Origin of the sequence: Latilactobacillus curvatus JCM 1096 = DSM 20019, from assembly GCF_004101845.1 — a bacterium.
Classification (GTDB): domain Bacteria; phylum Bacillota; class Bacilli; order Lactobacillales; family Lactobacillaceae; genus Latilactobacillus; species Latilactobacillus curvatus.
This window is the reverse complement of record NZ_CP026116.1, coordinates 57,672-115,342: the sequence shown is the minus strand read 5'-3', so window position 1 is coordinate 115,342 and position 57,671 is coordinate 57,672. Positions and strand designations below refer to the sequence as shown.

Below are 57,671 nucleotides of genomic sequence, written 5' to 3'. Positions count from 1 at the left end.
AAATTCATGGCTTTTTCGTCACATTTTATTCATAATTGCTTGTTATTCTTTATACATCAGATGAATTCCTCCCAAGAAACAATCTGACCCACGTGTTTTTTAGATCATTCCTCCCTAAGAATATCTAACACACCCAATGCGTTATAGTTTAACGGTAAAACGAACCAGTCCATTTGAAATTCCTCCCTAGAATCGGTAATGGTTTTGCGGTTAAGAATGTTTGGTTTCGAAGGCACAATCATTTCTCAACCGCGCTCACTGGTCCATGTGGGTTCAATCCCCACTAACGCGATTTAACACATCCCCATGCAAAAAGGAATCAGCGTCATATGCGCTGATTCCTTTTTTGCCGCTTATTTATCGCGTTTAATTGGGACTAAACGTTTGATGAATAGTGCGGCTGTTAATACCAACATACCTAGCCAACTCCAAACGCTGGTTGATTTCTCACCAGTTTGTGGTAAATGTTGACCATTAGTACTTTGACGATTATTAGCTTGATTCAAGGCTTTTGAGCTAATGGATAATGGTTTTAACGTACCAGGTCCGTGACTACCAAGCTGACCATTGCTTGATCCGCCTTGGCCATTGCCTAAACCTGAACCGTTATTGCCAATACCTGTGCCATCACCGGTACCATTGCCATTATTACCTGTTCCGTTACCGTTACCGTTATTGTTGCCATTGCCTCCAGGATTACCGAGATCGCTGGCAGAAACCAGAATATCAACTGGAACACTCGCTTTTTGATAACCATCATTCTCCGCAAGAATTTGAACAATGATTCGATCACCAGCTTTGAGACCATCAACACGGGCTGCGAATTGACCATTTTCATCAACTGGTACTCTCACTTGAATCCCGTTTGGCAATGTCACCACTGCTGTAAAGTTAGTCCCTTCCGGAATTGGTTTCGTAAATGTCACACTACCCCTCACAGCTTTATCGCCTGCCTTAACAGGATCGACAACGGGTTCTGCGACGTTGTAATTTTCAAGTGGATTCGTTGGATTGGCAGCTGCGACTGTCATTTCAGCGGTTGCACTTTCCTTAGTAAAGGTACCGTTAGTAGCGATAATCTTCACTTGAACTACTTGTCCGGCGGTTAATGCATCCGTTTGAATTATAAAGGTTCCATCAGCTGCGGCATTGCTACTATCGAGACGAACAATTCGGGTCCGTCCATTTGGCATGACCATGATAGCTTCAAAGGTGGTCCCTTCTGGGAAGTCGCCTAATTCAACAGTCCCACTAACCGCTGTTTCGCCCGCTTTTGCAGGGTTCAATGTTGGTGTTGCCACGTCATAATCCTCAATTGGATTCGTCACTGCGGCTTTGTCGACCGTCACGATAATTGGGTCACTCGCTTTTTCGTTGTCACCGTTATGGGCGATGACTTCAACCGTCAACTCGTCGCCTTCTTTAATCCCATCAACTGGCATTGTGAAGTGCCCTTGATCATCAACAGTTGCTGTAATCTTGTCACCATTTGGTAATGTCACGACTGCTTCAAAACTAGTTCCGTCCGGCACTGGTTGCGTCAATGTCACGCTACCGGTGGCCTGCTTGTCGCCTTCCTTAACGGGATCGACAACGGGTTCTGCGACATCATAGTTTTCAAGCGGATTTTCAACGGTTGATGCACCAACTGTGACTGATACATTTTCGCTATCCTTCGTGTAAGTGCTGTTCTTGGCTGTTATTTTAACACTTAAGTCACTATCTGCGGTTAAGCGCCCAGTCACCACTTCGAAATTCCCATTTGCATCAACTGCCGCCGTTTTCTGTGCCCCGTTTGGTAGGGTAACGGTTGCTTCAAACGTTGTTCCGTCTGGAATTGGCGTTGCTAAAGTGACTTGGCCTTTCACGCTCGTTTGATCGGCCGTCACTGGTTCAACGGTTGGTTGATTGACCGTGTAGTTTGCCAACGGATTCGTATCAAGTTGTGGACTAACCGTTTGATAAACAATCGAACTATCTTTAGTAAATGTGCCGTTCGTTGCGACAATCTTCACACCGACTGTTGTCTCTGCAACTAATGTGTTGGTTGCGACTGTAAATTGACCGTCAGCTGCAACGGGTGCCGATGTCGTTGTGCCATCAGCTAGCGTAACAACTGCGGTAAAGGTTGTCCTGTTTGGAATTGGAATCCCAAGGTTCACTTACCCAGTCACTTGGGTTTCGCCGTCGGTCATTGGATTAACAACGGGTGCGTTCACCGTATAGTTTTCAATTGGATTCGTGGTTGTATCGGCTGCAACGATCACATGGATAGGATTACTTTCTTTTTGATTTGCACCATTATGGGCAATCACGTGGACGATTAATTCATCCCCGGCTGCCAATGTGCCCGTATCAACGGTAAAGGTACCATCTGGGTTGAGCATCCCGGTCTTCATTGAACCATCTGGTAAAGTCACTTCCGCTTCAAAAGTTGTCCCAGCAGGAATCGGTTCTTCCAAGGTCACTTTCCCGGTAACCGCTGTATCGCCCGCCTTCACTGGGTCAACAACTGGTTGTGCAACGCCATAACCTTCTAACGGATTCGTTGGCACAGCCTTGTCAACGGTTACATTCACTGGATCACTATCCTTATCAAAACCGTCGTTATGCGCAACGACTTTGATCGTTAACTTGTCGCCTTCTTTAATCCCAGCCACTGGTACTGTGAACTGCCCTTGATCATCAACAGTTGCTGTAATCTGAGCACCATTTGGTAAAGTGACCACCGCTTCAAAAGTGGTGCCATCTGGTACTGGTTTATTGAGAGTCACGTTACCAGTGACAGCTTGATCGCCTTCTTTAATTGGATCAACACTCGGTTTAGCAACCACATAATTTTCAAGTGGATCGGCTCTGCTGACCGTAACGGTCGTTGGATCACTCACTTTTTCATAACCACTATTTTGGGCGGTAATGGTAACTTCTAATACCGCATTGGCTTCTAATGCGCCAGTTGCGACTGTAAAGGTGCCATCTGGCATGACATTTGCCTTCTTAATCGAACCATCCGCCATTTTAACGTTGGCGATAAAAGTTGTTCCGACTGGTGGATTATTGAGGGTAATTTGCCCAGTCACACTTGTATCCGCACTTGTTACTGGATCAACACTTGGTTTCGGTACGGTATAACCATCTAGTGGATCAGTTGCAACTGCCTTGCTAATTGTGATTTCAGTCGTTGGACTTTCTTTTTGATTCATCCCATTTTGGGCAATGACTTTTACTGTAACTTTTTCATCAGCCACCAAAGTCCGGGTTGGCACTTCAAAATCACCGGTTTCAGGAACCGCTACTTCAGCAGTTGTCCCATCTTCATAAGTAACCAATGCCTTGAACGTTGTGTTGGCCGGAATTGGCGTTACCAAGTTCACGTGCCCCTTAACGCTCTTATCGCCTTCCACTGCTGGTGTGACAAGTGGTGCCGGCACATCATAGTTTTCAATTGGGTTGGTTGGTAAGGCATCTGCAACTGTCATTGTTGCTGGTGTACTTTCTTTAGAGAAGGTACCGTTGACCGCTTTGATATGAACTGCCACTTGTGTTCCAGCAACTAATGGGTCGCCGGTTGCCACTGTGAAACTGCCATCTGCATTGACTGCACCGGTGACTTGGCGGCCACCAGGTAAGACTGCAATTGCTTCAAATGTGGTGCCGGCTGGAATTGGTTGACTGAGTGTAACTTGCTCTGTGATATTAGTATCGCCATCACGCGCTTGATCAATCGTTGGCGTTGCCATTTGATAATTTGCTAATGGATCTTCAACTGGTGCCGCTTCAACGTTGAGTTGTACGCCAGCACTGTCTTTGGTATACGAACCGTTAGTTGCGACGACTTTAACCGTTAGTTACCGTTTGCCCGGCAGCTAACTGATCAACACCAGCACTTTTGAATGTCCCATCACTTTCGACAGTCCCTGTTAATTGCGAGCCATCTGGTAAAGTTGCCACCGCTTCAAATGTCGTTCCGAGCGGAATCGGTTGGTTCAGTGTGACTTGCCCTGTGATTTCCGGATCACCTGCCGTTAACGGGGCAACGCTTGGTGTCGCGACGTTATAATCAGCAATTGGATTTTCAATCGGTGCAGCTGTCACCGTTGCGGTTGTGATTGGACTGTCTTTCGTGTAAGTTCCATTAGTCGCAACCACTTTTGCTGAAATAGTTTGGCCGTCGACTAAACTACCAGTATCCACAACGAAGGTGCCGTCAGCTGCAAGCGGTACGTTTTTGGTGCTACCATCTGGTAACGTGACCACCGCTTCAAATGTTGTCCCATCCGGAATTGGTTGCGTCAAGGTAACTTGACCGGCGACCTGTGTTTGACCGGCCACTGGTTGCGTAATGACTGGGGCAGCAACATCATAATTTTCAATGGGATTAACCGCCGTCGTTGGAAAATTAAGTGTAACAGCTTCGCCTTCTTGCTCAGTTGCCGTTAAAACATCGGCTGAAATCAATGCATTATTGATGGCACCAGCTTTAACAGTCGCACTGGCAACCCCTGGATCACTAACCGTGGTGTGCAAGGTGCCATTCATGGAACCTAAGAGGTTGGCGTTTAAGGCGTTATCTAAAATATCGGACGTCCCATCGGCAATTGCATCAATGATCGCAAATAAATCAGCACTCGCTTCTTGAAGTAATTTAACCGGAATCGCTGCGATTGGGTTCTTAACATCAATCGCGGCAATCGTATCCCGTAATGTATCAAATAGTGCCACATAAGCTTGATGGACGTACTTGCCAAAGCCCTGTGTGAAGTCAACTGAGATGGTTTTACCATCTGGTGACACAGTCGCTGGTAACGTTTCTTGGTAGGCACCTAGGTTCTGAATAGTGCTTAAACTATCAAAGGCTGCCTTAACGGCTGGGATTGCTACAAGTTTATCAACCCCGTCAATCGCCGTCCCTAACGCACCAAAAAGTAAACTAACCCCCGGAATATCGCCTGGTGTAATTGGTAATAGATTAGCGTCAATATCAACAGTTGCACCACCAACCACTTTTCCTTGTAACTCAGCAGGTAAGGCATAAACCAAGACCTTCTTATCCGCGACGCCAACTGATGCCAGCCCGGTCCCAGAATACTTCAATGCTAAATCATAACTGCCTTGCGCGTTCGATGTCATATCTGTTCCTGTCACCGATGTTAGACTCGCGTTGGCTAAAATCGAGATATCGGCTAAGCCAGCTCTAGGCGCTACTTCGCTCGCTTGCACTCGATTTTGATTCATAACAACCACGCTTGCTATCCCCGCGCCGCTATTCAGTAATAAAAGAGTCCCACTACACACATACAAACTTCGTCGCAATAAATGCTTTTGGTTCATCCTACTATTCTTTTCCATTTCATTGCACCCCTTTCATTTGTCCTCAATGTATCGCTTCCAATTATGGTTCTCATATTAATATGCTTATAATAACTATATTAACATTGTGAAATAATCGCATTTATCCACATCTTGAAAGGGTTTCAATTGCTCAAAAATATTATTTTTTTTATGCTAATTGTGTACAATAAAAAAAGAGCCACGACAAAAAATTGACTTTTGTCGTAGCTCTTTTTTGAAATTCTATATGGCTCATTCTACTGCGCTAATAATTGTCCAATTCTTGATTTAAATTCAGTTAAGAAACGCGGCGTATCAACTTGTACACAAACCGCCGTCCGCGTTGCTGGATCATCTAGGCGGGCATTATCCCCAATTGTTCGTCCACGTGACGGGCCTTCTATCTCAGTCTTCAAGTTCAATGGGAAAGTCGTGACTAAGCTAGGATCGATTGCAACAGCGACTGCTAAGGGATCATGTAAGGCACAGCCGTGCAAATGGGGAGAAGTGACTTCATAGGCTTTGATATAGTAATCAACCATATCGGCATAAGCTTTGGCTGCTGGTGTACCGAGTGCGCGCCATTCTGCCGTATCGGTGCGTGTAAAAAGTGTGCGCAACGTGACATCAAGGCCCACCATCGTTACCGGCAAACCACTCTTAAAGAGTAAGTCCGCCGCTTCAGGGTCTTGACTGATATTAGCTTCAGCAAATGGAGACACATTACCACAAACTGTTAAGGCGCCACCCATAATCACGATTTGACCAACTTTCTTCAAAGTTGGTAAATCTTTTTGAATCGCTAACGCTAAATTCGTCATCGGGCCAGTTGCCACGATGCTCAAGTCAGCCCCATACGCCTGACAAGCACGTAATATAAAATCAACGGCTGATTCAGTTGCCATTTCCGGATGGGGCTCTGTCAGATGAATCTCACCAACGCCGTCTTGACCATGAATTTCCGCACTAATTGGTAAGACGCTAAAATCATGCGTCGTCGTCGAATGCCCAGCCCCTAAATAAACTGGAATGTCTGGATGACCTAATAAATGTAAAATTTGTTGACTATTCACAACGCTTCGTTCAGTCAAAACGTTGCCGTATTCTGAGGTAATCCCGATTAAATCGACTTCTGATGATCCCAATGCATAAGCAATTGCTAACGCATCATCAATCCCAGTATCTAAATCCAAAATCATTTTTTGTGCCACGCCAAGCCCTCCTCAATAATCATGCAAAATAATGTACACCACAAGTGTACCCCATTATCGGGGACGGGTAAATTAATAACCTAAGGATTAAACTCAAAAAAGACAAGTAGATTATTCTACTCGCCCTTTTCGATGATTCAGTTTAGACCATTGATTTCATGATGCATTAAAATCGTTTGACCATCTGACTGAGTCTTATTTTGGAGCCGATCTAATAACAACTTAGCAGCTGCCAATCCAATCGCTTCTGTTGGCGGTTGAATCGATAGGATTGGCAACTGTCCAAATTGATGTTCATCGGCATAATCATAGTGACCAAATAGTAAATCTTGGCCAATCCGAATACCATTTTCTGATAAATAAGTGAGCGCACCAAAGGCCATACTATCATTGCTGACAAATAAAGCTGTAATACCTTCGGCTAATAATGCTTGGGCACCGCGGTACCCGCTAGTCCGAGAATAGTCACCTTCAAAAACATGTAACTGTCTGTCTGGATAAGCTGCCATCGTCTGTTTAGCACCTGCCAGTCGTTCACGGGCAACATAATCATCCTGATTAGCGGCAATCATCCCAATATTCTGGTGTCCGAGATCAATAATTTGTTGCATCACTTGTGCCACACTTGCGCGATCATCTAATAAAATCGAATCAACATTGCGTAGCTGATTTGGGTTATTAATCGTCACAACCGGAATATCAAGTGCCGCTAGTCGTTCCATTCCTTGCCATTCTTCACCTGCTAAGAAAACAATTAAACCATCAATCGAATGCGCCATTAAATAATCAATTTTTTGATCAATTAACGCTGGTTTGTCACTAAAACCACTCAATAATAAACTATACCCTTGTTGCTCAACGCGTTGTTCTATTCCAGAAACAACTTCCGCGCCAAATCGACTTGAAATACTATTCATCAATAAACCAATTGAAAAACTTTGATTGTTCTTCAATCCTTTAGCGATAATATTTTGTTTGTAATCGAGTTGCTCAATGGCCGCTGCAATCTTGGCTTGATTAGCTGCTTTAAGCTGTTGCCCATTCAGATACCGTGAAACAGTTCCGACCGAGACTCCGGCCAATTCAGCGACTTCTCTAACAGATGACATTCTTATTCCCCGCTTATATCGATAAAGTGATTTTCTCCGCTAAATCAGCAACCATAATAGTCGCTGCTTGCGCACGTTTCACCTGATTATCAATATCCATGTAATTAAAATCAGCAGCAGGTAGTTCGAAAGTAATGCTCTTTTCTTCACCTGGTTGGAAGGCATTCTTTTGGAAAGCTTTTAACAGCTTCGTCCGTTGAATAACTGCTCCACCAGTTAATTTGACAAATAATAAACTACTTTCTTGGCCTACAAACTGTCCGTTATTTTTTACTTTAACAGTTACAACTAGTTTGTCAACCATTTGCTTAACCGCTAATTGTCGATAATCAAATTGGTCGTAACTAAGTCCGTAACCAAATGGATATAACGGTTGGCCAACCTCATCATAGTAATCATCTTGTTTAGCAGCATCGCGTTGATAGTAGTAAACCGGTAGTTGTTGGGTATTGCGTGGGTAAGATACACTCAACTTACCACTTGGATTATTAAGTCCCACTAAAGTTTCAGCAATTGCGCGACCACCTTGTTGACCAGGAAACCAAGCAATCAATACAGCATCTGCAAGTTCATTTACCAGTGTTAAATCGTATGGCCGGCCTTGCACCATGACACATGCAATTGGCTTGCCTAGTGCTTTCAATTGCTTGAGCAGCACTTCTTGTTGGCCCCCCAGACTAAGTGATGCGACATCAACATTTTCACCAGAATCCATGTTGATGCCTTTTGAACTCACTGCCCCGTTACTTAGGAAGGCCATATCAAAATTACGTGCACTGGAACCACCTAATACAGGGATGATTAAATCGGCATCGCGCGCAAGCTCAACTACTTTGGCAATTGCCTCTTCTTGATGAATTGAATTACGCACCTCACAGCCTAATGCATACACGACTTCCGACTTGGGAAACATTTCTTGAATCGCTTGATAAATTGTTTGCGCTTGACGCGCTGAACTTTGTGCTGCTGTATAATCCCCCAAGAGATTATATAATTCATCAGCATTGGGGCCAATCACCGCAATCTTTTGCGGCTGATTCCGGATTGGTAAAAGCCCATTGTTCTTAACAAGCGTCATGCTTTCACGTGCCACTTGCAGATTCAGCGCATCAGCTTTTTCAAGTAAGGCCGTCAATTGCGCATTCGGGGCTTGTACATAGGGTTGTTCAAACAGACCCAACAGGAATTTCAACGCTAGTACTCGGCCAGCAGCATTATCTAAGGCAGCTTCGTCTACTAGGCCATTTTCAATGGCTTGATCAAGCGTTAGGAATGTCTGATCCCATAAACTTAGATCGACACCTGCATTTAAGGCTGCCGCCGCAGCTTCTGGTTGTGTTTCAAAGATTCCTGATAACCGATCAAGCGCAACACCATCTGCCATCACAATCCCTTGAAACCCATTTACATCCCGTAAATCTTGAGTCAACAACGGCTGATTGATATGACACGGTACCCCATCCACATCGTTATAAGCAGCCATCACACCTGCCGCATTCTTGACACTACTCAAAAGGGGTTCATAGACGTCTGAAAATTCACGTTGGCCAATTGTGACGGTGCCTGAATTATGGCCACCCAATGCTTCACCTTGCGCAATACAGTGTTTCAATACAACACCAATGGCATCAGTCGTTCGCGGTTTAGCAGGTTGGTCTAAGAAAGCAACATCACTTTGAATTAAATCCCCTTGAAAACCCGCCACAACGGCTTCACTCATCCGCGCCGCTAAAATGGGATCTTCACCAAAACATTCTTCTGAACGGCCCCAACGTGGATCTTTGACCAAATCAAGCGTCGAAACAAGCGCTAGGTTAACGCCTTTAAGCGCTAGTTCTTGTGCCATCAAATGCGATGATTGCTGCATTAACCGTGTATTAAACATATTGCCGCGGCCAATATTAGTTGGATACGAGATTCCTTCAAGCCCTTGATGGCCATGAGGACATTCTTCAACAATTAATGCTGGAATCCCCCAGCGTGAATGCGCCATGACATATTCTTGAACTTTATTAGCAACTCGCCAACTATCCTGTGCACGAACGCCATTTTCAAAGTTCACTTTTGACCATGGATCTGCGCGAAATAAACCATAAAGTGCACCGACACCGCCGCCCCATTCAACATGCGCCTTGAATTTTTCTGTAAACATTAATGACTGAGAATCTTCGAAAGTTTCCCATCCATAAAGATGTTGATTCACTTGACCAATTTTTTCCTGCGTACTCATGCGTGAAAGTAAATCAGTGACCCGCTCACGAATGGTCAGCGCTGCGTCTTGATATGGATACTGCATTTCAAAAACCTCATTCCTCAGTTAATACTTTGTTACTTGCAATGACAAATGGTAAGAATAAAAAGACATCTAAACCAATTAATAAGATGGTTAAAATCGCTGCTCGGTAATCACCGCCAGTTGCCAAGAAAGATTGAATAACAGGCGGTGTAATCCATGGTGCAGCCGCTACCGTTTTACTAATCAAACCTAAGCTTGTTGCAAAATAAGCAATCACTAAATTGATTGATGGAATGATGGCACATGGAATCATGAAAATTGGGTTCATAACAACTGGTAACTCGAACATAACAGGTTCTGTAATATTGAAGAAACAAGTTGTTAACCCTAATTTAGCAACTTGCCGTTGATCTTTCCGCCGTGAAGCCCATAAAATAGCAATCACTAACGGTAAAATACAGCCGCCCCCACCAATCAAGCCGAACGCATTTGTAAAAGGTTCTGTAATAATATTTGGAATCGCATGTCCTGCTGAAAAAGCCGCCATATTTTCTTGAATGGCTTGTAGCAATGGTGCTTGGCGAACTGGCGCTAAAATGCTAGACCCATGCATCCCAAAGACCCATAAGAAATCTGAGAAGAATTGTAAGAATAACGTTCCCGGTACAGATAATACAAACGATTTTAGTGGCGTTTGAATCGCAAGGTCGATTAATTGAGGGACATTCAACCCGGTTGTCACATTTAAAATAAATACAAAAATAGCAAAAATCAAAACAACCAAGACTTCTGGGACTAATGAATTAAACGAGGTTGCAACTGCTGGTGGCACGCCTTCTGGCATCTTGATTCGTATTTTTTCAAACTTTGTAAAACGAATGAATAACTCCGTACTAATCAATGCCGCTAACATCGCTGTTGCAAGTCCTGATGACGAGGTTAAACTTTGCAAGAAAACGCCTGTTGCTTCCGCCGTTTTCCCATTTGCTAAAGTGACGGAACTCGTCACAGGCATCAAAATAAACATTGTTGCCAAACTTAAAATACCAGCATGAACTGCACTAAATGCAGGATCGTTCACTTTCCCAGAGCGAACATAATGCGTTGCTAAATTAGCACCGATGTTATAACAGACCACAATTGATAAAATACTCATCGTCCCATTATTCACAATTGTTGCTAGATCAGCTAATCCGCTTAAATCAACAATCTTTTGAACAGCGGCGTTTGAGAAAATTAGCGCATTTAATAAAACCATAAGCGAGGCCGCCATAACAAGTGGCATTGTCACAATGAAGCTATCCCGAATTGCAATTAGATGCCGCTGATTATTGGTTTAGAAATAAACGGCAACATCTTTTCTGACAGTTTATCTACGAATTTCACAGTCATTTCTCCCTTTATTGAATATAATTGAACCGGTTCAATTTCATATAATAGCACGCGATTATCATTTTGACAATAGCGCTTACAAATACAGCCTAAAAAAGATTGAGTCCTCCTCATGAACAACTCAATCTTTAAACCATTGACAAAGGCCACCTATTCCTAGGTGGCCTTCTAATTAATTTCGCATATTAAATTCTTACATAATGTCAGGTAGCCAGTCACTAATTGGCTACGCACACTAGCATCGAATGGCTAGTGGAGATGACGTGTGATTCACGTCGCTTTTATTTTTGGGTTAATTCAATTATGTCTAAATTCTTGTGTTTCTAAATATCTTCTCGTTTAAACAGCGTAAGCCGCCTCTTTACACTACTTGTAACTCCATGGTTACTCCAGTTGATTAAAGTCTTCAAATAATACTTGATACTACAGTGATAAGTGCTGATTAACTTTCCTAAGTATACCATATTTTCAGTTCGAACACAAAATGACCATAATCTTTCTGAAAAGAGGCTTTCTATTTGACCAAAATTGACCTTTGCTGTAAAATTCAATTTATAGACTACAGAGTGATTCTACTCTGGCTTATATAAGGAGGCAATTCAATGTTAGTACCGACAGTTATCGAACAAACATCTCGTGGCGAACGTGCTTACGATATTTACTCTCGTTTACTAAAAGACCGGATTATCATGTTATCTGGTGAAGTGAACGACCAAATGGCTAACACAATCATTGCGCAATTATTATTCTTGGACGCGCAAGATTCAGATAAGGACATCTCAATCTACATTAACTCACCTGGTGGTTCTGTGACCGCAGGGTTAGCCATCATGGATACGATGAACTTCATCAAGTCTGATGTCCAAACAATCGCAATGGGGATGGCTGCTTCTATGGCCAGTGTTTTACTTTCAGCTGGGACAAAGGGCAAACGTTTTGCATTGCCTAACTCAACTGTCTTGATTCACCAACCTTTAGGTGGTGCACAAGGCCAACAAACTGAAATTGAAATCGCAGCGCGCGAAATTTTGAAGACTCGGAAACGTTTAAACCAAATTTTGGCAGACAACTCAGGCCAAACCTTCGAAAAATTACAAGCTGACACTGATCGTGATAACTACATGACAGCGCAAGAAGCAAAAGATTACGGTTTGATTGACGATATTATGGTCAACCAACCAAAATAGAGTAGATAATAAACCGGTTCTCTTCTGAGGATTAGTAAAAAAAAAGGGCTAGATCAAGTTGATCTAGCCCTTTTTTTATACCAAATTTGTTATACTGGCAGTATCTTAAAGGAGGGTCTTCCATGGATATTAGTGTGATTAAAAGCGAGAATGTGACAACCACCGGCGGTATTACAATTGGTCAGCCAGATGCACCATTAACATCAATTGAATTTATCAACGCCGCTTGTCCTTATTGCCGCAAGTGGTTTTTAAAATCCGAAGAAACGATGACTGAAGCAGTCAAAGCTGGTCGGCTAAAACGTATTATCAAACCTTTTGGTAAGGATAAAGAGGATCTACAACTGGGGAATTTAGCCCATACCTATTTACCTTTTGATCAACCCGAAATAGTGCTGCAAACACTATCATTCTTGTTTACGCATCAAAAAACATGGCGTAATGATCTGACACCAGATGAATTTAAAAAATACATCGATCAAAATCTCAAATTAACGCCACAAGATAATGCAGAAAATTTAGCCGCAATTATTGCTGAAGCCGATCGTGCCAATATTAAATTCGTCCCGACCATCATTATTGGTGACCATATCTTTGATGAATCAATTGATATGACTGACTTAAGTCAACTACTAAAATAAAAAACAGGTGCCCCCCCTCGGGGCACCTGTTTTTGTATGTACGATAAAGGGTTCCAAAAAATTCAATTTACCATCAAATCTTTTGGAACCCTTTATCCGTCATTTTATGAAAAACGTGCATTATCCATTTGAATCGCATTCAAATGATGTTCAACTTCATTCATTTCTTGACGTAATTCATGATACTTATCGCTTGAGAAATCGAGATAGTTTGTGCAAGCACCAACCCGTTCGTAGATTTCTTCTTTTTGACTTTCTGCTTTTTCAGTTAAGGTAACGTCAACTCGGCGTTCATCGTCTGATGCACGATTCCGGCTTACCCAACCATCAGCTTCTAAGCGTTTCAAAAGCGGTGTTAGTGTCCCACTATCAAGTTCTAAATGGTGCCCTAATTCTTTCACTGACATCTTGCCATGTTCCCACAATGCAAGCATTGCGATGAATTGTGGATATGTTAATCCGTAAGGTTTTAATACCTTACCGTAGAAATGATTGTAAGCCTTTTGTGCGCGGTAAATCGAAAAACAGAGTTGTTCATCTAATACTACTGGTTTAACCATATAATTTTCCTCCATAAAATGTCCTTCAGTTATTGTACTTAATTATATTGTACAAGTCAAATATTGTACACTACCGATTTATTTTGCCCCTTATCCATTCCCCTGTTGGTGGGCTTCGGCAAGTTGATTCAATTTTCTGAGCCGATGATTAATCCCCGACTTCGAAATTGCCCCACTCGGCATTTTTTCCCCAAGTTCCTTCAACGTAATATCTGGAAATTCCAAACGGAGTAGCGCAATCTCACGCAACTTCGCCGGTAAATTATCTAATCCGACGGTGTCGCGCAAGTATTCGATATTTTCGATTTGTTTTGTAGCAGCATCAATTGTCTTATTCATATTTGCGGTTTCACAATTGACTAAGCGATTAACCGAATTACGCATATCCCGCACAATCCGAATGTCCTCAAACTTCAACATCGCGTTGGTAGCACCAATCACTTGTAGAAAATCAGCAATTTTTTCAGCCTCTTTCAGATAAGTGATGTACCCACTCCGTCGGAAAGTCGTTTTGGCATTTAAGCCAAAACGATTCATCATGCGCGCAATATCTTGATTATGCTCTTCGTATAATGAATAGATCTCCAGATGGTACCGGCTTGTTTCAGGATTATTCACTGAGCCACCGGCTAGAAAAGCGCCCCGCAAATAAGAACGGACGCGCTGATCTTCATTAATGACATCTTCTGACACCTTTGTATGAATGGTAAAACCGTCCTCCTCAACAATATCAAGGTCTTTTAAAACGGTATTGGTATCATACTTTAAGCGCACGATGTATTGATTATTCTTTTTTAACTTCATTTTGCGACGTACTAGTAATTCGGATTCAACTTGATAATTTTGTTTCAATAAACTATAAATCCGGCGAGCAATCGCCGGATTCTCAGTTTGAACGTTTAAAACAAATTGGTGATTCATCAAGCTCAGTGACCCATTCATCCGAATTAAAGCGGCTAATTCCGCTCGTGCATGTTCAGGATGCACTTCAAGTTGCGTCAGTTCTTTCTTCACTTCACTTGCATATGAGGCCACGATTATTCACCTCGCTTAGCTGTATTGACCTGGAAAGCAAGATTCATAATTTCACTCGCTACTTTTTGTCCATTATGGAACACACCATGATCTTTCAACTTCAAAAAGTTATCGGAAATCACTCGACAACCCAATCCTCGTAAGCCATCAAAGTCATGTTCAACCGGCCAGAGAATTTCGTCGTACTTTTGATGATCCAAATAGTTTTCAGGGACTTGTGCGGTATTAACCAAAACCGTGTCCACGAAGTTCTGACCAAGATGATCATTCAACACGCGGACGTGATCGGCATCGGTAAAGTGTTCCGTTTCCCCTTTTTGCGTCATGATATTACAAATGTAAATCACTTCCGCCTTAGTTTGCTTGACTGCCGCACCTAAGTTTTTAATCATTAGATTCGGTAAAATACTGGTAAACAAACTGCCGGGTCCTAAGACAACCACATCGGCAGCCAAAATCGCATCAACCACTTGTTGAACGGCTTCGGGTGCTGCAGTATCATCTTGATCCGTTTTTGAGACCCAAACACGCTTAATCTGCTTGCGTGCTGCAGTAATCTCAGATTCCCCTGTTAACTGGGTGCCGTCTTTAAATTCAGCATTCAACGACAGCGCAACATTGGCCGCAGGATAAATATGACCGTCAACCGCCATCATTTCTGATAACCGTTGAACAGCATCAAAAATACCTGATTCCATTTCAGATAACGCCGCAATAATTAAATTACCAATCGCATGCCCTGAGAAAAAGGCATCGTGTGATTTAAAGCGGTATTGAAAAATATCGAGCGTTAACTGTGGTAAATCTGACAAGGCGACTAATACATTCCGAATATCACCAGGTGGTACCACGTTAATGTAATCGCGAATAACGCCGGATGAACCGCCATCATCGGCAACCGTGACAATTGCCGTAGCATCCGCATTCTGTTCACGGAGACTCTTTAAGATAACGGGTAGTCCAGTGCCGCCACCAATCACAACGACTTTTGGTCGTCGCCCTTTAATGACCCGGATAATCCGATTAGTAGCTGTCATGACCGGTTAACCGTTTCCTTGCGTTTCTTCATATCCCGGTGGGTCACGTCAACCGGATAATCGAACGATAAATCATCAGCCAATCGTTGGGCAAGCGCTACTGAACGGTGTTGCCCGCCGGTACAGCCAATCGCAATTGTCACACTTGTTTTGCCTTCCTTGAGATAACCTGGCATGATGTCTTTTAACAGCCCACTAAATTGTTCGTAGAACTTTTCAGTCGCTGGCTGCGCCATTACATAGTCTCTAACCGGTTGGTCTAAACCGTTTAATTCCTTAAATGCTGGCACATAGTATGGGTTCGGTAAGAAACGGACATCCATGACGATATCCGCATCAATTGGTAAACCGTATTTAAACCCAAATGACATCACTTCAATATGGAATGACGGATTATCTGACGTCTTGAAGACATGAAAAATCTTTTCTCTTAATTGTCGTGGTGACATGGTTGAAGTATCCACCACCATCTGTGCTCGATTGCGAATTTCAGTTAACAGGCGCCGTTCTTTTTGAATACCGTCCATTAAACGCCCCTCCATCGCTAGTGGGTGGGAACGGCGTGTTTCCTTGTATCGCGAAACCAATTCCTCATCTGATGCATCCAAGAAGAGAATCTTAGTCGTCACGAATTGGGTATTATCAAGGTTAGCAAGCATTTCAATGATCTCATCGTAAAAAGCACGTGAGCGCAAATCAATCACTAATGCAATCTTAGTCACTTTGCCGGACTCCTTAACCAATTCCCAAAACTTAGGTAGCAATGTCGGTGGCATATTGTCGACACAAAAATAACCTAGATCTTCAAAACTTTGCATGGCAACGGTTTTCCCGGCACCACTCATCCCTGTAATCACTACTAAGTTCAATGTATCTGTCATCAGACCACCCCTTAAGTTTTCGCTTTTATCATTGTAACATTCCTGGTGTGTCATTGAAAGCTGTCGAAACTCTCGACACGTGTTATTTAATGCTATTAAACCGAGTTCATTCCTAATGTCTAGGCATTTGAAAGAGCTTATTTTTTCCATAAAAAAAATTGCAGAACAATCAAATTGTTCCGCAATCATTAAATTTAGAGACTATAAACGTCTTGCAAATGCGATGATGATGGCATTAATCCCAAAGAAAGCAAAGTAAAAACCAACTAGGGTCACCATCGTTACGGCAGTCACCACTGGATCCATTAACAATAAGATCCCAACGATTACGCCTAAGATATTCAGAATCATCGAAACGATGTATAGGCCTGTGTTAAATTGCTTGAGATGGCCGACATTCAATAATGCCACAATTGAATCGAACAAGAACCAGAATGCAAAGATATAACCTAAAGCAGCCACTCCAGCTGGAATATTCAAGATAAACAAAATTCCCAAAATGACATCGACAATGGCATCGACCAACATTAACGTTGCGCGCATCCCTGTCTCTTGACGTAACCGACTATATGCACTGATTTTGGCAATTCCCCGAATAATCGCCGCAATCGCAATCACGATTACCAAACCAGATAATGTCTTACCTGGTTGATTAAACAAGCAATATGCAACGATTAAGAAAATAATCCCCGTCATAAATTCTGACCAATCAAAGTGCCATTCATTTTTTCTAAACATTCCCAATCACCTCTCGTTGTTAATACCTTTATGATACTTTTTTTACGGACAATCTACAACTAAATTTGACAAAACAAAAAGTGGGCGGTTAAGACAGCAATCATTCTGTCTTAACCGCCCGCTTTTTAAACACATTCTATCAACCATCTTCTGGTTAATCCTGAGCGGCAATTGTGCGTGCTGTATCGCGTTCTAAAACAGGTTTTAAATATTGGCCTGTATAGCTTTCACTGACGTTGGCAATTTCTTCTGGCGTACCGGTCGCGACAATTGTCCCGCCTTTATCGCCGCCTTCTGGTCCTAAGTCAATGATGTGATCGGCAGTCTTAATAACATCTAAGTTATGTTCAATCACTAAGATCGTGTTACCTTCTTCAACTAACCGTTCCAAAACGCCCAACAAGCGCTTGATATCGTCGGTATGCAAGCCAGTCGTTGGTTCATCGAGGATGTATAAATTCTTACCCGTTGATTGTTTCTGTAATTCAGAGGCCAACTTCATCCGTTGGGCTTCTCCACCCGATAAGGTTGTGGCAGACTGGCCCAATGTGACGTAGCCTAAGCCGACATCCACAATCGTTTGTAACTTGCGGGCAATCTTGGGAATGTTTGCGAAGAAGACTGTGGCTTCACCGACCGTCATGTCTAAGATTTCGGCAATGTTCTTGCCCTTATAGACGACTTCCAAGGTTTCTGAATTATAGCGACTGCCATGACAGACTTCACACGGCACATACACGTCTGGTAAGAAATTCATTTCAATCTTGATAATGCCGTCACCCTTGCAGGCTTCACAGCGGCCACCTTTAACGTTAAAACTAAAACGGCCTTTTTTATAACCGCGTAGTTTGGCTTCATTGGTTTGCGCAAACAAATCACGAATATTGTCAAAGACGCCGGTGTACGTTGCTGGATTACTCCGCGGTGTCCGACCAATTGGACTTTGATCAATATTAATCAGTTTTTCAAGATTCTGATAACCTGTAATTGTTTTATATTGACCTGGTTTTGCTGAGTTACGGTTCATCTTTTGTGCCAAAGCTTTTTTCAAAATCGTATTGACTAAGGTTGACTTGCCTGAACCTGAAACACCAGTAACCGCGACAAATTCACCTAATGGGAAATCAACCGTCAGATTCTTCAAGTTATTTTCAGCCGCACCGGTCACGCGAATCTTCTTGCCATTGCCTTGACGCCGTTCTAGCGGTACTGGAATATATTCGGAACCGGCTAAATAACGGCCCGTCAATGATTTCGGATTATGTTCGACTTCAGTTGGGGTCCCAGCGGCCATCACTTCACCACCGAGTTCACCAGCGCCGGGCCCGATATCGATCAGGTAATCAGCCGCGCGCATTGTATCTTCATCATGTTCAACAACAATTAATGTATTGCCTAAGTCGCGCATCTTCTTCAGTGACCCGATCAAACGGTCATTATCACGTTGATGCAAACCAATTGACGGTTCATCGAGGATGTAGAGCACGCCAGATAAGTTCGAACCAATTTGCGTGGCTAAACGAATCCGTTGGGCTTCCCCACCAGAAAGGGTCCCGGCTGACCGACTGAGCGTTAAATAATCCAGACCGACGTTAATCAAGAAAGTTAACCGATCATGCACTTCTTTCAAGATTGGTTTGGCAACCACACTGTCTTTTTCAGAAAGTTCAAGTTGATCGAAGAATGGTAAAGCTTCTTTGATGGCGTTGTCTGAAACGGCAGCGATATCTTGGCCGCCCACTTTAACAGCCAAAGCTTGTCGATTTAAACGAGCACCATGACAGGTTTGACACGTTAATTCAGTCATATACGTCCGCATTTGCGTCCGTGTGAAATCACTATTGGTTTCACGATAACGGCGGTCAATATTGGCTAATACACCTTCAAACGGCACGTCCACATCACGCACACCACCGAAATCATTTTCATAATGGAAGTGGAAGTTCTTACCCTGAGAACCATTTAAGATAATGTCTTTTTGGCGTGGTGTTAATTTGCTAAATGGTCGATCCATGTCAATTTTAAATGACTTGCAAGCTTGTTCGAGCATCTGTGGATAATATTGAGAGCTAATTGGATTCCAAGGCGCAATGGCTCCTTCGCGCAATGTCTTGCTGGTATCAGGAATCACTAAATCCATATCGACTTCTAGCTTAACCCCTAAACCATCACAGTCTGTGCAGGCCCCAAACGGTGCGTTGAACGAGAACAAGCGGGGTTCTAACGCGCCCACCGTAAAGCCACAGATTGGGCAGGCATAGTGTTCTGAGAAAAGTAGTTGTTCGCCACCGATGATATCGGCAGTCGCATACCCTTCTGATAAGCGCAGAGCCGCTTCGAACGAGTCAAATAAACGGGACCGGACACCGTCTTTGACGACGATTCGATCCACCACGATATTAATGTCGTGTTTTTTATTCTTATCCAATTCGATATCGGCACTAACGTCCATGACTTCACTATCGACTTGAACACGGACATAGCCTTCTCGTTGGATTTTTTCAAATACTTTTTTATGTTGCCCTTTTTTGCCACGAATAATCGGTGACATCACCTGGAGTTTCGTCTTCTCAGGTAACGCTAAGACACGATCAACCATCTGTTCAACGGATTGACTACTAATTTCAGTCCCATCGTTCGGACAGATTGGATGACCGACCCGCGCCCATAAAAGCCGGAGATAATCATTAATTTCCGTGACTGTCCCGACTGTCGAACGCGGATTTTTAGACGTTGTTTTTTGGTCGATCGAAATCGCAGGACTGAGCCCATCAATTGAATCAACATCCGGTTTATCCATCTGGCCTAAGAATTGGCGCGCATAAGCCGATAAACTCTCGACGTAGCGCCGTTGTCCTTCGGCATATAATGTATCAAACGCTAACGAACTCTTCCCAGAGCCCGACAATCCCGTCACAACCACCAGTTTATCCCGTGGAATTGTAACATCAATATCTTTTAAATTATGCGCTCTTGCGCCATGAATGACGATCTTATCATTTGCCATGCTTTACCTCTTTTAATCAATTTCACTCTTAATCTCTAAGATGGTATCCCGTAACGTAGCTGCCTGTTCGAAGTCCAGTTTCTTGGCCGCATTCCGCATTTGTTCAGATAACCGTTCTACCATTTCTAGTTTTTCAGCTTTCGACATACTATCGAAATCAATCTCGTTGGTCATCTTGACTTCTTCAGGGTGTTCGACTGATTGAACAACCGAAATCGCATCCCGAACTGGTTTGATAATCGTCTTCGGCGTCATGTGATGTGCTTCGTTGTAGGCTTCTTGAATCGAACGCCGCCGCTTGGTTTCATCCATTGCATTGCGCATCGAATCGGTAATCTTATCGGCATACAAAAGGACTTGCCCGTTTTGATTCCGAGAAGCACGGCCGATTGTTTGAATCAATGAGCGCTCGCTCCGCAAGAAACCTTCTTTATCGGCATCCAAAATTGCCACTAACGAGACTTCAGGGACGTCAATCCCTTCCCGCAACAAGTTAATCCCAATTAAGACGTCAAACTTACCAAGCCGTAAATCACGGATAATTTCCGTTCGTTCCAAAGTCTTGATATCACTATGCAAGTAACGGACTTTAATCCCCAGTTCTTTGAGATAGTCAGTTAAATCTTCCGACATCTTCTTGGTTAACGTTGTAATAAAGACGCGTTCGTTCTTTTCAATCCGATCATTAATTTCGCCGACCAAATCATCAATCTGGCCCATAATCGGCCGGACCTCAATATTCGGATCTAACAAGCCAGTTGGTCGAATAATCTGATCGACCTGAATATCGGTTTGTTCAGCTTCATAAGGGCCTGGAGTCGCAGAAACGTACATGATTTCATTGACGTGTTCTTCGAATTCAGGTAGCGTCAAAGGCCGATTATCAAGCGCACTTGGTAATCGGAACCCATAATCGATTAACATTTGCTTCCGGGCACGATCCCCGTTATACATCCCGCGAATTTGCGGCATCGTTACATGGGATTCATCAATCATCATGATTGAATCTTTCGGGAAGAAATCGAGCAACGTATAAGGTGGTTCCCCCGCCGCACGATCCTCCATGTGCCGTGAATAGTTTTCGATCCCCGAGCAATAGCCCATTTCTTGCATCATCTCAAGATCGTAATTCGTTCGTTGTTCCAAACGTTGGGCTTCCAACAACTTGCCGTCCGCCTTCAATTCCGTTAGTCGGCCTTCTAATTCAGCCTTGATACTCTTAATGGCTTTTTCCATCTTTTCTTCACTAGTCATGAAATGCGTTGCTGGGAAAATCGCAACATGTTCGCGTTCACCAATGACTTCACCGGTTAGCGCGTCAACTTCAACGATTCGATCAATCTCATCGCCGAAGAATTCAACCCGCAACGCATGATCATCACGTGAAGCCGGGAAAATCTCGACCACGTCACCACGGACGCGGAAACGGCCCCGTTGGAAATCAATGTCGTTCCGTTCAAATTGAATATCCACCAATTGACGCAATAAGTCATTGCGCTCAATCTCCATCCCTGGCCGTAACGAAAGGACGTGATCTTGATATTCATTCGGATCACCTAAGCCGAAAATACATGAAACCGACGCAACCACAATCACATCGTTGCGTTCCAACAGCGCACTGGTTGCTGAATGCCGTAGTTTGTCGATTTCGTCGTTAATACTCGAATCTTTTTCGATGTAGGTATCACTTGAAGGCACATAAGCTTCTGGTTGGTAATAATCGTAGTAACTGACAAAATATTCTACCGCGTTATTCGGGAAAAATTGCTTAAACTCGGCATAGAGCTGGCCTGCCAAAGTCTTATTATGCGAAATGATCAATGTTGGTTTGTTTAAATTCTTGATGACGTTCGACATCGTAAAGGTCTTCCCGGTCCCAGTCGCCCCCATCAAGACTTGTGCTTTTGCACCCGCCTCGAAGTTCTTAGTTAACGTTTCAATTGCCGCTGGTTGGTCCCCAGCTGGTTCATAGGGCGCCACTAAATCAAATTGGTTATCATTCTGTCGTTCAATCATCAAAAGCCTCCATTACCATTTGCTAGCGATAAAAGAAGACGCCGGGTAGAAGTTGCCCTCCACCATAACGTCTACTTACCGATTTTATAAAGAATAATATTCCTTGTCCTTTAAGTCATCCACTATTCTACCACACCGAACATACTTTCGCCAGAGTGCTGATTAAAGAGTGCGTCATTAAGCGGTTATCCTTTGAGGATTAGCCTAACCAGACGGATTAGCGACGCAGTCGATGATGCGGCTGGTGTAGCTAACCGGAAAAGGATGCTTAATGAAAGCACGTTTCAACTAAAGTGTGGAAACGTGCTGTTGTCAGTAGATTCCTGCGCTTTGCTACACTTGTCAAATCGCCGCTTATAGCGTCAATTCGCCAAGTTAGGCAAATGCTCTGAATCTGAGCGACTGACAACAGCACTCTATTCCGCTAGCGTCTGTCTCACTAATTGGGTTAGCTTCCCTCGATCTGCGAAGTCTTCACTCAGTAAATCTGGCAAGATTTCTTGGATGAAATAACGGGCGCATGCGAGATTTTGGTATTGCATAATCGTTTTTAAACTTTCCGCAAAAATTTCTAGAAAAGCATTCTCAGGATTACCTTTTTCAATTTCACCAAAAGACTCGTAGAGTAAATCAATCTTATCGGCAACGGCTAATAATTGCCCTTCCAAAGTTTCATCTTTTCCTTCACTCAAACGACGTTGATACCGTTCTTGTAAGAAATCTGGAATTTCATTTTTAATGAAGTTAGCGGTTAATGAACTTTCGACATTGGCCAACATCGTCCGCAATTCATGCGTTGCGTATTTGACCGGCGTCTTAATATCGCCGATAAACCGTTCCGTATAATCGTGGTTCAGTGCGCGTTCGTACAGCACTTGCCAATTAATCGTTTGCCCATTTTCTTCTTCAATATCGCCTAATAATTGCGCAATTTCTGCTACTTTAAAGGAGTGCGCTGCAACGGAATGTTCTTGATATTTAAACAATCCTGGTGCGCGATTTAGTGTCTCCAAATTATTCAAACCTTGCAAATATTGATGCATACCCATACCAAACTACCTCCCTTTTCTTACAAAAATAGACCGACTAACGCAGTAGTCCGTCTATTTACTGTTCTTTATTATAGGTAAGTTATCCTGAAATGTAAAACAGAAGCCCTATCTATTTTACAAGTTCATGAATTGCTTTTTCGAAGTTTGCTAACTTCAAATCAGCTGTTGCGGCATCATCAGCGGATGTCCCCACATAGAATTTCACTTTTGGTTCAGTCCCACTTGGGCGAATCGCAATCCAAGTGCCATCTTCTAAGTGATATTTCAGAACATTAGATGTTGGTAAATTGATGGGTTCAGTATGACCGTCCGCAAAAGTTTCTGTTTGTGTTTGGAAGTCTTCTGCTGAAGCGACTTTGATGCCGGCAAATTCAACTGGGCTTTCTTCACGACATTTAACCATCAAGTCAGCCATTTGTTGTGGGCCATTGACCCCTTCGAAATCAACTGCAGTCGTTTGTTCAGCGAAGTAGCCGTATTCCGCATATAATTCTTGAATGCCATCATACAAAGTCTTACCGTTTGACTTGTAATAAGCTGCAACTTCCGCTAATAAGACCAATGTTTGAATCGCATCTTTATCGCGAACGAATGGTTTCACTAAGTAGCCATAGCTTTCTTCGAAACCAAACATGAAGGTGTTTTCGTCTGTGTCTTCAAAGTGTTGAATTTGTTCAGCGATAAATTTGAAGCCGGTTAAGACATCAATCATCTTCACATTGTAGCTCGCTGCAATCTTCGTTGCCAATTCTGTTGACACGATTGACTTAACAGCCGCTGCATTGGCTGGTAATGTGCCAGCATCTTTACTAGCTTGTAAAATATAACGTAATAAAACAGAAGCGATTTGGTTCCCAGTCATCAATTGGTAACTCCCGTCTGGTTGACGCACAGCGGCGCCCAAACGGTCAGCATCTGGATCAGTCGCAATCAACAAGTCAGCTTGTTGTGCTTTCCCGAGCTCAATCGCCATATCGAATGTTTGTGGGAATTCTGGATTAGGGAATGGTGTCGTTGCAAATTCTGGATCAGCAACTGCTTGTTCAGCGACCATTGTAAATTGTTCAAAGCCTGCTTGACGCAATGCGCGTTCACCAAGTACTTTCCCGGTCCCATGAAGTGGGGTGTAAATCAATGACATGGTCTTGCCGACTGTGTCGACCAATTCTTGATTAATCGTGACTTGCTTAACTTCAGCTAAGTAAGCTTGATCCACATTTTCGCCAATTAAAGTCATTAAGCCGGCTTCGCGCAATGTGCTTTCATCAGCCACTTCAATCGCAAATAAATCGGTTACTTTGCGAATATAACTTGTGATTAAATCGGATTCCTTAGGTGGCATTTGCGCGCCGTCTTTGCCATAAATCTTGTAACCATTGTATTGTTTAGGATTATGACTTGCTGTAATCATGATACCGGCATAGGTATGTAAGTGCCGTACGGTAAATGATAATTCAGGTGTTGGGCGTAAGGCATCAAAAACAAACGTTGGGATTTGATGTTGACCTAAGACCCGCGCTGCTTCGTGCGCAAATGTTTCAGATTGATAACGTGAATCAAAACTGATAGCCACACCGCGTTTTTTAGTCGCTTCTGGTAATGTTTTCATGAATTGAGCGAGGCCTTCTGTGGCTTGACGCACCGTATAAATGTTCATGCAGTTGATCCCAGGGCCTAAAATACCGCGCATCCCAGCTGTCCCAAATTCCATTGGAACGCTAAATGCTTTTTCTAATGCATCATGGTCGTTTGCCATTTCGTTAAGTGCTTTTTTTAAAGGTAAATCCATTTCTGTTTGATTATTCCAAATTGCATAATTATCTTGCCAGCTCATTGTGTAACCCCCGCATTTTAGTCTAAAAGCTAGTTCTAAGTATACCATAATCAACCGCTTTCCTAAAGCATCGGTTGTACGGTAATGCGCATCAATCTAATTGACTGGGTCGATTATTTAATAATGCTTGTCCTTCTAAAAATTAAAATTTTTCCCAAAATAAAAAAACGGCCGACTAAAATTTAGTCGACCGCTGGAAATGTGCGTCATAAGCCACATTTTTAGGTTAATCCTCAAAAATAAAATCGTTTCGAACGCACTCTAATCGTGCTTCCTCGAACTGTCTTTTCTGGTTAACCCTGAATGTCAAACGATTGCTACCGCAATCCTTCGCCATTCTGTGTTAATCCTCGGAAGCTAACCGGCTGCCGTCGCACTCTAGATACTTTGTAAGTATTTAAATACTTCTTGGCCTGCTATGCCGCCGTCGCCAACTGCTGTTGTAATTTGACGAAGATCTTTTTCACGAACGTCACCAATTGCGTAGATACCTGGAACACTGGTTGCCATGTGGTCATCCGTTTTAATCCAACCGGCATCCGTTAGAATCCCTAGATCACCAAAGGCACTAGTCATTGGTTCAATCCCTACATAGATGAAGACCCCACTTGCAGCAACTTCTTTGGTTTCACCAGTTACCTTATCAATGTAAGTGACACCGGTTACCTTCTTGTCGTCACCTTCAATAGTTGTCACTTGTGCATTCCAGATGAAGTCCATCTTGTCGTTAGCAAATGCACGATCTTGTAAAATCTTTTGAGCGCGTAGTTCATCACGACGATGAATGACTGTCACCTTGCTGGCTAATTGCGTCAAGTAGAGGCCTTCTTCAATCGCTGAATCGCCCCCACCAATGACCACGACTTCTTTATTCTTAAAGAAGGCACCATCACAGACCGCACAGTATGAGACACCACGACCGCCGAATTCATCTTCACCGGGGATCCCAATCTTCTTGTGTTCTGAACCCGTTGCAATGATGATTGAACGCGCTTCGAAATCGCCTTCGTCAGTGTGCACAATCTTCATCTCGCCTTGCAGTTCAATCGAGTTGACCGTACCATAGCCGTATTCAGCACCAAATTGAGTGGCGCTGGCATACATCTTTTCGCCTAGTTCAGGACCAAGGATTGATTTAAAGCCGGGATAATTTTCGACCTCTGCTGTATTATTCATTTGGCCCCCGTAAATTCCGCGGTCCAACATCAATACAGATAAATTCGCACGTGAGGCGTATAAAGCAGCGGTCATCCCACCAGGTCCTGCGCCAATCACAATTACATCATAACTTTTAGCCATGTCTGTTATCTCCTTACTTTTGAAAAGTACTCGTTCTTCTTAAAACGTATCTTACCCGTTATGTAAAAAAAAGTCTACCAAACTGTTTTACCAGTTTGATGGACTTGTTAGTTTTAATTCCTGTAGTAATTCAGTGGCTTCGGCATCAAAATCCGAATCGTCACTTTGTAAATAAGCAGTCGCGAGTTCGTAGCTCGCCTGCGTCTGATTTAAAAAGGCATACGCTGTTGCTAAAAAATATTGTAACTCAGGATGACTCTGATAGTTGGCGGTTGGAATTTCTTCCAGAACGGTCGCCGCACCATGATAGTCGCCAACCGATTCCAAACAAATCGCTAATTGGCACACCACAAAGATGTAATCATCTTTGGTCTTAGCCAGCGACTTTGCCCGTTGTAAACACGTTAATGCGCGCGTGTACTGAAATCGTTCAAACGCCTGCATCCCTCTGTCAAAATAAAACTCACAAGTTGGTCTTACAGATACCAAATCGCCCATAAAGTAATCGGTTCTCCTTTAGCCTTTTTCTCAACGCTAATCATCATAACACACTCTGATGATGGGTGCGATACCCATTCAAAATGATGCCGCTTTATTCGTTAAAAAGTTTTAGACTTCATCAAAATCGATTTCAGGTTTACCTGAACGCCGCATTAAATACGCAATTTCAGTCTTAATATCACAATCTTCATACAATACATTATAGATGGCCCGTGTGATTGGCATATCAATAGAACGTTGTTGAGCCAATTCATAGGCTGCTTTACATGTTGCGACCCCTTCGACGACCATCCCCATATTGGCTAGCACATCAGCTAATTTTTGACCTTTACCAAGTGCATTTCCCGCACGCCAGTTTCTTGAGTGAACACTGGTCCCAGTCACGATTAAATCCCCAACACCGGATAATCCGATAAAGGTTAATGGGTTAGCCCCCATGGCAACGCCTAAGCGGGAAATTTCAGCTAAGCCACGCGTCATCAAGGCGGCCTTCGTATTATCTCCATAACCAAGCCCGTTTAAAGCGCCCGCGCCAAGTGCAATGACGTTTTTCAAAGCAGCTCCCATCTCAACACCAACCACATCAGGGTTGGTATATAAGCGGAAATAATCATTCATGAAAATCTCTTGGATCCATTGGGCTTGAATCAAGTCACTTGATGCGGCAGTTAAGGTAGTAATATCTTTTTGTGCGACATCTTCAGCATGACTAGGACCCGATAAAACAACAATCCCATTGCGGTTGGTTTCTGGAATGGCTTCTGTCAAGACTTCTGAAATCCGTTTGTGCGTGCCTTGTTCAAGCCCTTTTGAAGCCGTCACAATCACGGGTTTCACTTTTTTCGCAATCATCACAGGAACAATCTGTTCCGCCACCGCACGAATCGCTTGTGTTGGAATTACAAACAAGACAACGTCAACTTGGTCAAGTGCAACGTTAAGATCAATCGTTGCGTGTAACTGGGGATCAATTTTAAAATCTGGTAAATAATGTGTATTGGTATGCTGTTCATTTATTTCAGCGACTTTTTTAGGATCATTGCCCCACAACTCAACTTGGTGGCCATTTTCCACTAATAAGTTTGCTAAGATGGTCCCCCATGAACCGGCCCCTAAAACTGCAATTTTTACTGTCATCTGATAATTCTCCTTTTAAACAAATCCCTATTTCTGTTCTTTTGCTTGATTGCCGGTTAAATAATCCGGTAACTGACTGTGCTTACGCCGCCAAATCCAAAGACCAATTGCACCAAAGAATAAGACGAGTGAGACAATCTGCGATACCCGCAATGGACCGATGAATAAACTATCAGTCCGCATGCCTTCAATGAAGAACCGGCCAAACGAATACCAAATTAAATAGCTAAATAAGATTTCGCCTTGTTTAAACCAACCAGTTCGATGGCGAATGCTCATGATGATAATAAACCCTAATACATTCCATGCTGATTCATATAAGAATGTCGGCTGACGATACGCACCATCAATTAACATCTGTTGGATCACCCAATCAGGTAAGTGTAACGATTGGAGAAAGTGCAATGTTGTTGGCGCCCCATAGGCTTCTTGGTTCATAAAGTTGCCCCAACGTCCGATTGCTTGTGCGATCATCACGGTTGGTGCCGCAATATCCAACACTAACCAAGGCGATAGTGCATGACGCCGACAATAGATAATGAACACAATGGCAGCTGCAATCAGTCCACCGTAAATCGCGATCCCGCCGTGCCAAATCTGAATAATTTCGCCGGGATTGGCTTGGTAATACGACCATTCAAAAACGACGTAATACAGTCGGGCCCCAATTAAGGCAAATGGTAATGCCCATAAAATTAAATTTAAAATATCATCTTCACTGACATTGCGCCGTTTAGCTTCCTGTAATGCCAATCCAACGGCTAAAACGACCCCAGTTGCGATAATCACACCATACCAGTGGATCTCCAATGCGCCCAATCGTAATGCAATCGGATTTAATGCGCCTAATAGTAGATTCAAATTATTCGCTCCTTTTGTAAATGTGCTTTCATCAAAACGTACTTTTCAAGCTAACTTTCTAACAGTATAGCTCAAACTAGTCATTAGACCTACCATATTTAACGAACTTTTCTGACTTTTAACTATTCTTCTTCATCTGAATTGGCTTCAATTAACTTGCCTAGATTGGCTTCGAAGGTCTTCGTTGCATCATAGCCCATTGATTTAGCCCGGAAGTTCATTGCCGCCACTTCAATAATGATGGCCAAGTTCCGCCCGACTTTAACGGGCACGGTAATCTTCGGTACAGGGACGTCGAAAATCATTTGTTCTTCGGTATCTGAACCTAAGCGATCGTATTTCTTATCCTGTGACCAATTTTGCAAGTGGACAATTAACGAAATTGACGTTTCAGCCCGCACCGCACCAGCGCCAAAGAGGTTCATCACATCAATAATCCCGATGCCCCGAATTTCAAGTAAGTGACGCAAAATTGCAGGTGCTTCACCGACCACGGTTTGTTCATCTTGTTGATAAACGTCGACCCGATCATCAGCAATCAACCGATGACCCCGTTTGACTAATTCCAATGCCGTTTCGCTCTTCCCAACACCTGAATCGCCAGTAATTAAAACACCTAAACCGTAAATATCGACTAACACACCATGCATTGAGCGCCGTTCAGCTAGCTTCCCTTCCAAATAATCGGTTACTAAACTCGACAAACGCGTTGTCGATAAATTCGACCCCAACACGGGAATCCCCGCTTCTTCAGCTGCTTTAAGCATTTCCATTGGCGGTTCTAATTGGCGCGAGACCAAGAAACAGGGCGTATCTTCAGAAGCCATCCGACGCATAATCATTAACCGTTCTTCTGGTGTCATATTTTGCGTAAATGAAACTTCCGTCCGTCCAAATAATTGCACCCGCTCGTAAGGGTAGTAATTAAAGTAGCCCGTTAATTCGAGTCCTGGACGGGAAATATCACTCACCGTCACTGCTTTATTTTTTAAATGTGCTTCACCGGCATAAACTTGTAATTTTAAATCGGTGACTAGTTTTTGAATTGAAACACTATCAGCCATGAGTTACCCGTCCTTCATTTTCACTTATATCCTCTATCATATTGCTTTTAGGGTGATTTTTCAACTTTAATGTAGGCGTTTTCTTATCTAAACAAAAAAAACGGGACCAATATCAATCTTAATTGACGTCAGTCCCGCTAACTTTTTAATAACGCTCTCTCACAAATTGATTTGTAATAATCGTATTGGCAATTGATAAAATGATAGCCACGATCACGGCTGCTCCAAAACTTGTAAAGCTAAAGTGGGCGCCGACGAAAACAGCGGTCAATTCTAACATAATCCCGTTAATCACGACACTAAACAAACCGAATGTTAAAAACGTAATTGGAAATGAGAGTAAGTTCAACAATGGTTTAATAAAGATGTTTAAAATCGATAACACAATGCTGGCGACTAACGCGATCCAAATGTTTTCAACATAGAATAAATTGGGCAATAAGCCAGAAATCGCAATGAATAACAAAGTATCAACAATTACGCGTGTCCAATACCGCATTAGAAATCACTCCAGTCATCATCGTCTACTTTGACATCACGGGCTTCCTTGCGTTGACGGCTACCTTGATGTGCTGTTTCTTGATAAGAATAGTCTTGGTAGTCATGGCACCAGTCTGCATGCCGTGGACGTCTACTTGGGCCAGCAATTGCCCGGTAGATGAAGCTGACAATTAACCCAATCACAATCAGTGGTAGCGCAAATTTTAATAATAACAGTAGCGAGCCAATCACGAGACTAAACACGCCAACTGCCGCCATAATGGCGATAATGACTAATAAAATCATTAAAAAAGGCATTAAAACTCACTCCATTCACTTTCAGAATCATGTTTACTCTGACGTGGCCGTTCTGGAATCACCATCACTAAGATGATGTAGACCACAATCCCAGGGAACGCTGCTGAAAACATTGAGAATACAACATATAGAATTCGAACTAATGTCGCATCAATATTAAAATACTCAGCAATCCCGCCCATTACACCAGAAATCATTTTGTTATCTCTTGATTTATAAAGTCTTTTCCCCATTGTTAAAACCCACCATTCCTTAATTTTTTAGTTATCGTTGTCTTTCAATAAAATATTACCAGTTGTCGTGCTTAATGTTAAACGAGCTGCCTGTTCATTGTCGTTACGGCCAAGTTGTAACATTTGATTCCCCGTACTTTGCCGTTGTTCGATGGTTTGGGTGTTTGCAAGCCGATTTTTAATCATCCCAAAACGCGTGCGGGCATCAACAGTCATTGCCAAAGTTTGTGGTAAAGCTGTCTTGATTGTGCCATTCACAGATTTTGCTTTTAGATGTTGTAAATCAGTTGTCGTCAAAGTGTTCTTGATATCCCCGTTGACCGTTGAAACACTCGCATTTAAAACTTGCGCTTGAATCAATAGGTTCCCGTTGACGGTTGTTGCGAGTAAATCATCGTAACGGCCTTGATCAAAGGTAATGCCACCGTTGACGTTTTCAGCTTCCACCATTGCAGCATTGGTGCTGATTAACGTTAATTCACCGTTAGTCGTCTTCAAGTAAATATCCCGGCCGGTAAAGCCATCTAATTCAACATCCCCGTTCAATAACTTCACATTCGTTTGTAAGTAGTTATTGGCTGGTAAGTAGAACGTTAAGTCCGCTTGAATCCGTTTATTCGGCACTTGGAAGACCAAGTCGGCATCAGTCACATCAATTGTACTGCGCGCTTCAAAAGCAGCCAATGGTGTTGCTTCTGCCATTTTACCATATAACTTCACTTGCGCTGCGACTTTGACTTCTGGACGATCCCAGATTTGAAAATGTACACTACCGTTAGCCACTTTGACGTTAATCATTTCTGGTGTTACGTCAGAATAAACGAATTCATGGCTGAACTTTTCAGTTGCCAAACCAGGCACCTTAAAGTTTACTTCTTTCCAATCCACATTATCCATGACTGTTTTGGCAGTATTCTTCACGAACTTACCAAAGTGTGTGCTAGCTTCGCCTAACTTATCGCTCAATTCTTCAAATGTTTCACTGGCATTTTCTTTCCAGTCATCTGATAAGCCTAATTTTTCTGACCATTGATTTTTGGTCATTTGGCGGCGTTCTTTTTCGATTTGGTTGAGTTCATCCGTCAGTGCTTCGCGTTTGGCTTCCAACTCGTCGACTTCAGCTTGCTTTTGTAATAAGCCAGCCTTGAGTGTTTGCCGTTCGGTTGCTTTTTCACTGCTTAAACTATCTAAATCTTCCATCGTATCAAGGACAGTGACTTGTTCTTGATCAGCGTGCATTGCTTGCTTCAAATCTTGCAACTGCCGGTTAACGCCGGAAAGGTTAACGGTTAATTCGTGTGTCTTTTCTTCAATTGCGCTTTTATCAGCGGTTGGTTGTTCAGTTTGCTCCGTTGCTGTTTCAGTTGGATTTGATTTTACATCTTGGTCATTTTTGGCTAAATTTTCTAATAAGACTAATGCTTCTTCTGAAGTTAAAATACCTTGGTTCACTAAGTCTAAAATTCGTTGACGTTCATTCATTGTTTTGACCTCCATTGATCATTCGTTGTACTGTTTCACTTGACTATGACTCTATTATGCCGATTTTACAGTCGATTGTCATAGGTCCAAAGGTTGATTTTTATTTAGGTATCAAGAGTGAGAACAAAAAAAGCGCAGGACAAAATTATTTTTGTCCTGCGCTTTTTTGCTTAAACGATTTGTCCTGTGTAAGGTTCGCCGGCGACAAATTGGAAATCAAAGGTTGCTAATTCATCCACACTGGTTAGACATTGGGTAATCCCTTTAGCCAACATTAGGTTGATGGGATTGGCTTGTAAATCATCTTCACAAACAAAGACGATTGGTTTATGACAGGCATTCAAGTAGCCGACTTCAAACGCCGTTCCCGTATCTTCGTCTTGCATATCCCATAACACAACTGCCATGTCTGCTAAATCCATTGCTGTGATGTCGTTTTGATACGTTTGGTTGGCCCATTCGTAACCCCCGAACATGCCTTCTGGATCATGATCTTCTGTCACACCCTTGTATTGATGCTCCTGTGGACTATGAATATAACCAATCGTTGGGTTTTGTTTTAAAGCCGCGTGTGCGCGTTCCACTAATGAGGCCTGTTTAGGTGTAAACCAACCGCCAGCTAAGTATATTTGTTTTTGCATTATGATTCTCCCACTAAAAAAGCGACGAGCAAGTCGACCTTGTCATCGCTTTTTAAAATTTTTAATTGAATTGTTTAGAATTCATCTTCTTGTGCATTGGAGTTTAATTCCACTACCTTACCGGTTCTGAGGTAGACAATCCATTCACAGATGTTTGTCACGTAATCGCCAATCCGTTCGAGGTAGCTTGCAACTAACATGTAGTCCATGCTCCCAACGACGGTTTCTGAATCACGTTGCATTTCTTTGATACAGTCGTCATAAATATTGTCTGAATAAGCATTGATTGCAACATCTTCATCGGCAATTTTGATGGCCTTCTTACGATCTTCTTTGACGTAAGCGTCCAATACCTCTTCAACCATTTGTTTAACTTTGTCTGCCATATCCGCAATATCTTTTTCGATATCAGGGACACGGGTATTACCCTTGACCCGAATCGTTGATTTTGCGATTGAAACGGCGTGGTCACCCATCCGTTCTAAATCTGAACTAGCCTTCATGATTGTGACAATCACGCGAAGGTCAGTTGAGACCGGTTGTTGAAGTGCGATTAACTCAAAACTCTTACGTTCCAAATCCGTTTCCCGTTCATTAATCTTATGATCGTCAGCAATCACCTCGCGTGCGAGTTGCTTATCGTGATTAATGAAGGCTTTAACAGATTTATAGATGGCTTCGTTGACCATCATCCCCATTTCGGAGAAGCGAACGTGTAAATCATTTAACTCATCTTCAAAAAGTCGTCTCATTGTGGTTTCCCTTCTTTCTTAGCCAAAACGGCCACTGATGTAATCTTCCGTTTCTTTTTCGGTTGGGTTTAAGAAAATCTTCTTCGTTGGTGCGTATTCAATCAATTCACCTTGTAAAAAGAATGCTGTCTTATCCGAAATACGAGAAGCCTGATGCATATTATGCGTCACCATTATAATGGTATACTGTTGGCGCAATTCTAGCAACATATTTTCAATTTTAGCACTCGAAATAGGGTCTAGCGCAGAAGTCGGTTCATCCATTAAGATCACTTTCGGTTTCACAGCTAACACCCGAGCGATACAAACCCGCTGTTGTTGACCACCAGAAAGTGATAAAGCACTTTCGTGTAACTTATCTTTGACGTCGTCCCAAACGGCCGCTTGTTTCAAACTACTTTCAACGGCTTCATCTAAGACGCGATGATCTTTAACACCGGATAAACGTAAGCCGTAAACAACATTGTCATAGATTGAAAATGGGAATGGGTTCGGTTGTTGGAACACCATGCCAACTTCTTTCCGTAACTTAACGGTATCCATCTCAGGCGCATAAATATCTTGGCCATTCAATAAGAATTTACCGGTCACCTTCGCCGAGTCGATTAAATCATTCATTCGATTCAAGCAGCGCAAGTAGGTTGATTTCCCACAACCAGATGGCCCGATGAGCGCCGTAATTTCATTTTCAACAAAATCCATATTAATCCCTTTTAAGGCCTCATTCTTACCATAGAATAGATGCACATCTGAGGATTCAATAATCTTATTTGCCACGGGGCAAACCTCCTTGCGTCCTAGCCAAAGTGACCAGAAACATAATCTTCGGCCGCTTTAATCTTCGGCCGGGTAAACATTTTACGTGTTTCGTCGAATTCAAGTGCGTGCCCTGAATGGAAAAAGGCCGTGTAATCACTGATTCGTGCTGCTTGTTGCATGTTATGCGTCACAATGATGATTGTAAATTCTTCTTTTAAGCGAATCAATGTTTCTTCAACCGTGTTCGTTGAAATTGGATCAAGAGCTGAAGCCGGTTCGTCCAATAATAAAATATCGGGTTTCATCGCAATTGCCCGGGCAATACATAACCGTTGTTGTTGCCCACCAGATAGTGCCAATGCGCTCTTTCCTAATGAATCTTTGACTTGATCCCACAAAGCAGCTTGTTTTAGTGACGTTTCAACCACTTCATCCAGATACTTTTTGTCTTTTTGTCCATGTTGTTTCAAGGCAAAAGTGATGTTGTCATAGATTGATTTGGCAAATGGATTAGGCCGTTGGAACACCATGCCGATATGTTCCCGCATCTTATACACATCAACGTCATCGCTATTGATGTTCAAGCCCCGGTACATAATCTTACCGGTCACACGTGTATTAGCAATATTGTCATTCATCCGGTTTAAACTCCGAAGATAGGTTGACTTTCCTGAACCAGAAGCGCCGATTAACGCGGTAATTCGATAGCGTTCAAATTGCAATGATGCATCGTGCATCGCGCGTTTGTCGCCGTAATAGACGTTTAAATCTTCAGTTGATAAGGCAATTTCATGTTTTGGTTCATCTAAATGTTTGATGTGCGTTTTTGTTAAATCGTAATCTGCCATTATTTTCTCCTATGCTGCTGTCATTTTACGGTAGACACGCTTGCCGATGACCCGTGCTAACCAGTTAAATAGTAAAACGGCGATGATTAAGACGGCAGATGCGCCAGCAGAAACCGCAGTCGCATCCGGCATAATCCCTTCCGAGTTAATCTTCCAAATGTGCACCGCTAATGTTTCCGCAGGTCGCAATGGATTCAACGGACTCGCGATGTACATTGGGTTCCAGTTGGTAAAATCAAGTGATGGGGCACTTTGTCCAGCTGTATAAATCAAGGCAGCCGCTTCACCAAAGACCCGGCCAGCGCCTAAAATCATCCCGGTAATAATGTTGGGTAACGCTTCTGGAATCACGACATGCTTGACCGTTTCATAACGCGATAAACCAAGTGCAAGACCTGCTTCACGTTGTGTGAAGTGAATTGATTTTAAAGCATCTTCCACATTCCGCGTTAACAACGGTAAATTGAAAACGGTCAAGGCTAAAGCACCCGCTAAGATTGAAAAGCCTAGCTTAAACTGGATAACAAAGACCAAGAAACCGAATAACCCGACCACGACGGATGGTAAGGAACTTAACACTTCAATCGCGGTCCGAACAACATTCGTCACCCAGTTCTTCGGCGCATATTCTGCGAGATAGATGCCGGCACCAATTGATAACGGTACTGAAATCACCATCGCCAAAATTAATAGATAGAATGAATTAAACAGTTGGACGCCAATCCCGCCACCTTTAGTAAAGGTTTGCGCAGGTTTCGTTAAAAACTGCCACGTCACGTGTGGTAATCCGCGCACCAAGATATAGCCGAGCAAACTTGCTAATAATAATACGATCAAACCAGCGATGAGGGTTAGCACACCGGTGGCAACTTTATCCCATTTTTTTGCATCCATTAGCGACCCATTGCTCCCTTCCGACCAATTAAACGAACTAATAAGTTAAATAGTAGTGACATCAATAATAAGAGTAACGCCAATGACCAAAGTGCATTATTGGCTAATGAACCCATGACCGTATTCCCAATGCCCATCGTTAACACACTCGTTAACGTTGAGGCTGGGGTAATTAAGTTATGTGGTAATAACGCAGCGTTCCCGATGACCATTTGGACGGCCAATGCTTCACCAAACGCCCGGGCCATCCCGAAAACAACCCCGGTTAAAATCCCTGGTGTGGCTGCTTTTAAAACGACTTTCCATGTTGTTTGCCAACGCGTTGCACCTAAAGCGAGTGAGGCTTCGCGATAATGCCGTGGCACACTCTTGAGTGCATCGACTGTCATCGATGTCACAGTTGGTAGAATCATGACGAACAAAACACAAGTCCCGGCAAGAATCCCAAAGCCACTGCCACCAAACAAATGACGGACAGCTGGTACAATCACGGATAATCCGATAAACCCGTAAACAACTGATGGAATCCCAACAAGCAATTCCATCACTGGTTGCAATAATTTTTCACCCCGCTTAGGTGAGATTTCAGTCATAAAAATCCCAGCGCCAATTGCAAACGGTGTTGCTAATAAAGCCGCTAAGAAAGTCACTCCAAATGACCCCATAATCATTGGTAAGGCGCCCACTTCTGGTCGACCATGACTATCTTTCAAACTTGGATTCCAATTAGACTGCGTTAAAAAGCGGCCTAGATTGATTTTATCTTTAAAGAAGGTCGCTAACCCTTTTGAAGCGACGAAGTAGAAAATGGCGAGCACGATGAACACGATTAAACTAATACAGAATAAACTGATTAATTTGCCCCGTGTTTCACTTTTGGCTGCGCGTGATTTCTTAAGTAAACTTGCTTTAATTGGATCCATAATTGGCCCCCTACTTAACCTTTGTAATTGTGCCATCAACCGACCGTTCAACCGTCATCTTAGCAACTGGAATATAGCCCATCTTGCCGACTTGTTTATGTTGAACCTCATCTGATAAGACATACGCCAAGAAACGTTTTGTTAACCCAGTTGGTTGCCCCTTGGTGTAAACATGTTCATATGACCAGATTGGCCATGCATTAGTCATCACGTTTTCATCGGTTGGTGCAATGCCGTTTAATTTAACCATTGCAATCGAATCATCTACGTATGAAAAAGCAAGATAACTGATGGCCCCTGGCGTGTTCGCTACAATTGATCGCACCATCCCCGTTGAATCTTGTTCTTGAGCGGGTTTAGTCTTGCGCGACTTCATCACCCATTGTTCAAACGTCGTCCGCGTCCCACTACCTTGGGCTCGGTTTACTAAAACAACCGGCTGATCTGGTCCACCAACGTCTTGCCAGTTATCAATTTCGCCACTAAAAATCTTCGCGAGTTGCGTCAATGTTAAGTTTTTAATCCCTAATTGCTTATTAATGACTGGGGTAATGCCGACAACAGCCACGCGATGATCGACCAGCTTGTCCGCTTTAATGCCAGCCTTTTCTTCAGCAAATAAATCAGAATTCCCCATCTGTACAGCGCCAGATTGAATCTGACTCAAGCCAGTCCCAGAACCGCCCCCCTGGACGTTAATGAACTGACCGCTGTGATCAGTACTGTATTGTTCAGCTAACGCTTCAATCAGCGGCTGAAGGGCTGATGAGCCGACCGCCGTTACGGACTGACCATTTTGTTTAGACTGGCAACCAGCCAATAGTAATAAACTGAATGTGACTAATAAGCCAATAACATTACGTTTGCGCATGTTAATCCTCCACGAATTCCATTTAAACCTCGTAAGTTCCATTATAAAAAAGGTTTGTAAAAACTAAGCCTATCAAATGTAAATTTTGTGTAAATCAAGCGTTTGGTAGCTTCAAAATGAATTCACTACCGACACCTAATTGACTCTCTACGGTCAACTGCCCCTCTAAACTGGCGGTAATCTCGCTAGCAATTGCTAGTCCAAGGCCGGTCCCGCTCTTATGGGTCGCGCGCGCTTGATCAACCCGATAGAATCGTTCAAAAATTCTTTCTTGTAGGTCACTTGGAATGCCCAAACCGGTATCGACAACGCGGATAACAATTTGATCTTTTTCAAGTTGCACGGCAATCACCAACGAGCCGTTTTGTTTATTATACGTGATGGCGTTAGCGATTAGGTTTTTCAAGATTTGATTAAACTTCATTTTCTGAATTCTAATCGCTAAATCCGTTGGAATATCAACGGAGACGTGTAACTGCTTTTGTTGTGCCTTTTGTTGCATCAGTTCGAGATTAGCCTGCACCAATTCACGTACATTCACAAGTTGCTCTTGCGATTGGTCCTTACGATCTAGATGCGAAAGCGCCAAAATATCTTGAATCAGCGCAGTTAATCGCGTACTTTCGTCATAGATGATTTGTAAGAATTGCTTTTGCGTGGCAGGATCTTCCGCCGCACCAGCTAACAACGTCTCAGCAAAGCCTGTAATAGCCGTCACCGGCGTCTTCAATTCATGACTCACATTGCTGACAAAATCCAACTGCATCTGCTCAACGCGCCGGACATCGGTTAAATCATATAAAATGACTAATGCTTGGAATTTCGATTTAACCGTATTGAGTTGGACAACATTCGCATCCACAAACCGTTCTTGATTTTGAATCAACTGAATTTCTTGGTGATGACTCTTTCGGTACCTAAAAGTGTGCTCAATCATCCGTGTTAATTCATACGTCTTGATATCATCAATATAGGGGTGTTTCTCAGTAACAATCGTCGTCTCCAATAACCGATCCATTGCTTCATTGTGCAAAACGACTTCACGATTTTCGTTAATCACCATGACGCCGACCGGTAAATGGTCAATTAGGCGGTCAAAACTGCCCTGTTGCATGGCAATCTTCTGCCGCATATGCCGCATATCACCATTTAATTTATTAATTTCTTGCGCGAGGATATATAATGACGCATCTTTTTGAAAAATAATCGGTTCGGGCACTTCTTCATGCCGAATATGATGAATATTAGCGACTAAAATTTTCAAGTGGTCAAAGAAATGACGGCGTTGCCGCCAGAAACGGTATAGAAAAATCCAGCTACCGATTAAATAGACAATCGTGACCGATAAAGCAATCTTCGGCCACGTATGCCAGAACTGTTGCTGAGGCACTACTAAGACAAAGTTGGGCCGATCTGCTTGGTGTGCGTAAAACAAATACGGTTGCTTATTAACTGTTTGCCGCGTACTAAAATTGGCGGCAGAATGATTCCGATTGACAATATCCGTCACTGCTTTTTGCAACTTTGTTTTATTCGGCGATTTTGGCGTCAAAACTTGTAAGCTGTTTTGGCGTAACCACTTTTGCCGATCAAACTGTGGTTGTTTGATGATTAGCGCATAGTCGGCGCCCCGTTCCTTTAACATCGCGTCTTGTTGTTGGGCAATCACCAAATTGACAAGCACAATAAAACCTATGTAAACAGCCACTAAAATAGTGGCTAGCTGATAAAATCTAAATTGATCATGTTTGGTCATGGTTGGGGTCCTCCAATTGATAACCGAAACCACGCACCGTTTTTAAGTAAACTGGATGACGCGGATCTGTTTCGATTTTTTCCCGTAAATGACTGACTTGAATATCAACCATTCGCGTTTCGGCTGGATAATCAAAGCCCCACACCGCATTTAAGAGTTTCTCACGGCTTTGAACCTTGTTAATCCGATGCATAAAGTAAACAAGGAGTTCGAACTCCTTAGGCGTTAAATGGAGCTTCTGAGTGCCCTTTTTAGCCACAACTTCGCCTTCATCGACCATTAAGTCCCCTACTTGTAAAATATCACTAGGGTGCGTTTCAACGACTGCTACAGGCTGTGCCGTCCGCCGTTCAATTGCCCGAATCCGCGCGATAATTTCGCGTGGACTAAATGGTTTAGTGACATAGTCGTCTGCCCCCACTTCGAGGCCGACAATTTTATCGGTTTCGCTATCCTTAGCCGTTAGAATCATAATCGGCGTTTTTAACTTTGCCTCCCGAATCTTCTTGGTAACGGTAATTCCGTCTAGCTTAGGCAACATTAAATCTAAAATAATAAAATCAAACGACTGCTGTAAAGCCATCGTCAGCGCTTGTGCACCGTCAGTTGCCGTCATCACTTTAAAATGTTCTTGTTCCAGGTTATAGCGTAATAATGTCAAGATTGCTGGTTCATCGTCTACCACTAAAATTGTCTTCATTCATGCCACCCTTTATTTACTTAATTCTCTGGGAATAATACAACGCCTAACTCATGTGGTGCATCAGCAAAAATTGCGCCTTCAGCCATCCGGAACTCACCGTTTAAATCTTGAACCTTTAAATGGCAATACGTTGGCTGACTTTGAATCGCCCGATAAAAATTATCGTTATTTGAGACAGCCTCGCCATTACATTCAACAATTGTATCGCCAACGACCAACCCCATTTTAGCAGCCGGCGTTTCGCGTAAAATCCCTAAGATAAAGACGCCATCGTAGGGTTTCGTAAAGTGCAACTGCCGTTCATGGGCACTGCGTCTACTCAACCGCCATTGTAATGCACAGCTTAGTACTAGCGCAACTGTTAACATGCCAATAATCCAGTTCGGAAATGCAACGGCAATTAACCCAAACCCAACTAACAACAAGCCAAAGATCAAATAGCTATTGGCATTTTTAGTAACAACTGATTTCATTAAGCCTTTGACTGCTTTCAAACTAAATCCCAATAACAATGGCAAGATTACCAAGCTATATGATTGATGCCCGATATTTAAGACCGGCCAAAAACCCAAACTTGGCATATCAATTGCCCCTGGCACTAAGAAAAAGACCGGCGCAATATAAATTTGTCGACTCATAAAGAAGGCCGTCAACCGCCCTCGCTTGCTAGTCATCACACGCGGTGTCACAGTTGCCTCGGCATCCCAACGTTGTAAAACACTATTGATGACGGTCACTAACCCAATAATCACCAATAATTCAGCCAAAAGACTTGCTTGACCTTCCATCTGATATTGGGGCCATATGAATGTTGCACCAGCGTAGACCAAAGCACTGATTAAAAAGGTTGCCGATACGTTTTGCCATCTAGCAGCCACTAGCAAACTCAAAATAGCGATTAGTTGATAGACCAGCCACCATTGCATATTAACCATCGCCCCTAACACTAAGGTACAGCAACTTAAGGCTAGCCCTGCGAGTAGCCCATGGCCCACAAAATGGCCCACTTCTATCCATCGTGGATTAATCGCAATTCTAAAGGTCTTCCGTTCCAAGCTAATTCGTCTATGCGCTAACCAGCCAGCATACACAATCGCTAACCATAAAAGTGGTGCCGTTAGTAATGGTCGCAAAATATCAATGATCATCGTCAATTCAACAAACCCCCAGCGTCTATATTTAAATACCGTGCGTGTTTCCAACGACACACGCTCGATTTCCAGCTGCCGAATTTCGCAGTTATCCCAATCAGTATAGCATTTTGCCCCCTTAACTGCCTAGGGTTCAAAAAAAAAGAGTGACGAACAATTTAATGTTCGCCACTCTTTCACTAATTTAGTTTAAATTTTAAGGAAACGACGCATTGAGATGACAGAACCTAATGCTCCAATCACAATCCCAATCACAGCCATTGTTAAATCAAGTTGGAATAAGAAAATTCCTGGTTTCAACATTGAATAACCGGCTGAAGCCATGCTGAGTGCCATATGACGGTAAACCCAACCATAACCTAAGTCGATTACAATAATGGGAATAATTACCCCAAGTAATCCAACCCAAGCCCCTTCAAAAAGGAATGGCCAGCGAATATACGAGTTAGTTGCCCCAACTAAACGCATAATTCCGATTTCGTCGCGCCGCGATAAAATCGTAATCCGAATTGTATTGGAAATCAAGAACACTGCCACAAAGAGCAATAATAAAGTAAAACCAACGCCCCATTTACGGACGCTACTCATTACCTTGAACAACTTCTTAGCGTTGTTCCCACCATAAGTGGCATCATAAACGTATTTCAATTTTTTCGCTTGTTTAGCGACTTTAATCGTTTGACTTGGTTTTGTCGTACTTACTGTGTAAACATCGTACAACGGATTATCGTCTCCGGTAAACATCTTAAATGATTGACCGTAACTGCCGACAACCTTGTTTAATTCCTTTTTACGACTTGAATACGTCACTTCTTTAACAGACGCCATTTTTTCAAGTTTCTTTTGTAGCTGATCTTTTTGTTTACTTGTTGTGCCCCGTTCAATCATAACCCGCACGTGCACATCATTTTCAATATCTTGTGAAATCTTGTTAAAGTTGAAGATCATCGCAAAGAAAATCCCGACTAATAACAACGTTACGGTAACTGCACTAACAGCTGCGATTGACATCCAGCCATTTCGTTTTAAACTCTTAAAACTATCGTTGAGATGACGCTTCAATGTTCTAATCTTCATAGCCGTAGTCACCTTCTTTTTCATCACGAACTAAGCGACCGTCTTCAATCGCTAAGACACGATGGGTCCGTTCGTTCACCATTTGTTTGTTATGGGTTGCCATTAAGACAATCGTCCCACGTTCATTAATTGCTTCTAAAATATCCATAATACCATCTGACGTTTCAGGATCTAGATTCCCCGTTGGTTCATCGGCAATCAACACATCTGGCCGGTTCACAATCGCACGTGCAACCGCGACCCGTTGTTGTTCCCCACCAGAAAGTTCATTTGGAAAGCGACGAATTTCACCCTTCAAGCCAACTAGTTCGAGCACTTCTAATACACGATCTTTGATTGCTTGAGGTTCTGCCTCGATCACTTCCATGGCGTATGCCACGTTTTCAAACACCGTTAAACGTGGTAATAACTTGAAATCTTGGAAAACAACACCCATCTTACGGCGTAAGTATGGGACATCGTGATCCTTCATACCGATTAAATCAAAACCAGCGACTTCGATTTCACCACTCGTTGCTTTTAATTGATGGTACAACATCTTAATGAATGTTGATTTACCAGCACCACTGGGACCAACAATATAAGCAAATTCGCCGGGTTCAATCGTTAGCGAAAGATCCTTAATTGCTGTCACGCCATTTGGATACTTTTTTGACACATTTGTCATTCGAATCAATTGGGGACACTCCTTTTTTTGTCGTTATCATTATTTATTGTCAATGAAAACCGCAATCTTTTATATTATAGCATGCTATTTATTCAAATAATCACAATTTGATTACATTTATATTTCAATTTCTTTGCAGCTAGTCGGGATTCTTCTGACTCAACTGCCATTGCAGATAGGCATACATAAATGGATCCAAATCGCCATCCATGACTGCTTGCCCGTTTCCGGTTTCGTAGTCGGTCCGGTGGTCTTTAACCATCGTGTACGGATGGAATACGTATGAGCGAATCTGTGAGCCCCAGCCAATTTCAAGCTGTTCGCCCTTAATAGCAGCCGCTTTTTTCGCCTGTTCTTCTTGTTCTTTTTGATACAATTTAGCCTTCAACATATTCATCGCAGTTTCGCGGTTTTGCAATTGCGACCGTTGCGCCTGTGATGAAACAACAATCCCAGTTGGTAAATGCGTTAACCGCACGGCTGATGATGTTTTATTGATATGTTGCCCACCAGCCCCGCTTGAACGGAAGACGTCAATTCGTAAGTCTTCGGTGCGGACTTCGATATCAATCGAATCATCCAATTCCGGCATCACATCGACTGAACAAAACGAGGTGTGGCGGCGCCCAGCTGAATCAAACGGTGAAATTCGTACAAGCCGATGGACCCCTTTTTCAGAACGTAACATGCCATACGCGTTGTGCCCTTTAATCATCAAGGTCACACTCTTAATCCCAGCTTCTTCACCGGCCTGGTAATCTTCTGTTTCAACGGTAAAGCCGTGTGCATCTGCCCAGCGTAAGTACATCCGCAAAAGCATTGAACCCCAATCCTGAGATTCCGTACCACCAGCACCAGGATGCAATTCAACAATCGCGTTATTGCTATCGTAGTCGCCCGATAGTAATTGTCCGAGTTCATATTGTTGCATCTGAGCTTGAACAGCCGTCAAATCAGCTTCAAAACTCGTCTGGAGTTCAGCATCGGGTTCTTCTTGTAATAGCTCTAATGTCACTTGTAGCTCTTCTGATTGCGCTTGAAGTTGCATAAAAGAGTCGTATTTTTCCTTTATGGCGTTATTTTGATCAATTAACTGTTGGGCTGCTTTTTGATCCGACCAGAAATCGGGATCCGCCATTTGCGCTTCATTTTGCGCGATGCTTTCTTGCAGGCCATCTAAGTCAAAGTGACCCCCTAAATTGCGTTATTTTAGCTTCAATTGCTTCTAAAAGATGTTTTGCTTCACTTAATTCCATATTTTAGTCCCTCCACTATTTTTTCCCATTAAAAAATGGCTAAGTTAACTACCTCAGCCATTTTCTACGCGTTAGCGTCGAATATTTTGACGGATTTCCGCCTTCATGAAGAGCCGGGTTGTATCGTAATCGATGTCGCTGATCATTTCTTCAAACATCCGGTAACCTTCTTCTTGATATTCAACCAATGGATTCATTTGACCGTAGCCCCGTAATCCGATTGAGTTGCGTAATTGATCCATTGCATCGATATGATCGGTCCAGCGTTCATCTACCACACGGAGGATAACGACTTTTTCGAATTCGAGCATTTGATCTGCATCTGCTAATTGTTTTTGTTTTGTTGCGTAATTCTTTTCTGCAAAGGTCATCAATAATGATTCGATTTCTTCAGCAGTCTTACCTTGTAATTTTTCAATTGGTAATTCTTCTTCACTGACCATTGAAGTTGTGGCAAATGCGTGGATTGCTTCTAATTCCCAGCTCCCCATTTCACCTTGTGTATGCAATTGCACAATCCGTTTAACGGTTCTTGAAATCATTGGCATGATAACTTCTTTCAAATTATCTTCCGCCATGATGACCTGCATCCGTTGTTTATAGATGACTTCACGTTGTTCACGCATCACATCATCGTATTGAAGGGTTTGTTTACGTGTATCGTAGTTATTCCCTTCAACCCGTTTTTGTGCGGCTTCAACTTGACGCGTAATCATCTTACTTTGGATCACCGCATCGTCATCTGAAATCTTCATCCGGTCTAGGAAGGCTTTAATCCGTTCTGAACCGAAACGTTTCATCAAGTCATCTTCCAATGACATGTAGAATTGTGTGACACCAGGATCCCCTTGACGACCAGCACGGCCTCGAAGTTGGTTATCAATCCGGCGTGATTCATGACGTTCAGTCCCAATAACAGCCAAACCGCCTAAATCCGTCACACCAGGTCCTAATTTAATATCAGTCCCACGACCAGCCATATTAGTAGCGATAGTGACCGCACCACGTTGACCAGCATTCATGATAATTTCAGCTTCTTTAAAGTGATTCTTAGCATTCAAAACAGCGTGTGGCACGTTATTTTCATCTAGTAATCGCGATAGTAATTCTGAAGATTCAACCGCAACGGTCCCAACCAATACTGGTTGGCCCTTAGTATAACGTTCCTTGATATCTTCAATAACCGCCTTAAATTTACTTTCCAAAGTTGGATAAAGCACATCTGGTTTATCGATTCGGGCAATTGGGCGGTTAGTTGGAATTGAGATAACTTCCATGTTGTAAATTTCGCGGAATTCTTCTTCTTCGGTCTTCGCCGTCCCAGTCATCCCTGATAACTTGTTGTACATTCTAAAATAATTTTGGTATGTGATATTCGCCATTGTTTTGGTTTCATCTTGGATTTCAACGCCTTCTTTGGCTTCAATCGCTTGATGTAATCCATCTGAATAACGACGACCATCCATCACACGACCTGTAAATTGGTCAACAATTAGGACTTCGCCTTCTTGAACCACATAATCAATGTCTTTTAACATGATATAGTTGGCCCGTAATGATTCGTCCAAATGATGCGTCAAGGCTGTATTTTCAGTGTCATATAAATTGTCCAAGCCGAAGTTAGCCTCAGCTTTTTCAATCCCTGATTCTGTTAGACTGATGGTCTTTGTTGGCCAATCAATCTTATAGTCAGTTTCTTCTTTTAAAGTTTTAACAAAACGATCAGCACGGATATAAAGTGCTGTTGACTTTTCAGCTTGACCAGAAATAATCAATGGTGTCCGCGCTTCATCAATTAAAATTGAATCCACTTCATCGACAATGGCAAAGTTCAATGGTCGTTGAACCATTTCTTCTTTGTAAACCACCATGTTATCGCGCAAGTAATCAAACCCAAGTTCACTATTCGTTGAATAAGTGATATCTGAGTTGTATGCGTCGCGTTTTTCTTCTGGTGTCTTAGCATTTAAGTTTAACCCAACAGAAAGACCGAGCCAGTTATATAATTCACCCATTTCCGTTGCATCACGACTTGAAAGGTATTCGTTGACGGTAACAACGTGAACGCCTTTACCAGCCAATGCATTTAAATAAACAGGCATGGTAGCCGTTAAGGTTTTCCCTTCACCAGTTTTCATTTCAGCGATGTTACCTTCGTGTAGCGTAATCCCACCAATAATTTGTACACGGAACGGGAATAACCCTAAAACACGTTTAGCACCTTCACGCGCAACCGCAAAAGCTTCTGGTAAAATATCGTCTAATGTTTCACCATTTGCTAATCTTGTTTTGAATTCTGGGGTCTTAGCTTGCAACGCTTCATCAGATAAATTACTATATTCATCTTCATAGCTTTGAACTTGATCGGCAATTTTGCCCATTCGCGCTACTTCACGTTTATCGCTTTCTACCCATGTTTTTAGAAAGTTTGCCATGTGCGTCAATTCTCCTCTAGAAATACGTTTGAGTTCTTAAATAGCGATTTCTTATATAGTCAATATGATTACTAACAATTCATTTTACCATTTATTACAATCAAATAAAACCCTGTCACAGTAAACAATCCAGCCAATTCAGTAAAAATTTAACCCCATTATCTATATGGCTACAAAAAAAGGGCTGAGCGCAACTCATCGTTGTCCCAGCCCTAACTTAACGTTCACTTATTCATCAGTTTCAATCAAACCGTAACGACCATCTTGACGTTTATAAACAATGCTTGTACCGTTTGTTTCTGAATCTTCGAAGATGAAGAACTCATGGCCTAGCATATTCATTTGTAAGATTGCTTCTTCACTATCCATTGGTTTCAATGAAACGCGTTTTGTTCGAACGACTTGCATTGATTCTTCTGGTAATGCTTCTGCTTCTGGCACCGTTAATTCCATACCCTTAATCCCGCGTTCACGTGATTTACGGTTAATCTTTGTTTTAAATTTACGAATTTGTCTTTCTAATTTATCAGTAACTAGGTCGACGCTACCATACATATCAGGCGATGTTTCTTCTGCTCTTAATACAAGGTATGGTAATGGAATGGTGACTTCCACCTTAGCGGTTTTATCGGAGTACACTTTTAAATTAACGTGTGCAGTTGCGGTCGCTGAATCATCGAAATATTTTTCGAGTTTGCTGATTTTCTTTTCAACATAACTCCGAATTGCGTCAGTTACCTCAATATTTTCACCACGAACATTAAAACTTAGCATATGAATTCTCCCCTTTCACAAATACCCCCTGTGGGCACTTGTCGCTCGGAACTCAATTCTTTCCCGAGGCTTTGTTACTGACTTCATTATATATAATTTGCGCGTAACACACAAATAATATGGTCCTAGTGGACTAAAGTAATTGCGTGAATTGGCAGCGTTTGGTATCGCTTGCGGAGACACTGCTGAGCATGCCATAACGTGCGCCCAGTGGTATAAATATCATCCAACAAAATTAACTGCTGCACCTTGGAACTCAACAGCACGTTCTGCGCGCATTTAAAAAATTGCGGCGTTGCTAAGCGCTCTGCACGATTTTTTTGTGCTTGTCCTTTTTCAGTTGGTAGCTTCTGCAACAATGGGGTCAGTGGAAAACAGTCCTCGTATAAGCCAACCACCGGATTGAATCCGCGGCTTTGCAAATGTGTTGGATCAGTCGGGACTGGGATATACGCCGTTTGCCGTTGCACAGGAAAATTTTCTCGAATCAGCCGTTGAAATACGTGACGTAATCGATAATCCCCCTGCCCCTTATAGCGTTGAAAATACTGTTGCATTGGTTCGTTGTATGTTAACAACGCTCGATTAGTAAATTGTTCGCCTGGATACAGTTGCTGCCATCTCTGGCAATCCGGACACACCCCCTGGGTTGTCATTTGCCGACCACATCCCGAACAACACTGCGGCCCAATCCGTTCAAACTGTGCCATGCAACGTGAACAGATCATCGCCGGATAGACTGGTCGCAATGAACAAATCAATGCAATGGAGGGTTGTTCAAGGATAACTGCCGCACACATTAAACAGTGGATTGTAATCGCCGTCCTTTTCGATTTTGTCGTTTAATTTGTTGACACGCACGCTGAATAGCGACCGTGTAATCCGCGTAGAAAAAATAAACCGGATTGGCAGCATGCTCTTGCTGTCGTCCGGCTCGGCCAGCAATCTGTACAAGCACTGATTCAGTGAAGACCACGTGTTCTGCACCAAGAACAAACACTGCAATATTTTTAAACGTTACGCCTCGTTCTAGAACTGTCGTCGTAATCAGCACGTCCCCGCATCCTGCTCTAAAGGCCGCTATCTTGTCTAATTGATTAGGATCGCCAGCATGTACCGTGTTCACTGTAATGTGTGGCAATGCCCGAACAACGCTCTGCTGAACCGCCTCTAAATCCCTTACCTGTGGCACAAATAATAATAAGCGTTGTTCTTGAAGACACTTCCTGAGTAAGTTGCGCATCACGGATGGTAACTGATGCCGTTTAACTGAACGCCGCCACGTAAACAAGGGATAGCAATGCGGTTCAGGTAATAAGTGACCATGAAAGCGAATTGGTAGCTCACTACCCGTTAAATCCCCTGTATTAATCGCATGGCGCAACTTTACAGTTGGTGTCGCCGTCAGATAGATCAATGCACAGCATGGCTTACACGCCTGTTTAACAGCCATCTCAAGCTGGGGATTATTGACAAATGGGAACGCATCAACCTCATCGACAATGACAGTGTCAAATGCCTGATAAAACTTAAATAACTGATGGGTTGTACAAACAACTAACGGCGTATACCGGTAAGGCGCAGTCTGTTCCCCATGCATCAGCATGATTGGTGTGTTAGCAAACGCTGCTTGCAAGCGCGGATAGAGTTCTAAACAAACCGCCACCCGCGGCGCAGCAACACACACACGCTGCCCATTAGCTAAAGCCGTCGCAATGCCTTGAAATAACATCTCAGTTTTACCAGCACCGGTCACTGCAGTTAAGACATGGCGTTGTTGCTTGGTAATGACCGCAACAATCTGCTTTGCGGCTTGTGCTTGAAAAGGGGTTAGTGTCCCCGACCAAGTTAGCGGTTCTACGATCGACTCAAACAGATTGCATTCAGGCACGTAAACCAACTGATCCCCTTCCACTAACCGCCCAAAGGTCAAGCAAGCAGCACAATAATACCGACCATCAGGTAAGCGAGCTTGCTCTTTCACCACTTGTCCACACCGTTGACATACCAGACGCTGATTAACTATTTGAAACGCTAGTCGCTGTTTAATCTGTGGTAAACTATAATTATTCATAACGGTACTCAATTGGGTGGCACTCCACTGACGACCATAAGCAAGTTGTTTTGCCATCATTTCACCTTCCACCCTTAGTTCCGTTAAATCCAGCTTATTTTTTCAAGGAGTCCGGTATGCAAAGTTATTTTACCGTTCAAAAAGACGGCGAATTTGAACTCGAAATCAAAAAGTCACGCTTCATCTGTCATGTTGCGCGTGTCACAGACGAAACCGCAGCACAAGCGTTCATCGCACAAGTTCGCAAAGCAAATCTGAAGGCCAATCATAATTGTTTCGCCTACCAATTAGGTTTAACGGCCAATATTCAAAAACAAAGTGACGATGGCGAGCCAAGTGGCACAGCCGGCGTGCCAATGTTAGAAGTACTGCGCCAGATGCAGCTCACTAATCTGTGTGTCGTTGTCACCCGCTATTTTGGTGGCATCAAACTTGGTACTGGTGGTCTTATTCGAGCATACAGTCACGCCACTTCGGCCGGACTTGAACACCTCGGTATTGTCCAAGGTATCGAACAAACCGCTTGTCAGATTACAATTGACTACGCTCAATTTGACACTGTGCAAAATTTACTTAGCCAATTAAACCTCACTGCCGAAGACATCCAATATACGACTAACATTCAAATGACCGTCTGGTTAGCGACTACAGCAGTTAGTGATTTACAACAACAATTAACCGAACGCCTCAACGGCCAATTACAATTCGACCTTGGCCCTCAACAATTCAACGAAGTCCCCATTAGCGCACAGGATTTACACCAGATTCGCTACCAATAACGCAAGAAAAGGATTAGCCAATGGCTAATCCTTTTCTTCATTCTTCGGTTTTAATAATCGTTTTAAAAGCATCAATAATGGGCGGCGATTGTCACCAAGTAACCCAATTGATTCAACAAATAATTCTAAGCCAATTAAGACGGCTACCGTCAATGCCAAGCTTCCCCAGAGTGTCGATAGTGGGTAGAGCAATGAAATCAACGAGAAGACCAATGCCAGTCCATAAATCACGAGAACCGTTTGGCGATGTGATAAACCAAGTTGCATCAAACGATGGTGTAAATGATGTTTATCTGCTTGTGAAATGGGCTTTTTATTCAAAATTCGGCGCAACATTGCGTAAATTGTATCCGTAATTGGTACACCGAGAATAATAACTGGAATCAATAACGTAATGAACGTCACGTTTTTTAAACCTTTGAGCGATAAGACCGCAATCATAAAACCAATGAATAAGGCCCCGGTATCCCCCAAGAAAATCTTCGCTGGATGGAAGTTATGTGGTAAGAAACCGATTAATGCAGCGACCAAACAAAAAATCATGATTGAGACGCTGACATTGGTGATTGATAAGAAGAAATAGGCGATGACGCCCATTGTGAAGAGTGCGATAATCGAAACGCCAGTTGCTAAGCCATCCAACCCATCAATCAGATTAACGGCGTTGGTAATTGCCAGAATCCAAAAAATGGTGATTGGGAAGCTTAACCATCCTAGTTCAAAGGTGCCTAAAAATGGAATTGTCAAAATATTCATGCGGACGCCCGCTAAGAAATAAATGACCAATGCTGCTAATAAAATACCGAGCATCTTTTCCTTTGGATTCAATTCCTTAATATCATCGATCATCCCAGTGATGATGATGATACATTCTGCTAAGAAGATACTGAAAAGTTCGTGTGTTTGGAATTGCCCGCGTAATAATACGAAGGTCCCAAACGTAAACGCGATAAAAATGGCCAGACCACCCATTGCCGGCATCGCCTTTTTATTCACTCGGCGGGCATTTGGTTTATCAACTGCGCCTAAAACAAACGCGAGGCGACGCACTAATGGGGTAATTGCGGCCGATACGAGCATCGTCGCAAATAGACCAACTATAATTTTAAACATGGGTTGCATTCAACTTGCCTACTTTCTCTTGCATTCTCTTTATTATACAAATCAAACCCGTTAAACACAACAATGACTTGATTTCTTAAGCAAAAGCCAAGCACCCTGATTATCTGTCCCGCACAATCTGGGCTAATAAGGCCGTAAATCGTGGATCAGCATTAAAGGGATGAATGTAATCAAATTGTTCGCCTTGATTATCCATAAAATAGTCCCGATTTTCAACATCAATCTCTTCGATAGTTTCCAAACAATCCGCAACAAAGCCCGGGGTTAGGACCAAAATTTTTCTAACGCCTTCTTGGGCTAATGACTGCATCGTAGTGCTAGTGGCCGGTGTTAGCCATTCATTCGGTCCAAACTTAGATTGGTATGTGGTCCGAAAAGTTTGTTTAGGCAAGCGCGCCTGCAATAGCGCAGTAGTTGCTTCACACTGTGCTTGGTACGGATCCCCTTTTGTTACGTACGACTTTGGAATCCCATGGTATGACAAAATAATTTCGTCATAGGTTTGCGTCTGTAGCTTCTGTTCAATCGCCGTTGCCATCAAGTCGATATAGCCTGAGCGTTGATAAAAGTCCTTCACAAAATGCAAAGTTGGCATGTTTGATTGTTTTAAATAAAACTGCGCAACTACATCATAAGCCGACATCGTCGTAGTCGTTGAATATTGCGGATACATTGGCACGACCGTCAAATCATCGATTCCCGCCGTTTGAATCTCACTAAGCACATCGGTTAAGAATGGTTGACTATATGACATCGCCTCAAAAACTTGATAATCGGGTAATTCAGCTTGTAATTGAGCAACTTGCTGTTGCATGTACACTTTTAATGGGGAGCCAAACCGCTTTGGGCATCGCAACGACCCGCTGATCAGCTAAGAAATGTTTTAAAAAATGGCGAATTTCTTTGACTTCTGGTTTATCTGGGGTCCCCAAATTAACTAATAACACACCTTCTTTCATGATAATGTCCTCCACAATTTTAATTAAAACCAAAAAAAGAGCGGGGAACAAAATTGGTTTTGTCCCCCGCTTCAATGTTAGGCCAATCCGCATTACTTCGCGTATTCGACCGTTCTTGTTTCGCGAATCACAGTCACCTTAATGTGGCCAGGATACTCGAGTTGGTTCTCAATTTGATTCTTCACATCACGTGCTAAGACGGTTGCTTGGTCATCTGTGACTTGTTCTGGTTTAACAATCACCCGAACTTCACGACCCGCTTGAATCGCAAAACTATGATCAACACCTTTAAAACTATTCGTAATACTTTCAAGTTTTTCAAGACGGTGAATGTAGTTTTCAAGTGATTCAGAACGTGCACCCGGCCGAGCCGCTGAAATCGCGTCAGCAGCTGCGACTAAGACTGAGATAATCGATGTTGCTTCAGTATCACCATGGTGTGAACCAATTGCGTTAATCACCGTTGCCGGTTCCTTATAACGCGTTGCTAGTTCAACCCCAATTTCAACGTGGGAGCCATCGACTTCATGGTCGAGGGCCTTACCGATATCGTGTAACAAGCCAGCTCGTTTAGCGAGTGTCACATCTTCACCCAATTCAGCGGCTAAAATCCCCGTTAACTTGGCCACTTCAATTGAATGATTCAAGACGTTTTGCCCGTAACTTGTTCTGAAATGTAATCGACCAAGAATCTTGATTAAATCAGGATGCATTGTGTGTGCACCAACATCAAAGATTGCTTGTTCACCGATTTGTCTGATTTGTTCGTCCATTTCCTTGCGTGACTTATCAACCATTTCTTCAATCCGAGCTGGATGAATCCGGCCATCTTGAATTAACTTCTCTAATGTCATGCGCGCAATTTCGCGACGAATCGGATCAAACCCACTAAGCACAACTGCTTCTGGCGTATCATCGATAATCAGGTCAATCCCAGTCAGTGTTTCTAATGTCCGGATATTCCGACCTTCACGACCAATAATCCGGCCCTTCATATCATCATTTGGTAACGTCACAACAGTTACTGTTGTTTCAGCAACCATATCTGCTGCACTGCGTTGAATAGCTTCAGCGACTAATGTGCGCGCAGTCCGATCAGCTTGTTCTTTAGCTGTTTCTTCACTTTCTTTGATTAAAACAGCCCGTTCATGTTCAAGGTCTTGTTTCGTTTCATCCAAAATGATTTTTTGCGCTTCATCATGCGATAATTCGGCAATTTCTTGCAACTTCGCTTTTTGTTGCTCAACTAAAGTGGCAGCTTCTGCCTGCTTTTCAGTTAGCTCTTGTGCTTGATTCGTTAAACGATTTTCACGTTGCTCCAATGAACGTTCTTTTTTATCCAACGTTGCATCTTTGCGATCCATTGTTTCTTCCCGTTGAATCAAACGGTTTTCTTGCTTTTGTACCTCACTGCGTCGATCTTTCAATTCATTTTCAATCTCAGAACGATAGCGGTGATTTTCATCCCTTGCTTCCAAAAGAATTTCTTTCTTCCGCGTTGCGGCTTCTTTTTCAGCTGCTGCGATTATTCCTGTGGCAGTCTTATTTGCACCATCAATTTCACGTTCGTGCGCCTTCTTTTGTAGAACGGAACCAACTAGTAAACCAACGATTAACATGATGACTGCGAGGATTAATGGAAAAGCTAAGTTCATTGTTTCACCTCCGCATCATCAAAAATTTTGAATTGCAACTTTCACTGCAAATTTTTAAAGATGTTATTATGTTTAGTTTTTCAACACATAGTTATTTTATAGTTTCATAAACCGCCTGTCAACTTAAACTATCGGCATTGCAACCGTTTTCGAGTTCAGTCAATCAAATCGACCATCAGAATAATTCGGTTAAGCAATCAAAAAAGCTGAAGCAAAATAACTTTTGCCTCAGCTTAATGATTCTTATTCGTTTGAATCGTCATCCGTAAAGACGTCGAGTTGTGTTTCATCGCTTTCATCTACTGGGACATCCGAAATACCATATGCTTCCCGAACTTTAAGCCGGACTTCATCTTGAACTTCTGGATGATCAGCCAAGTAATTCTTCGCGTTCTCACGTCCTTGACCAATGCGTTCATCCCCATAGGAATACCATGACCCACTCTTATTAATAATGTCCTTTTCGACCGCCATGTCGACCAGTTCACCCGTTTGTGAGATCCCTTGACCATACATAATGTCGACTTCAGCCACTTTAAATGGTGGTGCCACCTTATTCTTAACCACTTTAATCCGCGCACGGTTCCCGATCATATCGGTCCCATTCTTGATGGTTTCAGCACGCCGGACTTCAAGCCGAACGGTTGAATAGAATTTCAATGCGCGACCACCAGGTGTGACTTCGGGGTTCCCGAACATCACGCCGACTTTTTCACGGATTTGGTTAATGAATAACGCAATCGTCTTTGTTTTATTGATTGTTCCTGATAATTTCCGTAAGGCTTGTGACATCAAGCGGGCTTGTAACCCAACATGCGCGTCACCCATTTCGCCTTCGATTTCAGCACGAGGCACTAAGGCTGCGACTGAATCGACAACTAAAATATCAACAGCCCCACTTGAAACTAAGGCATCGGCGATTTCTAAGCCTTGTTCCCCAGTATCTGGTTGTGACAAGAGTAAATCGTCAATATTAACCCCGAGGGCAGTTGCATACTTAGGATCCATTGCATTTTCAGCATCGATATAAGCAGCAGTCCCACCTTGCTTTTGCACTTCGGCAACAGCATGTAAGGCAACGGTTGTTTTACCTGAACTTTCAGGACCATAAATTTCAACGATTCGGCCACGTGGATACCCACCTACACCGAGCGCTTCATCCAATGCAAGGGAACCAGATGAAACAGTTGAGACTTGTGTATCAACCTTTTCACCCATTCGCATGATTGAGCCCTTACCAAAATTCTTTTCAATTTTCTTTAATGCAGCATCTAAGGCTGCTTGTCTTTCATCTTTAGCCAATTAAGTGCCCTCCTCAAAAGAGTCCTTTTCAGTACTCTCTTAGTTTACCGATTTCACGAAATAAAAGCAAGTAAAAATCGAACAAACGTTCTATATATTTTTTAAGCTACTCTACTATACCCGAATCACCGCGTTTTTTTCGTGCTTTTTGGGTTAAAAAAACTGGCGTGGGATTCCCCGCCAGTTTAAGTTTATTTAGAAAATGAGTCTTTAAAGACGCCTCTGTTCTTGATGAAATAATCGGTACCCGAATAAACTGTAAAGAACAAGCAAACGTATAACATGATCTGTGCCATTGGAATGCCGATATTGTTAAAGAAGACGTTGTTGAGTAGCAATAGAATAATCGCTAACATCTGCGTCGTCGTCTTAATCTTACCTGGCATAGCTGCGGCCATCACTTCGCCACCTTCGCTTAATAATAAACGTAGGCCAGTAACGGCTAATTCACGCCAAATAATAATCGCAACCACCCATGCTGGCGCTTGATCTAGCGCCACTAAGAAGATAAATGCTGTCATCACTAATAATTTATCAGCCAATGGATCAGCAAACTTACCGAAGTTGGTCACCAAATGTTGTGATCGGGCAATCTTGCCGTCTAGTAAGTCCGTCAAAGAGGCTACAATGAAAATCACTGTTGCAATAATCGCACTGACTGGAATACTTGTCCCAGCGACCATAATGGCTGTCGCAGGCACATCCAATACTAAAATCAAAGTAAAAATCGGAATCAAAATAATCCGAAACATCGTTAATTTATTTGGTAAATTCATGTTGAAGACTCCTTAATGTCCTTTATTTAGCCAATGTTGCTGTGAAATTAATCGTCCGCACAAACGTTGCTTCGTTATTTGGACTAAGGTTAATATCGGTGCCATTAATCTTCATCTTCGTTGCAGGTGCATTCCCAGTTTGAATACTAAATTGCGTAACGCCTTCAGGTAATTCAGCAGTTTGTTCGGCACCAACTGCGACAGAACCTTGCCAAATTTGTTGGCCATTGGCCGTTAAGCTGACCCAAGCAGCTGATTTATCAGCTGAGAACGTAATTTGGTTGGCTTTAGCTGGCAAGTTCTTAATTTCAAAAGCTTGTTGTGACCCATTAATGCTGGTCATCTTCGCCGTTAATTCTTGCTTCTTAGCCTTATCTTCAGCAGCTTTCTTGCTAGCTTCTTGTGCCTTACTTTCAGAAGCGGCTTTCTTACTGCTTTCAGCAGACTTGTCTTCACTACTGCTATCCTTCTTAGGATCTGGTTTATCCCCAGAAACCGTAACCGATGAGCTTGTTTCGTTTAACGTTTCGCGGTCTTTACCACGGTTGCTGAGCGCAATCCCATAGACCACCCCAATAATGATGACCACAATTGCCACAATCGTAATTTGTGGGACAAGGTTGCGCCATTTCGACCATTTAGAATCTGTTGTTTCGCGCGTCAATCGGGTTTGATTTTCAACGGATTTTTCAACATATTCTTCTGGTTTCGTATCTGGTACAGCATCTTGGTATTCTGCCAACAATGCATCATTATCTAAGCCCACTGTTTGGGCGTATTGCTTGATAAATGCCCGCACGTAAAAACTGCCAGGCAAGGCATCAAAATTGCCCTCTTCAATGGCGATTAAATATC

49 protein-coding genes and 2 pseudogenes (1 of these 51 only partly in view) are annotated in these 57,671 nt (G+C 42.8%); 3 read left to right on the top strand and 48 right to left on the bottom strand.

The features are described from left to right. Positions 1 to 353: 353 nt before the first annotated feature. From LCU_RS00670 to LCU_RS00640, 7 genes and pseudogenes are all read right to left on the bottom strand, one after another. On the bottom strand, positions 354 to 2,162 hold the full coding sequence (locus LCU_RS00670; RefSeq protein WP_054644142.1) for an LPXTG cell wall anchor domain-containing protein: 1,809 nt from the start codon (positions 2,160 to 2,162) through the stop codon (positions 354 to 356). Next, entirely contained in the window at positions 2,163 to 3,740 is a 1,578-nt protein-coding gene (locus LCU_RS00665) for an AbrB/MazE/SpoVT family DNA-binding domain-containing protein (RefSeq protein ID WP_056966213.1), read from the bottom strand. A 97-nt stretch (positions 3,741 to 3,837) separates the two neighbouring features. Beyond that, positions 3,838 to 5,235 carry an adhesive domain-containing protein gene (locus LCU_RS00660; RefSeq protein WP_054644138.1) on the bottom strand — a complete coding sequence of 466 codons (1,398 nt, stop codon included), beginning with the start codon at positions 5,233 to 5,235 and terminating at the stop codon, positions 3,838 to 3,840. 353 nt (positions 5,236 to 5,588) lie between these two features. Next, entirely contained in the window at positions 5,589 to 6,530 is a 942-nt protein-coding gene (locus LCU_RS00655; RefSeq protein WP_198331808.1) for a nucleoside hydrolase, read from the bottom strand. A 149-nt stretch (positions 6,531 to 6,679) separates the two neighbouring features. Then, positions 6,680 to 7,651: a LacI family DNA-binding transcriptional regulator gene (locus tag LCU_RS00650; protein ID WP_056966217.1), complete on the bottom strand. Its 972-nt coding sequence runs from the start codon at positions 7,649 to 7,651 to the stop codon at positions 6,680 to 6,682. Positions 7,652 to 7,664: 13 nt separating this feature from the next. Further along, the gene (locus LCU_RS00645; protein WP_056966219.1) at positions 7,665 to 9,947 is read right to left on the bottom strand and encodes a glycoside hydrolase family 3 C-terminal domain-containing protein; all 2,283 of its coding nucleotides are present in this window, start codon (positions 9,945 to 9,947) and stop codon (positions 7,665 to 7,667) included. Positions 9,948 to 9,957: 10 nt separating this feature from the next. Then, positions 9,958 to 11,273, bottom strand: a pseudogene (locus LCU_RS00640) (PTS sugar transporter subunit IIC). Between the two features lie 608 nt (positions 11,274 to 11,881). On the opposite strand from LCU_RS00640, the gene clpP reads away from it, so the two are divergent. Both clpP and LCU_RS00630 read left to right on the top strand, forming a co-directional pair. Then, positions 11,882 to 12,466 carry an ATP-dependent Clp endopeptidase proteolytic subunit ClpP gene (clpP, locus tag LCU_RS00635; RefSeq protein WP_004265909.1) on the top strand — a complete coding sequence of 195 codons (585 nt, stop codon included), beginning with the start codon at positions 11,882 to 11,884 and terminating at the stop codon, positions 12,464 to 12,466. A gap of 122 nt (positions 12,467 to 12,588) precedes the next feature. Further along, positions 12,589 to 13,107: a DsbA family protein gene (locus LCU_RS00630; protein ID WP_056966221.1), complete on the top strand. Its 519-nt coding sequence runs from the start codon at positions 12,589 to 12,591 to the stop codon at positions 13,105 to 13,107. Positions 13,108 to 13,211: 104 nt separating this feature from the next. Here the strand turns inward: LCU_RS00630 and LCU_RS00625 are convergent, their stop codons facing one another. From LCU_RS00625 to LCU_RS00455, 35 genes are all read right to left on the bottom strand, one after another. Next, positions 13,212 to 13,667 (bottom strand): MarR family winged helix-turn-helix transcriptional regulator, encoded by a 456-nt coding sequence (locus tag LCU_RS00625; RefSeq protein WP_054644137.1) that lies wholly within the window; start codon positions 13,665 to 13,667, stop codon positions 13,212 to 13,214. 90 nt (positions 13,668 to 13,757) lie between these two features. After that, positions 13,758 to 14,702 carry a DNA-binding protein WhiA gene (whiA, locus tag LCU_RS00620; RefSeq protein ID WP_004265894.1) on the bottom strand — a complete coding sequence of 315 codons (945 nt, stop codon included), beginning with the start codon at positions 14,700 to 14,702 and terminating at the stop codon, positions 13,758 to 13,760. Between the two features lie 2 nt (positions 14,703 to 14,704). Further along, positions 14,705 to 15,739 carry a gluconeogenesis factor YvcK family protein gene (locus LCU_RS00615; protein ID WP_039098449.1) on the bottom strand — a complete coding sequence of 345 codons (1,035 nt, stop codon included), beginning with the start codon at positions 15,737 to 15,739 and terminating at the stop codon, positions 14,705 to 14,707. Continuing rightward, complete coding sequence (gene rapZ / locus LCU_RS00610) at positions 15,736 to 16,620, bottom strand: RNase adapter RapZ (RefSeq protein ID WP_004265984.1); 885 nt, start codon at positions 16,618 to 16,620, stop codon at positions 15,736 to 15,738. The genes LCU_RS00615 and rapZ overlap by 4 nt, the downstream gene beginning before the upstream one ends. Positions 16,621 to 16,821: 201 nt before the next feature. Beyond that, positions 16,822 to 17,358, bottom strand: a complete 537-nt coding sequence (locus tag LCU_RS00605) for an HdeD family acid-resistance protein (RefSeq protein ID WP_004265944.1) — start codon at positions 17,356 to 17,358, stop codon at positions 16,822 to 16,824. 154 nt (positions 17,359 to 17,512) lie between these two features. Continuing rightward, a complete protein-coding gene (uvrA, locus tag LCU_RS00600; RefSeq protein ID WP_056966223.1) occupies positions 17,513 to 20,365 on the bottom strand; it encodes an excinuclease ABC subunit UvrA in 2,853 nt (950 codons plus the stop codon). Between the two features lie 12 nt (positions 20,366 to 20,377). Further along, positions 20,378 to 22,381: an excinuclease ABC subunit UvrB gene (uvrB, locus tag LCU_RS00595; protein ID WP_054644135.1), complete on the bottom strand. Its 2,004-nt coding sequence runs from the start codon at positions 22,379 to 22,381 to the stop codon at positions 20,378 to 20,380. Between the two features lie 416 nt (positions 22,382 to 22,797). Then, positions 22,798 to 23,430 carry a YfbR-like 5'-deoxynucleotidase gene (locus LCU_RS00590; protein ID WP_004265951.1) on the bottom strand — a complete coding sequence of 211 codons (633 nt, stop codon included), beginning with the start codon at positions 23,428 to 23,430 and terminating at the stop codon, positions 22,798 to 22,800. 112 nt (positions 23,431 to 23,542) lie between these two features. Beyond that, positions 23,543 to 25,267, bottom strand: a complete 1,725-nt coding sequence (locus LCU_RS00585) for a phospho-sugar mutase (protein WP_056966225.1) — start codon at positions 25,265 to 25,267, stop codon at positions 23,543 to 23,545. A 378-nt stretch (positions 25,268 to 25,645) separates the two neighbouring features. Continuing rightward, on the bottom strand, positions 25,646 to 26,566 hold the full coding sequence (gene trxB / locus LCU_RS00580) for a thioredoxin-disulfide reductase (protein WP_054644134.1): 921 nt from the start codon (positions 26,564 to 26,566) through the stop codon (positions 25,646 to 25,648). A gap of 87 nt (positions 26,567 to 26,653) precedes the next feature. Continuing rightward, entirely contained in the window at positions 26,654 to 27,064 is a 411-nt protein-coding gene (locus LCU_RS00575) for a tetratricopeptide repeat protein (protein ID WP_035186187.1), read from the bottom strand. A gap of 111 nt (positions 27,065 to 27,175) precedes the next feature. Further along, positions 27,176 to 28,204, bottom strand: a complete 1,029-nt coding sequence (locus LCU_RS00570; RefSeq protein WP_056967091.1) for an NAD(P)H-dependent glycerol-3-phosphate dehydrogenase — start codon at positions 28,202 to 28,204, stop codon at positions 27,176 to 27,178. A gap of 27 nt (positions 28,205 to 28,231) precedes the next feature. Next, positions 28,232 to 29,065: a prolipoprotein diacylglyceryl transferase gene (gene lgt / locus LCU_RS00565; RefSeq protein WP_004265937.1), complete on the bottom strand. Its 834-nt coding sequence runs from the start codon at positions 29,063 to 29,065 to the stop codon at positions 28,232 to 28,234. A gap of 122 nt (positions 29,066 to 29,187) precedes the next feature. After that, positions 29,188 to 30,129, bottom strand: coding sequence for an HPr(Ser) kinase/phosphatase (hprK, locus tag LCU_RS00560; RefSeq protein WP_004265923.1), 942 nt, complete (start codon positions 30,127 to 30,129; stop codon positions 29,188 to 29,190). A 145-nt stretch (positions 30,130 to 30,274) separates the two neighbouring features. Beyond that, positions 30,275 to 30,628: a phage holin family protein gene (locus tag LCU_RS00555; RefSeq protein WP_056966836.1), complete on the bottom strand. Its 354-nt coding sequence runs from the start codon at positions 30,626 to 30,628 to the stop codon at positions 30,275 to 30,277. After that, positions 30,628 to 30,927, bottom strand: coding sequence for a hypothetical protein (locus LCU_RS00550; RefSeq protein ID WP_056966835.1), 300 nt, complete (start codon positions 30,925 to 30,927; stop codon positions 30,628 to 30,630). Before LCU_RS00550 ends, LCU_RS00555 begins: the two co-directional genes overlap by 1 nt. Further along, entirely contained in the window at positions 30,927 to 31,160 is a 234-nt protein-coding gene (locus LCU_RS00545) for a PspC domain-containing protein (protein WP_035186190.1), read from the bottom strand. The genes LCU_RS00550 and LCU_RS00545 overlap by 1 nt, the downstream gene beginning before the upstream one ends. Positions 31,161 to 31,187: 27 nt before the next feature. After that, entirely contained in the window at positions 31,188 to 32,642 is a 1,455-nt protein-coding gene (liaX, locus tag LCU_RS00540) for a daptomycin-sensing surface protein LiaX (protein ID WP_056966833.1), read from the bottom strand. A gap of 170 nt (positions 32,643 to 32,812) precedes the next feature. Continuing rightward, a complete protein-coding gene (locus tag LCU_RS00535) occupies positions 32,813 to 33,283 on the bottom strand; it encodes a nucleoside 2-deoxyribosyltransferase (protein WP_004270223.1) in 471 nt (156 codons plus the stop codon). Between the two features lie 74 nt (positions 33,284 to 33,357). Then, complete coding sequence (gene phoU / locus LCU_RS00530) at positions 33,358 to 34,035, bottom strand: phosphate signaling complex protein PhoU (protein WP_039099339.1); 678 nt, start codon at positions 34,033 to 34,035, stop codon at positions 33,358 to 33,360. An 18-nt stretch (positions 34,036 to 34,053) separates the two neighbouring features. Then, a complete protein-coding gene (pstB, locus tag LCU_RS00525; RefSeq protein WP_004270242.1) occupies positions 34,054 to 34,812 on the bottom strand; it encodes a phosphate ABC transporter ATP-binding protein PstB in 759 nt (252 codons plus the stop codon). A gap of 20 nt (positions 34,813 to 34,832) precedes the next feature. Beyond that, entirely contained in the window at positions 34,833 to 35,642 is an 810-nt protein-coding gene (gene pstB, locus LCU_RS00520) for a phosphate ABC transporter ATP-binding protein PstB (RefSeq protein ID WP_004270235.1), read from the bottom strand. A gap of 9 nt (positions 35,643 to 35,651) precedes the next feature. Then, a complete protein-coding gene (gene pstA / locus LCU_RS00515) occupies positions 35,652 to 36,536 on the bottom strand; it encodes a phosphate ABC transporter permease PstA (protein WP_004270246.1) in 885 nt (294 codons plus the stop codon). Then, a complete protein-coding gene (pstC, locus tag LCU_RS00510) occupies positions 36,536 to 37,459 on the bottom strand; it encodes a phosphate ABC transporter permease subunit PstC (RefSeq protein ID WP_004270247.1) in 924 nt (307 codons plus the stop codon). The genes pstA and pstC overlap by 1 nt, the downstream gene beginning before the upstream one ends. Before the next feature lie 10 nt (positions 37,460 to 37,469). Further along, positions 37,470 to 38,330, bottom strand: a complete 861-nt coding sequence (locus LCU_RS00505) for a phosphate ABC transporter substrate-binding protein PstS family protein (protein WP_054644132.1) — start codon at positions 38,328 to 38,330, stop codon at positions 37,470 to 37,472. Positions 38,331 to 38,424: 94 nt separating this feature from the next. Beyond that, positions 38,425 to 40,086 carry a two-component system histidine kinase PnpS gene (gene pnpS, locus LCU_RS00500; RefSeq protein ID WP_056965958.1) on the bottom strand — a complete coding sequence of 554 codons (1,662 nt, stop codon included), beginning with the start codon at positions 40,084 to 40,086 and terminating at the stop codon, positions 38,425 to 38,427. Continuing rightward, positions 40,073 to 40,786, bottom strand: coding sequence for a response regulator transcription factor (locus LCU_RS00495; protein ID WP_004270257.1), 714 nt, complete (start codon positions 40,784 to 40,786; stop codon positions 40,073 to 40,075). The genes pnpS and LCU_RS00495 overlap by 14 nt, the downstream gene beginning before the upstream one ends. A 20-nt stretch (positions 40,787 to 40,806) precedes the next feature. Then, entirely contained in the window at positions 40,807 to 41,937 is a 1,131-nt protein-coding gene (locus tag LCU_RS00490) for a PDZ domain-containing protein (RefSeq protein WP_223315838.1), read from the bottom strand. Between the two features lie 192 nt (positions 41,938 to 42,129). After that, complete coding sequence (gene ftsX, locus LCU_RS00485) at positions 42,130 to 43,017, bottom strand: permease-like cell division protein FtsX (RefSeq protein ID WP_056965959.1); 888 nt, start codon at positions 43,015 to 43,017, stop codon at positions 42,130 to 42,132. Beyond that, complete coding sequence (ftsE, locus tag LCU_RS00480) at positions 43,007 to 43,684, bottom strand: cell division ATP-binding protein FtsE (RefSeq protein ID WP_371857627.1); 678 nt, start codon at positions 43,682 to 43,684, stop codon at positions 43,007 to 43,009. Before ftsE ends, ftsX begins: the two co-directional genes overlap by 11 nt. A 139-nt stretch (positions 43,685 to 43,823) precedes the next feature. Further along, a protein-coding gene (gene prfB, locus LCU_RS00475) for a peptide chain release factor 2 (protein ID WP_099048118.1) occupies positions 43,824 to 44,940 on the bottom strand; the annotation gives its coding sequence in 2 pieces (ribosomal slippage) (positions 43,824 to 44,867 and positions 44,869 to 44,940; 1,116 coding nt in all). A 71-nt stretch (positions 44,941 to 45,011) separates the two neighbouring features. Beyond that, on the bottom strand, positions 45,012 to 47,375 hold the full coding sequence (gene secA, locus LCU_RS00470) for a preprotein translocase subunit SecA (RefSeq protein ID WP_004270228.1): 2,364 nt from the start codon (positions 47,373 to 47,375) through the stop codon (positions 45,012 to 45,014). A gap of 228 nt (positions 47,376 to 47,603) precedes the next feature. Continuing rightward, entirely contained in the window at positions 47,604 to 48,149 is a 546-nt protein-coding gene (gene hpf / locus LCU_RS00465) for a ribosome hibernation-promoting factor, HPF/YfiA family (protein ID WP_004270226.1), read from the bottom strand. Positions 48,150 to 48,274: 125 nt separating this feature from the next. Next, the gene (locus LCU_RS00460; RefSeq protein WP_148484979.1) at positions 48,275 to 48,805 is read right to left on the bottom strand and encodes a ComF family protein; all 531 of its coding nucleotides are present in this window, start codon (positions 48,803 to 48,805) and stop codon (positions 48,275 to 48,277) included. A 143-nt stretch (positions 48,806 to 48,948) separates the two neighbouring features. Next, the gene (locus LCU_RS00455) at positions 48,949 to 50,283 is read right to left on the bottom strand and encodes an ATP-dependent helicase ComFA (protein ID WP_100069772.1); all 1,335 of its coding nucleotides are present in this window, start codon (positions 50,281 to 50,283) and stop codon (positions 48,949 to 48,951) included. Between the two features lie 56 nt (positions 50,284 to 50,339). On the opposite strand from LCU_RS00455, the gene LCU_RS00450 reads away from it, so the two are divergent. Next, on the top strand, positions 50,340 to 51,002 hold the full coding sequence (locus LCU_RS00450) for a YigZ family protein (protein ID WP_004270231.1): 663 nt from the start codon (positions 50,340 to 50,342) through the stop codon (positions 51,000 to 51,002). A 24-nt stretch (positions 51,003 to 51,026) separates the two neighbouring features. Here the strand turns inward: LCU_RS00450 and LCU_RS00445 are convergent, their stop codons facing one another. The 6 genes and pseudogenes from LCU_RS00445 to LCU_RS00420 form a co-directional block, all read right to left on the bottom strand. Further along, positions 51,027 to 52,115 carry a glycosyltransferase family 4 protein gene (locus LCU_RS00445; protein WP_004270225.1) on the bottom strand — a complete coding sequence of 363 codons (1,089 nt, stop codon included), beginning with the start codon at positions 52,113 to 52,115 and terminating at the stop codon, positions 51,027 to 51,029. A gap of 109 nt (positions 52,116 to 52,224) precedes the next feature. Next, positions 52,225 to 53,083 (bottom strand): annotated as a pseudogene (gene hemH / locus LCU_RS00440) (ferrochelatase). Positions 53,084 to 53,175: 92 nt separating this feature from the next. Continuing rightward, positions 53,176 to 54,738 carry a ribonuclease Y gene (rny, locus tag LCU_RS00435; RefSeq protein WP_056965963.1) on the bottom strand — a complete coding sequence of 521 codons (1,563 nt, stop codon included), beginning with the start codon at positions 54,736 to 54,738 and terminating at the stop codon, positions 53,176 to 53,178. Between the two features lie 243 nt (positions 54,739 to 54,981). Then, on the bottom strand, positions 54,982 to 56,040 hold the full coding sequence (gene recA, locus LCU_RS00430; RefSeq protein WP_004270239.1) for a recombinase RecA: 1,059 nt from the start codon (positions 56,038 to 56,040) through the stop codon (positions 54,982 to 54,984). A gap of 191 nt (positions 56,041 to 56,231) precedes the next feature. Continuing rightward, on the bottom strand, positions 56,232 to 56,816 hold the full coding sequence (gene pgsA / locus LCU_RS00425) for a CDP-diacylglycerol--glycerol-3-phosphate 3-phosphatidyltransferase (RefSeq protein ID WP_004270254.1): 585 nt from the start codon (positions 56,814 to 56,816) through the stop codon (positions 56,232 to 56,234). 22 nt (positions 56,817 to 56,838) lie between these two features. Continuing rightward, positions 56,839 to 57,671 carry the 3' portion of a helix-turn-helix domain-containing protein gene (locus LCU_RS00420; RefSeq protein ID WP_039099350.1) on the bottom strand. The gene runs 91 nt beyond the window's last position, so only the last 833 of its 924 coding nucleotides appear in the window; the start codon falls outside the window, past its right edge — the gene reads right to left on this strand; the stop codon is at positions 56,839 to 56,841.

What these genes read in the sequence shown, in the direction of transcription:
- LCU_RS00665 (WP_056966213.1), bottom strand. Translation starts at nt 3,740, where the DNA reads ATGGCAACGCCAACGATTGATCAAGCGCGTGATGGCGATACTAATATC.
- LCU_RS00660 (WP_054644138.1), bottom strand. Translation starts at nt 5,235, where the DNA reads ATGAATCAAAATCGAGTGCAAGCGAGCGAAGTAGCGCCTAGAGCTGGC.
- LCU_RS00655 (WP_198331808.1), bottom strand. Translation starts at nt 6,530, where the DNA reads ATGATTTTGGATTTAGATACTGGGATTGATGATGCGTTAGCAATTGCT.
- LCU_RS00650 (WP_056966217.1), bottom strand. Translation starts at nt 7,651, where the DNA reads ATGTCATCTGTTAGAGAAGTCGCTGAATTGGCCGGAGTCTCGGTCGGA.
- LCU_RS00645 (WP_056966219.1), bottom strand. Translation starts at nt 9,947, where the DNA reads ATGCAGTATCCATATCAAGACGCAGCGCTGACCATTCGTGAGCGGGTC.
- clpP (WP_004265909.1), top strand. Translation starts at nt 11,882, where the DNA reads ATGTTAGTACCGACAGTTATCGAACAAACATCTCGTGGCGAACGTGCT.
- LCU_RS00630 (WP_056966221.1), top strand. Translation starts at nt 12,589, where the DNA reads ATGGATATTAGTGTGATTAAAAGCGAGAATGTGACAACCACCGGCGGT.
- LCU_RS00625 (WP_054644137.1), bottom strand. Translation starts at nt 13,667, where the DNA reads ATGGTTAAACCAGTAGTATTAGATGAACAACTCTGTTTTTCGATTTAC.
- LCU_RS00615 (WP_039098449.1), bottom strand. Translation starts at nt 15,739, where the DNA reads ATGACAGCTACTAATCGGATTATCCGGGTCATTAAAGGGCGACGACCA.
- rapZ (WP_004265984.1), bottom strand. Translation starts at nt 16,620, where the DNA reads ATGACAGATACATTGAACTTAGTAGTGATTACAGGGATGAGTGGTGCC.
- LCU_RS00605 (WP_004265944.1), bottom strand. Translation starts at nt 17,358, where the DNA reads ATGTTTAGAAAAAATGAATGGCACTTTGATTGGTCAGAATTTATGACG.
- uvrA (WP_056966223.1), bottom strand. Translation starts at nt 20,365, where the DNA reads ATGGCAAATGATAAGATCGTCATTCATGGCGCAAGAGCGCATAATTTA.
- uvrB (WP_054644135.1), bottom strand. Translation starts at nt 22,381, where the DNA reads ATGATTGAACGACAGAATGATAACCAATTTGATTTAGTGGCGCCCTAT.
- LCU_RS00590 (WP_004265951.1), bottom strand. Translation starts at nt 23,430, where the DNA reads ATGGGTATGCATCAATATTTGCAAGGTTTGAATAATTTGGAGACACTA.
- LCU_RS00585 (WP_056966225.1), bottom strand. Translation starts at nt 25,267, where the DNA reads ATGAGCTGGCAAGATAATTATGCAATTTGGAATAATCAAACAGAAATG.
- trxB (WP_054644134.1), bottom strand. Translation starts at nt 26,566, where the DNA reads ATGGCTAAAAGTTATGATGTAATTGTGATTGGCGCAGGACCTGGTGGG.
- LCU_RS00575 (WP_035186187.1), bottom strand. Translation starts at nt 27,064, where the DNA reads ATGGGCGATTTGGTATCTGTAAGACCAACTTGTGAGTTTTATTTTGAC.
- LCU_RS00570 (WP_056967091.1), bottom strand. Translation starts at nt 28,204, where the DNA reads ATGACAGTAAAAATTGCAGTTTTAGGGGCCGGTTCATGGGGGACCATC.
- hprK (WP_004265923.1), bottom strand. Translation starts at nt 30,129, where the DNA reads ATGGCTGATAGTGTTTCAATTCAAAAACTAGTCACCGATTTAAAATTA.
- LCU_RS00555 (WP_056966836.1), bottom strand. Translation starts at nt 30,628, where the DNA reads ATGCGGTATTGGACACGCGTAATTGTTGATACTTTGTTATTCATTGCG.
- LCU_RS00550 (WP_056966835.1), bottom strand. Translation starts at nt 30,927, where the DNA reads ATGCCTTTTTTAATGATTTTATTAGTCATTATCGCCATTATGGCGGCA.
- LCU_RS00545 (WP_035186190.1), bottom strand. Translation starts at nt 31,160, where the DNA reads ATGGGGAAAAGACTTTATAAATCAAGAGATAACAAAATGATTTCTGGT.
- liaX (WP_056966833.1), bottom strand. Translation starts at nt 32,642, where the DNA reads ATGAATGAACGTCAACGAATTTTAGACTTAGTGAACCAAGGTATTTTA.
- LCU_RS00535 (WP_004270223.1), bottom strand. Translation starts at nt 33,283, where the DNA reads ATGCAAAAACAAATATACTTAGCTGGCGGTTGGTTTACACCTAAACAG.
- phoU (WP_039099339.1), bottom strand. Translation starts at nt 34,035, where the DNA reads ATGAGACGACTTTTTGAAGATGAGTTAAATGATTTACACGTTCGCTTC.
- pstB (WP_004270235.1), bottom strand. Translation starts at nt 35,642, where the DNA reads ATGGCAGATTACGATTTAACAAAAACGCACATCAAACATTTAGATGAA.
- pstA (WP_004270246.1), bottom strand. Translation starts at nt 36,536, where the DNA reads ATGGATGCAAAAAAATGGGATAAAGTTGCCACCGGTGTGCTAACCCTC.
- pstC (WP_004270247.1), bottom strand. Translation starts at nt 37,459, where the DNA reads ATGGATCCAATTAAAGCAAGTTTACTTAAGAAATCACGCGCAGCCAAA.
- LCU_RS00505 (WP_054644132.1), bottom strand. Translation starts at nt 38,330, where the DNA reads ATGCGCAAACGTAATGTTATTGGCTTATTAGTCACATTCAGTTTATTA.
- pnpS (WP_056965958.1), bottom strand. Translation starts at nt 40,086, where the DNA reads ATGACCAAACATGATCAATTTAGATTTTATCAGCTAGCCACTATTTTA.
- LCU_RS00495 (WP_004270257.1), bottom strand. Translation starts at nt 40,786, where the DNA reads ATGAAGACAATTTTAGTGGTAGACGATGAACCAGCAATCTTGACATTA.
- LCU_RS00490 (WP_223315838.1), bottom strand. Translation starts at nt 41,937, where the DNA reads ATGATCATTGATATTTTGCGACCATTACTAACGGCACCACTTTTATGG.
- ftsX (WP_056965959.1), bottom strand. Translation starts at nt 43,017, where the DNA reads ATGAAGATTAGAACATTGAAGCGTCATCTCAACGATAGTTTTAAGAGT.
- ftsE (WP_371857627.1), bottom strand. Translation starts at nt 43,684, where the DNA reads ATGACAAATGTGTCAAAAAAGTATCCAAATGGCGTGACAGCAATTAAG.
- secA (WP_004270228.1), bottom strand. Translation starts at nt 47,375, where the DNA reads ATGGCAAACTTTCTAAAAACATGGGTAGAAAGCGATAAACGTGAAGTA.
- hpf (WP_004270226.1), bottom strand. Translation starts at nt 48,149, where the DNA reads ATGCTAAGTTTTAATGTTCGTGGTGAAAATATTGAGGTAACTGACGCA.
- LCU_RS00460 (WP_148484979.1), bottom strand. Translation starts at nt 48,805, where the DNA reads ATGACAACCCAGGGGGTGTGTCCGGATTGCCAGAGATGGCAGCAACTG.
- LCU_RS00455 (WP_100069772.1), bottom strand. Translation starts at nt 50,283, where the DNA reads ATGATGGCAAAACAACTTGCTTATGGTCGTCAGTGGAGTGCCACCCAA.
- LCU_RS00450 (WP_004270231.1), top strand. Translation starts at nt 50,340, where the DNA reads ATGCAAAGTTATTTTACCGTTCAAAAAGACGGCGAATTTGAACTCGAA.
- LCU_RS00445 (WP_004270225.1), bottom strand. Translation starts at nt 52,115, where the DNA reads ATGTTTAAAATTATAGTTGGTCTATTTGCGACGATGCTCGTATCGGCC.
- rny (WP_056965963.1), bottom strand. Translation starts at nt 54,738, where the DNA reads ATGAACTTAGCTTTTCCATTAATCCTCGCAGTCATCATGTTAATCGTT.
- pgsA (WP_004270254.1), bottom strand. Translation starts at nt 56,816, where the DNA reads ATGAATTTACCAAATAAATTAACGATGTTTCGGATTATTTTGATTCCG.